This is a genomic window from Defluviimonas sp. SAOS-178_SWC (genome assembly GCF_039830135.1).
GTDB lineage: Bacteria > Pseudomonadota > Alphaproteobacteria > Rhodobacterales > Rhodobacteraceae > Albidovulum.
On sequence record NZ_CP156081.1, the window covers coordinates 2,335,686 to 2,393,356 of the forward strand.

Consider the following 57,671-nt stretch of genomic DNA (forward strand, 5'->3'; position numbering starts at 1 on the left):
GCGTGGCATGGAGCGCCCGATCACCCGCCGGATTGTCCGTGGGCGCGATCGGGGAGGATCGCGATGCATGAGTCACAGCTTTCAAGGGGGTTGACCGCAGATCCGATCGACGCCCTGCTCGCGGATACGCGCGAAGGCGTGCTCGCGGTGATCGTCGGCGTCGAGGGGCCGTCCTACCGGCCGCTCGGCGCAGTGATGACGGTGTTCGCCGACGCGCAGCGCGTCGGCTCCCTGTCATCGGGCTGTATCGAGCGAGACATCGCTCTGCATGCCGTCGAGGCACTTGCCGGCGGACGGCCGCGCTCCATCCGCTACGGACGCGGCTCACCCTTCATCGACATCAGGCTGCCGTGCGGCGGCGGCCTCGACATCCTGCTGGTGCCCCGCCCGGATCGCGAGATCCTCGGTCAGCTTGCCGATCGGCGCAATGCCAGGCTACCGGTGACGCTGGCCATCGACACCGAAAGCGGTGCGCTGGCGCTCGCCGAGGACACGCAGACCGGGGCTGCGGGCGCCATGTTCAACATCCGCTTTCTGCCCGAGATCAAGTTCCTCATCTTCGGAAAGGGCCCCGAAGCGGGAACTTTTGCCGCGCTGGTTCGGGCGGCAGGATTTCCCAGTATCCTCCTCTCGCCCGACACGGAGACGCTCGACCATGGCGCTCAAGCCGGCTGCGAGACGCGCCACCTGCACCGGCCCGGATTTCCCGCCGACCTCGCGGTCGATCCGCGCACTGCGATCGTGCTGTTCTTTCACGATCATGACTGGGAACCACCGATCTTGGCCGAAGCGCTGTCGCGCCCGGCATTCTACATCGGCGCCCAAGGCAGCATGAAGGCACGAGAGGTTCGGATGCTGGAATTGGCGGCGCTTGGGCTGGACGACGAGACGCTGGCACGCGTGCGCGGGCCGATCGGATTGCTGCCCTCCGCTCGCGACGCGCGGACGCTTGCCATATCCGTCCTGGCGGAGGCGCTCGACATTGCGAACCGTGCCGCCTCGCAAGGCCGGGACCGGCAGTCGGAGCCGGCAGTTTCACCGAATACAGGCCCAAACCACTGACGGAGCGGTTCGGGAGCATGGTTCGGTGCGTGGTCGGCGCGGTGGCCGCCAACATGATGCCGGTTCAATGCATTTCCGGTGTGCCCATATCGTTGGCATGCGCGACACGATCGGCATCAGTCCTGGTCACGGCATCGCGGCAACAGCGTCCCATGCGGATCTCGAACGCCCGCGATCAGGCAGGCGGCAATTTGGAACCTGCATCTTCAGCCGGCGTGAAGCAACGGAACATCGGAGGGGAAGTCGGTGCCATCCGTCCCCATCCGGTGCAGGATCGCGGCGATGCGCCGTGCCAACGCAACCAACACGAGCTTGGCACCACGGCGGCGCGACGATCCGGCTTGGTCGACATGGCCTTCGTCCGGATTCCCGTCCGAGCGACCCGGCGCGATCCTCTTAGGCGGGGCCGAAGCGGTGCCAAGGAAACACGTTCTTTCGGCTGGTCGGCACTCCGTGGAATCATGGTGCATGCAGGAGCGGGCACATATGTAACGGAGAGAAAGCCATGATCCGCACAAGCCAGGACTATCGCAACGCGATCCGGACCCCTCGGGAAGTCTACGTCGATGGCGAACGGGTCGATGACGTGACCTCGCATCCGGCCTTCGCGCCGCTCGTCGATCTGCGCGCGCATATCTACGACTTGCAGAACGACCCGGACCACCGCGACGTACTGACCAGGACGGTGAACGGGCAAACCTCTACAGTTGCCGGCGCGCTGCCGTACTCGCAGGCGGACTGGTGGGCAAAGCGTCGCGCGACCGACCGCGTGCTCGCGCAGGTCGGCGGCATCGCCACACGCGTTGGCGACGAAACGATCGGTGAATTCTGGTCGCTCCATGATTGCCGGGACGCGCTCGTGGACATCGACCCGCAATTCGCCCGTAACATCGACGCGCATGTCGTGGCTTCGCGCCATGACGATCTCTTCCGAATCTCGGCCAACACCGACGCCAAGGGCGATCGCTCGCGCCCGCCGCAAGAACAAGATCCGGACATGCTGTTGCGCGTCGTGCGTGAAACCGACGCGGGGATCATCGTGCGCGGCGCGAAGTTCGAGACCGGCGCGCCCTATGCCGACCTGGCCTATACGAAGCCGAATGCCGCCAATTGGGGGGACGCTCTGCCCGAGGAATACGCCGTCGGTTTCGTCAGCGACCTGAACGCGCCGGGATTGAAATTCATCTGCCGGTCCGGCTTTGCCCGACCGGACACAGAGCGCGATTATCCTCTGTCGAACAGGTTCGACGAGATCGAGGCACTGGTCGTATTTGATGACGTTCTGATCCCCTGGGAGAACGTCTTGTTCCACCGCCAGCCGCGGGCGGCGACGCTGATCCGCGCCACGCTGCACCGCTATTCGGCCTTCGCCTTCGTCCACCGCATCCTGGTCTTCGCCGACATGCTGATTGGCGCGGCGCTCCTGAACTGCCGGCAGACCGGGCTCGACCGCAAGCAGGGCGTCCGCGACAAGCTGGTCAAGCTGGCGGTCTGGCGCGAAGGCATCCATGCCCATCTGACAGCTTCCATCGCGCTTGGCGAGAAATCGCCCGCCGGGCTGATGATGCCGAACCAGTCCCTGCTCTACGCCGGTCGGGTGTTGGCGGTGTCGCAGCTGCACGAGATGATGCATGTGACCCGCGAGCTGTGCGGCGGGCAATTGTCCCTCACACCGAGCGCCGCGTCATTCCAGGCGACGGAGACCGGTGACTGGCTTCGGAAATACTACACCGTGAACAAGGACTGGAGCGCCGAGGACCGTCGCAAGCTGATGGCCTTCGCCCGCGACCTGGTAAGTTCCGACTATGCCGGGCACCGGCTGGCTTTCCAGCTCTTCGGCCAGTCGCCGCCGCACGCGCATCTGGCCTCGGTCTACCATCATTTCGATTGGGACGGACCGCTCGCCCTCGTGCGGGATGCCGCCGGACTTGAAAGCACGGCACAGGGCGCGGGAAGCGGGTCGCCGAACGGCGGAACCTACGGCGACTGGTATGCGCCGGAGACGCCGAATCGCCGGCGGGCGTTGGCAGATATCGACAAGATCGAGGAAAACTTGCCGTAGCACTGCGTTTCCGCCAATGATCGAGCGGCGCGCCCGGCTGACCGTCCGTGGCCCGGGCGCATGCTCCGCAGTCCGTCGCGGAAGCATTATTGAGACTGGGGTAATGGATGCCACTTCGCTACACGCTGCGGCAGCTGGAATACTTCGTGGCCGTCGGAGAGACCGGCAGCATCGCCGCAGCATCGCAGCAGGTGAACGTGTCCTCGCCGTCGATCTCGGCCTCGGTTTCGCAGCTTGAAGAAGAGTTGGGCGTGAAGCTCTTCGTGCGCCACCATGCCCAGGGCCTGACCCCGACGCTGGCCGGCCGCAAGCTTCTCGATCATGCAGCGACGGTGCTGCGCGAGGCGGCTGCCTTGCGCGATCTGGCCGGCGACCTCTCGGGGTCGGTGCGCGGGCCGCTGGCGGTCGGCTGCCTGAGCACTTTTGCCCAGATGGTCCTGCCGGGCCTCAGGCGCAGCTTCGTGGAACAGTACAGCGACGTCCGCATCAGCCAGATCGAGGCCGACCAGTCCACGCTTTTCGGCCTGTTGCGGCAGGCCAAGATCGACCTCGCCCTGACCTATGACCTCGACCTGCCGCGCGACCTCTCCTTCGTTCCGATCCTCGAACTGCCGCCCCTTGTCGCGCTGAGCGAGACGCACCCACTGGCGCATCTGCCCGCGGTCTCTGTCGAGGAACTTGCCCCCTACCCAATGGTGCTTCTCGATCTGCCGCTCAGCGCGGACTATTTCCTGTCATTCTTCAATGCCGCGGGACTGCGTGCGAACATCACCGAACGCACCCGCGACATGGCGGTGATGCGCGGCCTCGTCGCAAATGGCTTTGGCTATTCCATCGTCAATGTCCGCCCGCTGCACGACCTCGCCCCGGATGGCAAGCCGCTGCGGTTCGTTCCGCTGACCGGCGATCAGCGGTCGATGAAAATGGGTATTCTCATGGGCTCGGGTTCGGACCACACGCAACTGCACAAGGCGTTTCTGGCCCATGCGCAGAACTGGATCGAAAGCCGCGCCGACCGGCTTCTGGGCGCGCGCTGACGGTCAGGCGAGCCCGGCCAATACCCGGTCCATCATCCGGTCGCAGGCGGCCAGTTGCGCGACCTCCAGATATTCGTCCGCCTTGTGGCCCTGACCTTCCATGTCGCCCGGCCCGCAGACCACGGTCGGAATGCCGAGCCCCCCGAAGAACCCCGCTTCGGTTCCGAATGCCACCTTCACCCGCGCGTCCGAGCCGCAAAGTCCTTCCACCTGCCGCACGGCGTCCTCATCCCGACCGATGTCCAGACCGGGATAGGTGTTGGTCAATACAATCTCGATGCCCGCAGCCGGATCGCGGCGGCGCCATATACTCGACAGCGCCTCGATCTCGCCCGCCAGCCGCATCTGGAAATCGGACAGGCTGTCCGCCGCAAGATGGCGGAATTCGAACTCGATCTCGGCGCGGTCCGGCACGATGTTCAGCGCCGTGCCGCCCTGTAACCGCCCGGCATGAACGGTGGAATAAGGGATGGCGTAGGCGGCATCCTGTACGGTCGAGACCGCAAAATCGTCCTGCATTCGACGCAGGATTGAAAGCACGTCCCCGGCCATGTGCAATGCGTTCACGAAGCGCGGCGCCAGCGCCGAATGACCCGCCGTGCCACGGCAAATGGCGCGAAACGCTGCCTTGCCCTTGTGTCCGATCGCCGGTTGCATGGACGTGGGTTCGCCGACGATGCAGAGATCGGGACGCCAGCCAAGCCGCTTGAAGCCGGGGAGCATCTTTGCGATGCCCTGACAGCCGACCTCTTCGTCGTAGGAGATCGCCAGCATCAACGGCTGGTCCGGCACCGCTTTTCCCGCGCGCTCCGCCAGCGACAGCATCGCGGCGAGATAGCCCTTCATGTCGGTCGTGCCGCGTCCGTAGAGCCTGCCACCCTCGCGCGTCAGTTCGAAGGGCGGACGGGTCCAGTTCTGGCCTTCGACCGGCACCACGTCGCTATGCGCCGAAAGGAGCACGCCGCCCGGGCCGTCGCCGCCGATCCGCGCGACCAGTCCGCTTTTCGGCAATGCCGGATCGGGAATCCGCTGCATCTCGAACCCGGACGCCTCCAGCACGCTCTCGGCATAGTCGATCAACGTAAGATTGCTCTCGGCGCTGACGGTGGGAAAGGCGATCAGGCGTTCGAGGATCTCGAGCGTACGCGGATTCGGGGCTGCGCTGCTCATTCAACGGCCAGCTCGGTGATCTCGCGCCGGAAGGGCAGCGCGTCGCCGTTCCCCTCGCCGTCCAGGTCGCGGGAATAGAGGTGGTCGCCGTCGGCCCAGTCGTCCTGGCGGGTGTGGTCGAGCATCGTCTGTCTTCCCGTCGTCACTCGTCGCCCGGAACGCCATAGGATGGCGCCGCGCGCGGGTCGAGGGCGCGCTGGATGTAGGCCTCTAGTTGCGGCTTGTAGATGTCCCACGCCGTGGCGATGTTCTCGATCGGGCAGCCTTCGGTCCAGTCGCAGCGCAGATCGGCGACGGGCCAGGCGACCTCGTCCACGATCTTCATGCCGGCCGAATGGACCGGTCCTGCCTCTCCGCCCGCCGCGAGCCCCGCGCGCATCGCCGCGAGAAGCCGGTCGCCGAGATGGCCGGTCGAGGCGAGAAACCCGTCCACGATCGCCTGCGGCACGTCTTCGTTGGCCAGAAGGTTGCCGCCCGAGGCGACGTTTTGGCCCTGCGCCTGGGTCCAGATGCCGAGCGAGTTCGGCCCGGAATGGATCGCGGTCCGTCCCTCCCTGTCCACTGCCAGCACCTGCCGGTACTCGATAAACTTGCCGCGCTTCTTCACCTCCGCGACCGCGTCGGAGGCGCTCATCCCCGCTTCCATGAGATCGAGCGCGAGCGGCCCCAGCGACGGGTCAGTGACATTCTGCGACGCGACCGCCCCGACCCCGGCTCGGGCATAGGAACAGCGGGCCGCGACCGCGGGCGAGGACGACGAGATGGCGACACCGAACATGCCGGTTTCCGCGCAACGGGCGACAAGCGAGAAAGTCATGGGCCTACTCCGGAATGACGGCGGTGCCGTCGATCTCGACCAGCCATTCCGGACGGGCCAGCGCCTGCACGACCAGCCCGGTCGAGACCGGATGCACACCCTTGATGTATTCGCCCATGGTCCGGTAGACCGCCTCGCGGTGGCGCACGTCGGTCAGGTAGACCACAACCTTGACCAGATGCTCCATGCCGCCGCCGGCCTCCTCGATCAGCTGCCTGATGTTCTGCATGACCTTATGGGTCTGCTCGACCGGATCGTGGCTGTCGATGTTCTTCGCGTCGTCGAGGTTCTGCGGGCACTGGCCACGCAGCCAGACGATCTTGCCGCCCTGCGTCACGACCGCCTGGCAGAGATCGTTGTCGAGCTTCTGTTCGGGATAGGTGTCCTTGGTGTTGAACTTGCGGATGCGGGTATGGGCCATTGGGTTGATCCTTGATCTATTCGGCGGCAGCGATGATTGCGGCTTCGCCGTCGTATTGAAGATAGGCACGCTGGATGGCGATCTGGTCGGCGATGTGCTTGGCGTCATGCCAGACACCCCAAAGGAAGGACGAGCCGCGCCGCGACTGCCAGGGAAGGCCGAGAAAGTACACATCCGGAGCCGCCGCCACGCCACGCTGGTGAATCGGCGCGCCGCGCTCGTTGAAGGTGTCGACCTTGAGCCAGTTGAAATCCTGCCGGAACCCGGTGGCCCAGATGATCGTGGCCACTCCTTCCTTGGCGAGGTCGATCGAGGACAGCGGATTGGTCAGGCAAGCCGGATCGGGGAACGCCTCGCGCGCGCCGGGCTCCTCCGACAGCGCAAGGCCGGTGCGGGCGACATAAGCATCGGCCATGTCGAGAAGTTCACGGTAGTTCGCATCGCCCGCCGCGACGTTGGTCCGAAGATCGTCGGCAAAGCCGAGCACGCCGTCCGCGTAGCCCTTGGTCAGCCCGGTCAGGATCACGCCCTCGCCGGCCAGCCGGCGGAAGTCCATGGTGCGCCCGCCATAGGCGCCGCTGACCGAAATCGTCACATGCTCGGTCCCCGGCACCGGCGCCGCCTTGTCCCAGAGGCCGAGCACGCCCAGCCACCAGACGAAATCGCGACCCCGGTAGCGGCGCGGCGGGCGGTCATGCGGGCCGACCGACAGGAACACCTTGCGCCCCGCCCGGTTCAACTCGTCGGCGATCTGCGCACCGGATGAACCCGCACCGACGACCATGACGGCCCCCTCGGGCAGTTGATCGGGGTTCTTGTAGTGATAGGAATGGATCTGCTCGACAGCCGCGGTCTCGGGGATGATGGGCGGGATCACCGGATGCTGGAAAGCGCCCGTCGCCGCGACGATGCGGCGGGCCTCAATTTCGCCCTTGCTGGTCTTGACCATAAAACCGCCCCGTTCGGGTAGCCGCGTGGCCTCGGTCACTTCCACCCCTTCGCGGATCGGCGCCTTTATCATTGCGGCATAGTCCACGAGGTATCGTGCCATGCGGTCCTTCGATACGAACTCGTCGGGGCTGCTATCCTCGAAACCCAGGTTTGGGAACCGATCATGCCAGGCGGGACCGTTCGCCACCAGCGCATCCCAGCGACCCGTGCGCCACGCCTCGGCGATGCGATTCTTCTCAAGCACAAGGTGCGGCACGCCGGCCTTGCCCAGATGCTCGCTCATGGCGATGCCGGCCTGGCCTCCCCCGATGATCAGCGTATCAGTCCGTTCCACAGGCATTTCAGCGCACCCCTTCTTGGTCACACGGTGGTTCGCGGCCGCCAAGGGGCCGTGCCGGGAGGTCTAGACGGCCACAGAGAAACTGAAAATTACGATTTCTTGCAGCATTGGTTAGGTTGTCCCTAAACCCTGGCCAGGGCTCCGCGATCCTGTAACGCAAACCGCGTTTCACCCAAGCCCCCATCAACCAGTCCCGGTTGACCGGGGGTTCGCCGAAACGCCGGATAGATTTTCCCATAGCATAAGCTCAAAAAAGGTTTCTTTAGGCCTCTTTCGATTTGCGCCAGACAGGCGACGACGCCGCGCCATTGCCAGAGGATTCACTATGCTGACGGACAATCGAGAGATCGCCTCCAACGCCGAAACCGCGTTGCGCACGGAGACCGATTCGCTTGGGTCGATGGCGTTGCCGAAACAGTCAGTCCACGGGATTCATACGGCCCGCGCCTTGCTGAACTTTCCGATAACCGGCGTACCGCTCGGGCATTTCCCGGATCTGGTCATCGCGCTCGCCATGGTCAAGAAGGCGGCCGCCCTGGCCAACCGCGATCTGGGCGCGCTTCCCGACCCGACGGCCGGACCGATCATCGAGGTCTGCGACGAGATCATCGCCGGCCGGCATCACGAGCATTTCGTGGTCGACATGATCCAGGGCGGCGCCGGCACGTCGACCAATATGAATGCCAACGAGGTGATCGCCAATCTGGCGCTTGTCCGCATGGGCCATGCTTTCGGCGACTACGCGCATCTGCATCCCAATGACCATGTTAATCGTTCGCAATCCACCAATGACGTCTACCCGACGGCCCTGCGCCTGGCCACGCTTCGCGCCTGTGCCCCCCTGCGGCGAGAGCAGGAGCGGCTAAGCGCGGCATTTGCCGAACGCGCACGGGCCTTTGCGGATATCCTCAAGGTCGGCCGGACCCAGTTGCAGGACGCCGTTCCGATCACGCTGGGCATGGAGTTCGCGGCCTTTGCCGAGACGATCGACGAGGATATCGACCGTGTCCATCAGCTTTCGGATCTGCTGAAGGAGGTCAATCTCGGCGGCACCGCCGTGGGCACGGGCGTCAACACGCCCCAGGGATACGCTGCGCTGGCGGTAAAGCACCTGTCGGACGTCTCGGGATATGACCTGATAGAAGCCCGCAACCGGATCGAGGCGTCCTCCGATCTGGGCGCCTTCGTGATGTTTTCCAGCGCGCTGAAGAGAATTGCGGTCAAGATATCAAAGATCTGCAATGATCTGCGTCTGCTCAGCAGCGGCCCGCGCGCGGGTCTGGGAGAAATTCACCTGCCGGCGGTCCAGGCGGGATCTTCGATCATGCCCGGCAAGGTCAACCCGGTGATCCCCGAAATGGTCAACCAGGTGGCCTACCAGGTGATCGGCAACGACCTCACCGTTACCCTGGCCGCCGAGGCGGGACAGCTTCAGCTGAACGCGATGGAACCGGTGCTGATCTTCAACGTGCTCCAGTCGATACGCATGCTGACGCACGCATTCGAGGTGCTGACCGACCGTTGCATAAGCGGGATCGAAGCGGATGCCGCGCGCTGCGAGGAACTGCTGGCCGGCAGCTTTGTTCTGGCAACCGCGCTGGTGCCGTTCGTCGGCTACGAGAAGGCCGCGATGATTGCCAAACTGGCACGTAGCAGCGGGCGGAGCATCGCCGAGGTTGCCGTGGAGAGCGGCGTTCTCAGCGCCGAGGACATCGTTCGGACCCTGACCCCGGCCAACATGCTCGGTGGGCCGACTGCGGCCCCGCCGACACTCACCAAATCCTGAGAACAATAGGGAGATTGCCAGCCATGAAGGTATTGGTGCCTGTGAAGCGGGTGATTGACTACAACGTGAAGGTTCGCGTGAAGGCGGACGGCACGGGTGTCGATCTTGCCAACGTGAAGATGTCGATGAACCCGTTCGACGAGATCGCGGTGGAAGAGGCGATCCGGATCAAGGAGCGCGGCGAGGCCGAGGAGATCGTCGTGGTGTCGATCGGCGTGAAGCAGGCGCAGGAGACGCTGCGCACGGCTCTGGCGATGGGCGCGGACCGGGCGATCCTGATCGAGGCGGCCTCGGACGTGCATACCGATATCGAGCCCCTGGCGGTGGCGAAACTCTTGAAAGCCGTGGTCGACGAAGAGAAGCCCGGCCTTGTGATCTGCGGCAAGCAGGCGATCGACAACGACATGAACGCCACCGGCCAGATGCTGTCCGCTCTGCTCGGCTGGAGCCAGGCCGCCTTCGCTTCGGAGCTGAAGCTCGAGGGCGCGAGCGCGGTGGTGACGCGCGAGGTCGACGGCGGCCTGCAGACGATCAAGGTCAAGATGCCGGCGATCGTGACGGTGGACCTGCGGCTGAACGAGCCGCGCTATGCGTCCCTGCCGAACATCATGAAGGCGAAGAAGAAGCCGCTGGAGGAAAAGACCGCCGCCGATTACGGCGTCGATGTCACGCCGCGCCTGACGGTGGTGAAGACGGCGGAGCCGGCGGGCCGCAAGGCGGGCGTGAAGGTGGGATCGGTGGACGAGCTGATCGCGAAACTCAAAGACGAAGCGGGGGTGATCTGATGGCTGTTCTTCTGCTGGGGGAAGTGACCGACGGGCATCTGTCGGTCGATGCGACCGCGAAGGCGGTGACGGCGGCGGCGAAGATGGGCGAGGTGACGGTGCTTTGCGCCGGGGCCAAGGCCAGCGCGGCGGCGGCGGACGCGGCGAAGATCGCCGGCGTGAAGAAGGTGCTCTGCGCCGAGGACCCCTCGCTCGGCCACCGGCTCGCCGAACCGACGGCGGCGCTGATCGTCAGCCTCGCGGGCGATTACAGCCACATCGTCGCCCCGGCGACGACGGATGCCAAGAACGTGCTGCCGCGGGTGGCGGCGCTTCTCGACGTGATGGTGATCTCGGATGTCTCGGGCGTCGTCGATGCCGAGACCTTCGAACGGCCGATCTATGCCGGCAACGCGATCCAGACGGTGAAGTCGGGCGACAAGGTGAAGGTCGTGTCGATCCGCACCTCGACCTTCGAGCCGGCCGCGACGGGCGGCTCGGCGCCGATCGAGACGATCGGGGCGGCGGCCAATCCGGGGCTGTCGGAATGGGTCGAGGACAAGGTCGCCGCGAGCGACCGTCCGGAGCTGACCTCGGCGGGGATCGTCGTCTCGGGCGGCCGCGGCGTCGGCTCGGAAGAGAACTTCGCGCTGATCGAGAAGCTCGCCGACAAGCTCGGCGCGGCCGTGGGCGCCTCGCGCGCGGCGGTGGATTCCGGCTACGCGCCGAACGACTGGCAGGTCGGCCAGACCGGCAAGGTCGTGGCGCCGGCGCTCTACGTCGCCATCGGCATCTCGGGCGCGATCCAGCACCTCGCGGGGATGAAGGACAGCAAGGTCATCGTCGCCATCAACAAGGACGAAGAGGCCCCGATCTTCCAGGTCGCCGATTACGGCCTCGTCGGCGACCTCTTCGCCCTGGTCCCGGAACTCACCGAAAAACTCTGAGGCGCGGCAACAGCAAGATAGCAAGGCCCGCCCGACGGCGGGCCTTGCTATCTTGTACACCCTTGCGCTCAACCGAGGGTGGCCACTCTGGGTTTCATTGCGCGTGAACGGAATCTAGTGAAAATATGCCACAGCTTGAAGAACTCGAGCGGCGAGCGGTTGTGAAGATGTCGCCTCGACGGTTGCCGACGTTGCGGCAAAGAGCGGCTCCTGGTTCATCTGAGCGGAACCTCTTTCTACGATTCGCTCAGCATCGCCGAGTGAATATGCAAGATTGAAATCCACGCCATGTAAGCCGCGGAAAGCAAAAGCATGATAGGATAAAATCTTTGGCTGGAACCCATCCGGTTTCCTTCTCCGATGGCGGAAGCCTTACACGCACTTGGTAGATTTCCGCGCAGTCTTGTACCAGAAGATATTCTTGCGTGTACAGATAGAGTGCTGTGCCCCCCGAGGCTCATCCAGCCGCTACCGGAGTCCGAGGGTGAATTTGGCGCAGTTGCGCCGAGGGAGCAATGGACGAGCTGCGCAACGGTTCAGTTGCGTGGAGCCAGTCGCCCATTGCGATAAGGTGGGCAGCGTAATCCGCCGGCGTTTGATAGCCGAGGGCTGAGTGTGGTCGGGTCTCCTTGTACACCGCGACACAACTGAGCGGGCGTGATCGAGGCTGAAAAACAGCGTTTCGTTCAAGGGTTCGTCCAGCATCTTGGGATTGAACGCCTCACAGATGCCGTTCTGCATCGGTTTGCCCAACGCGCCGCGTCTCAGATTTAACGGCAACACGACACCTACTAATCCGCGCTCTCAGCGCAACCGGGAAAGTCGCGAGGGGCGGCCATGTAACGAGCTCGGGCTCTCAGCCCAATGTCTATCGACGGCCTGCTCGCACCTTCGTGCTCCTCGTGCCCCGCGTTCCAGATGGGCACACCATAAGGCCGTTTCGGTCACGTCCGTAAAGGTTCTCTAATCGCCTTCGTCAAGTGCTGATCTCTGGCGTCATCCTGCGTGCCGGGCTTTGAGGTTCTCTCCGCGGTCGCTGCATGGGGCCGCAGGTTTGCGTTCAGGGTCAGGTGGATCGAAGTGGTGTGTGCGGTCGATGCCGCATCGCACGGACCGATCTCACCCTCGCCGCGCGTCCCGGATGGACGCATTCGTTGGCGCTCGGGAGCAGCGTCAGGGCTTTTCTGTCGGGCCATCGGCGCCTCCCGGAAGGGGGTGTGTTCATGGCTGATGTTGATGCTGCGCTCGTGCGGGAGGTCCGGCGCCGCGGTCGGGCGAGCTTTCGAAGGCGGTGATGAATGGGGGCATCGGATTTTCCCTCTGGTGCGCGCAAGACCCGCGCGTGTCGAGTCAGTCAGCGGCCGCAGCGGCCTCGAGCGCCGCGATGTCGATCTTTCCCATCGTCATCATCGCGTCGAAGGCGCGTTTGGCCTTGGCGCCGTCCGATCCTGTTGTCAGCTCCAGCAGAAGCCTCGGCGTGATCTGCCAGGAATGCCCCCAGCGATCCTTGCACCAGCCGCAGGCGCTCTCTTGGCCGCCATTGGCGACGATGGCATTCCAGTAGCGGTCGGTCTCTTCCTGGTCATCGGTGATCACCATGAAGGAGACGGACTCGTTCGGCGTGAAGATCGGGCCACCGTTGAGGCCAACGAACTTGCGGCCGAGCACGGTGAATTCCACGGTCAGTTCATCGCCTTCCTTGCCACCCGGATAGTCAGACGCGGCCTTGTTCACCTTGTCGACGTGACTGTCGGGAAAGGTCGCGGCGTAGAACTCAGCCGCTTTGGACGCTTCGCCGTGGTCGTACCACAGGCAATTCACGAGATCAGTCATGTCATTTCTCCCTTGTTGATGAATCATGGGCCGGTAGCCGCTGCAGCAGGCGGAACGTGGTGTATCGGCTTCCGGTTCTCATCGTGTCTGTTTACAGGACGCACGTGCCGCCCGCATCCCGACCATGCAGTCGGACCTTTCTTGGCGCCGCGCCAAAGCGGAGCATCTTGCTCATATCAGCCGCGCCTCGCGCGAAGCGTTTTCCAGTCGACCCGCCAGCCGAGCGCGAGGCTGGAACCCGGTCCGTGAACAGCGGCGAACAGCAGGCCGGCGATGAAAGTGAAGTGATCGACGAAGAAGCCGAACTCCATCGGGTTTTCTTCCCACCGGGCCAGGCCGTGGAATGCCAAGGCCAGGAACAGGACATAGGCCACCGAGGCTGCGGCCGCTTCGCTGAAGAATGCGCCGGTGAAGAATGCAAGGGCAAGACCAAGTTCGAAGAAGGCTGCGACCCATGCGAAGAAGAGCGGGGCCGGGAAACTGATCGAGGCGATGTAACCGGCCGTCGCGCCCATATCCGCGAACTTGAAACATGAACCGCCCCGGTTTTGCCGGAGGCTCCAACTCCTGAGTAGGATGGAGCATCCTGAGCAAGACCACGAACAAGTTTTCCCCTGAAGTCCGCGAACGCGCCGTGCGGATGGTTCTCGACGGCGAAGGGCAGCGCGGCTCCCGCTGGCAGGCGATCACGTCGATCGCAGCGAAGCTCGGATGTTCGGCGAACACGCTGAACGACTGGGTCAAGAGGGCCGAGGTCGACAGCGGGAGGCGCGCAGGCATCCCGAGCAACATGGCCGAACGGATGAAGGCGCTGGAACGGGAGAACCGGGAGCTCCGGCAGGCGAAGGAGATCCTGCGCAAGGCGAGCGCGTATTTTGCGATGGCGAAGCTCGACCGCCGATCGAAGTGATGGTGGATTTTGTTGAAGCGCACAGGGATGCGCACGGGGTCGAGCCGATCTGCGCGGTGCTGCCGATCGCCCCCTCCACCTACTATGATCACCTGGCCAAGCGCGCCGACCCGGCGCGCCTGTCGGCCCGCGCCCGCCGCGATGAGACCCTGCGGCCCGAGATCCGGCGCGTTTTCGAAGAGAACTGGCGGGTCTACGGCGTCCGGAAGGTCTGGCGGCAGCTCGTTCGGGAGGGTTTCGATGTGGCGCGTTGCACGGTGGCAAGGCTGATGAAGGACATGGGCATCCAGGGCATCATCCGCGGCAAGCCGCACAGAACGACGATCCCGGACAGATCGGCACCGTGCCCGTTGGACAAGGTGAACCGCGAGTTCCGGGTTCCGGCCCCGAACATGCTCTGGGTCAGCGATTTCACCTATGTCGCCACTTGGAAGGGGTTCGTCTATGTCGCCTTTGTCATCGATGCCTATGCCCGCAAGATCGTCGGCTGGCGTGTCAGCACGTCAGCCCAGACCGGTTTCGTCCTTGATGCACTGGAGCAGGCTGCCCACGATCGGCGCCCCACGAACGCCATGGGCCTGGTCCACCACAGCGATCGCGGATCGCAGTATCTGTCTATTCGCTACCCGGAGCGGCTGGCCGATGCTGGCATCGAGCCCTCCGTCGGCAGCGTGGGCGACAGCCATGACAATGCCTTGGCCGAGACGATCATGGCCTCTTCAAAGCCGAAGTCATCCATCGCCGCGGCCCCTGGCGCAGCTTCGAGAGCGTCGAATATGCCACGCTGGAATGGGTGGACTGGTTCAACAACCGCCGGCTTCTCGAGCCCATCGGAAACATCCCGCCAGCAGAAGCTGAAGCCAACTTCTATGCGGCTCTGGAAACTGAAGACATGGCCGCGTAACTAACCAAAATCAGCCTCCGGCAAACCCGGGACGGTTCAGCGGCACAAGGTGCTGAAGTCCGGCACGGTCCAGTCCAGCCCGACCAGCCGCAGGAGGCTCTGCACGAATCCGGTCGTCTGCCTCGGCGGCATACCGAAGAGCACCTTCATCGTCAGGCACGTTTGGATCGCGGCGTCGCTGAAGCTTCGCTGCCGGCCACGCTTCCCGGTTGGGGGCGGTCGCCATATCATCTCGGGATCAAACCAGACCGTAAGCGACCCGCGTCGCTTCAGCGCCTCATTGTAAGCCGACCAGTTCGTGGTCTTGTACTTCGTCGGGGCCCAGCTGCTCATGCGATCCAGCTATCACACTGGATTCACGCAGTGAACCCCTCAACCGATTTCTGCAAAAAGGCCATCCCGATCGGTAGGTTGCGTTGCAGCGGAGGTTCTCGATAGGTGAAAACATCGAAATAACAGCGCTGTATTCGTTATTTGGATAAACCGGCTTCGCCTGGCGGATAGTCAGAGGCCCGTTCGTCGGCTAGCGTGGCATGACAAATGTGAAGTTTGTCCTGCTGCCGCTGCAAGTCTTGACCGTCGTGATCACATTGATCACAATGCTAAATTAAGGAATTGCGACCTGCCTGTAATGTGAATTTGACGTCCAGACCGACATTTAGAACCTACGGGTAAAGCCTTTGGTAGTGGAGTGCGTAGAGCCGCCCGATACTTCCACACGTAGGGCGCCTGAGTGTCGTGCGAACCGAGTCTGCGCAGAAAAGGAGAAGATTTGTAGGCGTGACGAGTGGCGTCGCTCGGATTCAGGTGCGGCAAAGCTTCTACCGAAGGACATCTAAGCACATCATCTTTGGAGGGACGAAAATGCACAGACTCATTACGGTCATCGCAACGCTGGCGACGGTGTCCAGTCTCGCCTCCGGCCAACAAGCCAACGCCGGCGGGACCACCGCATTTGCACATACTGCGGTGCCTTCGAGCTTGTTTGGATTGCTTCAGGACAAGGATCCGGATGCGTTCGTCATCGACGTGCAGAGCGGCCCGGATTTCTGGCAAGTCACAGGCGTTTCTGCCAACGACACGCTGAATATCCGCTCCGGGCCGGGAACGTTGAACCGGGTGATCGCCCGCGCGCCGAATGGCGCCGTTCTGCGGAACCTTGGCTGCCAGGGGTCAGGAAATTCACGCTGGTGCAGAGTCGAGACGCGCGACGGAGCCATCCGCGGCTGGGTGAAGGGCAGTTTCCTGCGCGAATACAGCGGTGGTGGTTCCTCGGGAGGAAGCAGTTCCGCAGACGTGCCGGAACTCGTCACCCGCAGCACCGGAGAGATCGAGGTGCGGTGGGGGTCGGGCTGCACGATGCTGTACAACTCTCTCGGCAATCGCATTCAGGCAGGCGGTAGTTGCACGCGGGCGCAACGTAGCCGTTCCGATGACGCCGTGACCCGTCACATGCGTGAGCAAAGTGGAAGCACGGCCGAAGGCGGCGGTGGTGGTGCGCCTTTGAAGATGAGCGGTTTGGGTCGGGTTACTCAAGGCGGTTTGCTGAGCGGCCGCATCACCTCGGGGAATGGTCGAAGCTACGCCCTGATCCTGACGGCCGTGCAGGATGGATTTACCTGTACCGGATCGTTCGACGAGGCGCCCGGCAGCCGAAGCTCGATGAGCACGATCATTCACTGCACGAACGGCGCTAGCGGCACCGCCATCCTGCACGATCAGGTTCTCACCTTTAGCGCCGGCGGCAAAGGCGGGTACGTGCACTTCTGACGAGGTCTGCACGATGTTGCCCCGCTGGCTGTTCCCTCGCCAGCGGGGCAACCCTGGACTCGAAATCGAGGATCAAGGATGGGCAATACGCCAACCTTCTCGAACGATGCCGAGCGCTTCAACTGGCTTGAACGGCCGGACGACGACTTCCCCTTTTACCGCGGTCAGCCGGTGTGGCTGTCGACCGGCGCCTGGCTGCTGGTCCTGCTCGCGGTGGCACTGGGATTTCTCGAACTATTGTACGGGCCTGGGCTGGTGTCGGCAGGCCCCGCGAGGTTCGTCGTCGTGTTCCTCTATGTCGCGATGCCGCTGGCTGTTCTGTCGCTTGTGGCTGGGCAGCACTGGCGCGCTCTGTTTCGTCCGATCCGGGCCATCGATTTCCTGTGGATGATCGGCTTTGCGATCCTTAACCTCCTTGTCACCCTGGTGACCGGGACGATCATGACCCGGCTGATCGAGACGACCGCAAACAAGGCGGTGGCCGGCGCAAGCCAACTGGCCGGGAGCGACCTGCTCCTGTTCTTCGCGCAAACCGGCGTTCAGCTGGTCGGCGAGGAAGTCATGTCGATTCTGCCGTTCCTGGCGCTGATGTACTGGCTCTGCGGTCGAGGCGGCATGAGGCGGAAACGGGCAATCATCGTCGCCGCGCTGATCGTAGCGGCGCTGTTCGCGGTCGAACACCTGCCGACGTACAACTGGAATCTGCTGCAAGCGTTGCTTGGTGTCGGCGTGGCGCGGATCGTGCTGCTTCTACCCTACATCATGACCAAGAGCCTGGCCGTCTCGGCGGGCGCGCATATTCTGAACGACTGGATGTTCTTCGGGGTGTCGATCCTCGGTTCTGCAATGGCCGCGACCAAATGAGCACGAACATAGAGCCCAAATACCAGACCTGCATTCCTGGGAAGGACAGGACTCCATGCGGAAGAAGCCCTTTTGGATGATCGGTGTCGCGGTCTACGTGACCTACCTCATCGTATTTGTCGGGACGTGGGCCGTGGTCGGCGCGGACTACACCAACCTCGTGGGCCACGAGGTCGTTTTCCGCAGCCTCGATCTCCCCCTGATCCTCGGCGCGATCGTACTGGTGCCCGCGATCAGCTGGCTCGGCTGGTGGAAAGCAATCCTGTTCGAACAAAGGGGCGCCGGGCCGGCATGGACGATGTGGGCAGTGCTGGCGGTCATGGCCTGCATGATCGCAATCGGGCTTGTTGCGACCGACTGGTCGGCGTTGACCGCAGACCACATCGCCCTGATCGCGCTGGCAGGCATTCTGGTCGGCTTCAACGAGGAGGCCCTGACGCGCGGCATACTCGTCGTGTCGCTGCGTGGCTCGTTGCGCTCGGAAGCTTGGGTCTGCGTCCTGTCGTCGTTCTTGTTCGGGCTTTTGCACCTGCCCAATGCGCTCTTCGGAATCGGATTGGCCGGGGGGGTGGTTCAGGTCGCCTTCGCCACGCTGGCGGGTTTAGGTTTTTATGCTCTGCGGCGGGTCTCCGGAACGATCCTCGTACCCATGGTCATGCATGGCGCCTGGGATTTCGCGGCCTTCACACGTCAAGCCTCTGGCACAGACGTGCCGATCGTCGCACCGATTTTCCAGTTTGGCTCCTATGTCGTTGCCTTGGTTGCAGCGATCATCTTGCTCCGCGCGGGCCGAATTCGCCAAGTCCGGGGCGACCAACTACTTTCGGAGGAGTGACACATGCCAAATCCGTCCAATCGAGATCTATCCCTTGTTCTCGTCCTGTCATTGTTTGTCCCGGTCGCAGCTTTGTCGCAGGAAACGGCCGCGGATTGTGACCCGTCAGACGATCCGACATGCGTGGTTACTGAATCGCCGCCTGAGCCTGGGCAAGACGACTCTGACAAGACGTCGTCCGATGAAGCCGAAGCGACAGAGACTACCGGATCAGATGCCCGCGACGGCGAGGTAGCTGCAGAGGCCGATGAGTCACCGCTGGAGCCTGCGGCCGCCTCTTCCGCCGAGGATGGAGGCGCGACCGCAGTCGAAGGTGAAACCGCGGAGAGCGAAACACAAGCCACCGCAGAACCGGAGGCTCAGGAGCAGAAGGAAACTGGCGAAGCGGCGGATGCCGCATCTGAGGCCCTAGATATTGAAGAACCCGAAACGATCCTTTCTGAAGACACCGGACTGACCGAAGAGGCAGCGTCCGTGGAGGCGACCGCGGCCGAGAAGCTGGCGGACAATCCTCCGGTTGCCGCGGCAGAGGGGGACGAAGGCGCGGACGACGGCCAAGTCGAAGTTACGACCATGACGGAGGAAAACACGCGCTCAAGTGAGGACGAATTCCCTTCGGCGTCGGCCGACGACGCGCTTTCGCCCCTGCAGAAGCTGCTGCTGGCCGGCATCGGCGCAGCGGTTGTCGGAGAGCTGATCGACGACAGCAGAATCGTACAGAACACCGGTGATCGCGTGGTGGTCCAACGCGCCGACGGATCTCTCTACGTTTTGAGGGATGACGACGTGCTGCTTCGGCGTCCCGGCGACGAGGTGTCGACGCGGACTTATACGGATGGATCAACGGTCTCGGAAATCACCAAATCCGACGGGTCGATCGTGCGAACGGTCAGGGACGCACGAGGGCTCGTACTTCGCAGGACCCGCGTTCTGCCATCCGGAATGGAGATCGTCCTGTTCGATGACACGTCCGAGTTCGATCCTGTCGTCGTTGAGAAGCTCCCGCTTACACGCTCGTCCAGCGTGGACTACTCGCAGGATGACGCTTCGCTGGGAGAGGCCCTAGCGGCAGACATACAGGCGGATATCGGGCGCCGGTTCTCGCTGAGACAGATCCGGAACATCCGGGCGGTGCGGGAACTTGTTCCGGTGATCGATCTCGAAACGATCACCTTCGATACGAACTCTGCCGCCATCCGGACGTCTGAGGCGCAGAAGCTGGTTCGGCTTGGCAGTGCGATGAAGGCGGCGGTCGACCAGCGGCCGTGGGAAGTCTTCCTGATCGAAGGCCACACCGACGCGGTCGGCAGCGCGGTTGCAAACCTGACGCTCTCGGACCGCCGGGCGGAGTCGCTCGCGCTCGCTCTGAGTGAGTATTCCGATATCCCGTCGGAGAACCTTGTCGTCCAGGGGTACGGCGAGCGGTATCTGAAGGTTCCGGTCGACACCGATGAACGCGCGAACCGGAGAGTGACGGTCCGAAGGATCACTCCACTGCTGGGCATGGAGATGGCGGCGAGTTCGGCCCCCGCAGTATCAGGCAACGATTCGAACATGGACGCGCCGGAACAGCTTGCTCTGTTCGGTGACGGATATCCCGGTGCCGGTGACCCGTGTACGCGCGCTGGCGAGAGCGACTTCACCCGGGATTTCCTTGACGATTCCGCTGACTTGGTCGCGTGCCCACCAAGCGTCGATGCGGACCTCTTCTCGTCCAACCTCGGTGGCCAGGAGGTCGCTGCATTCGATGGCTGGTCCCTGATCTCCATCCCCCGGCGGCCCGAATCACGAGGCGATGGCATGCCGACAATCGGGAGCCCGACCGATGTGACCGATTTCGAGGGCGCGCGTGCCGGACAGGCCGAGATGGGTCTGCAGGCACTAGGCTACGAGGCGACCCGCAGCGAGGGTCTGACCACCTACTGGTTCAACCGTGACACCGGCGCCTGCGCGCGTATCCGCACGGCGGACGGGCGCTATTCAGAAGTTACCATGCTGCCGGCACAGGACTGTTGATCATGCGGCATGCGACACTGGGGAAGGGAATGAGTGGCGCACCTGTCACATGGTTCCGGGACGAGCTCGGGATCGGCGCGGACGGCATCTTCGGGCCGAGCACCGATCGGATGCTTCGCGAGCTCCGAAAGGCGCAGGTTGCCGATGCCCATGAGCGCGCCGGCCCAAAGCCGCCACTGTCCCGGGCACGGTTCTCCGCTGGTGAGAATCGCCGATCCAGCCGTGGTTGCCAGGGCTCCTGCACTGGTTGGGAACACGTCAAATGGCTGCTTTGTAGAAAATTCTGTCTTCCGGGGAGGACCCAATGAAACCGCTCAAGCTAACAGTCGCTATCATAAGCCTTCTCTTCGGCGCTATCGTCGCTGTCTCTGCCGGCGCCCAGGAAGCCGCCAACGACGCGGCGCCCGCCACGATCGAGACTTCGCTCACCGATGCGGAACTGGCCGGCGAGGGCGTGGTTTCCGCCTACTCGAAAGCTGGGAAGACCCTGCTGGTCCTGCCCAAGGAGGCGTTCGAACGAATGTTTCTTTGGTATTCCGAGACCGTCACAGTGCCGACGGGCGTCGACGGCCACCTCTGGCTTGGCGGTTCGGTCGTACAGTTCGAACAGCACGACGAAAAGGTCTTCATCCGCAATCTGACCGCCAGCCTCGGCAATCGCATCGGCGATCGTCAGGCGCCGGAGCCCGGACAGGAGACCGGTGCCGAAATAAGCCCGATTGCAATTTCTGTGCGCCGCTCGAATGAGCCACCGGTCGCGGCCATCCTTCCGGTTGTGGCGACAGCTGAGGACGGACGTGTCCTGGTGGACGTGACCGCGCTCTTCTCCAGTGACATCGACTTCATGTCGGCACGCTCGCAGGTCGCGGCGGCGGGGTTGGTGCCCGTGCAGGTCCTGCCCGATGCATCCTACATTACCAGCGTCCGCGTCTTTCCCGAGAACTTCAACGTCCGGACGCACCTGACATTCATCGCCAAGTCGAGCGACCCGATTGCCGCGCCGCATAACATCTCCATGCGTGTCAGCCACTCACTGGTCATGCTTCCCGAGAAACCGATGGAGTCGCGCCAGTTCGATCGGAGGGTCGGTTTCTTCCGCACCGGCGCCGGTGTGACGGATCAGGACTCCACCTATACGACCTATGAAGAGTCCGGGCGCCTCGCCCAGGCGCACAGCCTCATCATGCGCTACCGGCTGGAGAAGAAGGTCCCTGACGCGGCGGTCAGTGATCCGGTGCAACCGATCGTCTTCTACATCGGCCGCGAAGTGCCCGATCGCTGGCGGCCCTATCTGAAGGCGGCCGTTGAAAGCTGGCAGCCCGTGTTCGAGGCGGCGGGCTTTTCCAACGCCATTGTCGCCCGCGATGCTCCGTCCTTCACCGACGACCCGGACTGGACGCCCGAGGATGTACGCCACAGCACCATCCGTTGGCTTGCCCGCCCGACACAGAACGCGACGGGACCGCATATCGTTGATCCGCGTTCGGGCGAGATCCTGTCGTCCCATGTCGAGGTCTGGCCGGGCGTCATCACGGTCTTCAGCCGCTACTACTACGGCGTTCATGCGTCGCTCGACAGCAATGTGACGTCGCTCCCGCTCAGCGAGGCGTATCAGGGGCGCCTTCTTCAATACGCCGTCGCCCACGAGGTTGGCCACGCCATCGGGCTCAGGCACAACCACATGGCCTCCACCGCCTACTCCGTGGAGCAACTGCGCGACCCGGCATTCGCGAACGCGCTCTCCGGAGCGACGACATCGCTCATGTCTTACGGCCGTTGGAACCAGGCCGCCCAGCCCGGCGATGGAATCACGAAGTTCATGCCCGATCCGGGCCCCTACGACTACTTCGCAATCAAGTGGGGTTATGGGGATTTCGACAACCCTGACGCGCTTTCCGCCTTCACCGACGAGGCGCAGAAGGACCGCCGGCTCCTCTGGGCCGCGGGGGAACTCGGCGGCGAGTTGGAACTCTGGAGCGCCGATCCGCGGGTCCTGATGGAAAGCACCGGTTCGGATCGCGTGGAAGCGACCCGCCTTGGCGTTGCCAACTTCGTCCGCTCGGTCGAACGTCTGGCTCAGGCCACGCAGGGCGACGACGCCGAACTGGCCGGCGCCTACGACGCGATCCAGAATTTCCACGTGATGTTTCTGGACTCGGTGACCAGGCTCATCGGCGGGGTCGAGGCCTATCCGTGGGCCACGGAAGGCCCGCACAAGAAACTGGTTCCCGCCGACCAGCAGCGCGCGGCCATCCAGTACCTCATGGGTGAGGGCGCGCGTAGTCTGAACGTCTATCTGACGCCGGACCTCGTCGACCGGATCGCAGTGTTCGGCGGCACCGAGGCCATCTCGGACTTGCAGGCATCGCTTGTGGACAAGTTGTTCGAGGTCAAGCCGAACCGGGCCTTCCCCTCCGGCATCAAGAAGTTGCCGCTGCTTCAGAACCAGAAGGCCGCCGATCCCGATGCCTATGGGCCGCTCGATTTCGCAAACGACACCTACGAGGCGATCTGGGGCGATCTTTCGATGGCGCCGAACTGGCGGCGCAGCCTGCAGCGCGCCTATCTGGACCGGCTCGCGATGATCTTCGCAGAGGAGAAGGCGATGGACCGCGCCGAGAGGGTCAAGGCCAGGCAGGACTTCGCGACCGGAGCGGGCGTGACCTATCCCTTCGCGGCGAGCATCACCGCTTCGAACGGCGAGACCGTATTTCCAGCCTGGGCGCGCGAGATGCTTCCGAATCTTGCTAAGAGACTGGACACTGCGGCGGCTCGAGCGGCCAATCCTGACGACCGATACCACTTCCTGTCGATGGCAGCCCGCGCGCGGCAACTGGTGCAGTGAGGATCGGTACAATCGAGGACAGGTAGATCCACACGGCGGCGCCAATCGTGATTACGTCCAGTCCGCTCGGCGGCACGACCCTTTATTCGATCATCAAGGAAACGGTGATCGTGCTGATAATGGAATTGCTTATCCGGAAAGGCGTGATCGCCAGTCCCTCGCGCGAAGACAGCGCACCGCCAACCTGAATTTCGGAAGGAAAACACCATGGCGCAACAGTTTCTGAACTGGGTCTTTGAGGGCCGGTCGAACAAGTGGCTTTACGCCTTCGGGTTCGTGTTCCTGATCGTGATGATGCACTACGGCGGGGCACTGTTCTTCCTTCCGATAACCCTGATGGGCGACTACACCACGTGGCCACCGGCAGTGGCCAGGCTGGCCGCGATGCTGGTCCTGCTTCCGATGCTCCTCATTCCATTCCTCTGGGTGTGGCTGGTCCACAAGCGGCCCTGGTGGAGCATCGTGGGCACCAAGCCAAGAATCGAGGCGTGGAATTTCGGGATGGGGATTCTGGCGGCGCTGATCGTCACGATTGTGACCTGGCTCTATTACGGCCTGGTGCTTGGCGTGCCGATCTCGTTCGGTGCGCCGCACTGGGCGACCTATTTGCCGGTCTTCCTGGTCGCGATTCCGAAGGTCTTCATGCAGACAACCGCGGAGGAGATCATCTTTCGCGGCTATGGCATGCAGGCGGTCCGCAGCTTCACGGCCAGCCCCGTGGCGATCGTCGTGGTCACCGCGCTGGCCTTTGCCCTGCCGCATTATCCCAACGTGCTGTTGAACGAGTGGCCCTGGTGGGGCCTGATCGCCTTCGCGCTGCCGGCATTGCTTTTCGGCTGGATGGTGTTTCGGACCGGATCGCTGTGGATGCCGATGGGCTGGCACTGGTTCAACAACTTCGCCCTGAGCGAGTTCATCAAGGTGAATGCCGGCACGGCCACGGGGCCGGCTGCCGGGACCGCCTTCATGTTCAGCGACGGACGCCCGTCGCTGGGGCAGAGCCTGGTGACGCAAGCCGTCTCTTATGTCCTGATCGCGGTGTTCATCACTTACTTGGTGGGCCGGCGCGAGGCCGCTCGAAGCGGCGGAGACAGTCAATCGGCGATCTGACCGGCTGAAATGTTTGCTGGAAAGGATGCCCGATCGCCAGCGGTCGAATGAAAGAGGACTTGATACGTGCCACTGGATTGTAACCTGAGAGATCTGGCGAGACACCGGTTGGGTTGATCATAACGTCTCTCTGAGAGTTTCGTAGGGCGTCTTTCCGTTGTGCGCGGCGACCACCATGGGATCCTGCGGTTTACAACACGTGGAAGAAGAACCCCAACTTCCTTTCGGAGGCCGAGGCTTTGGACAACCCGCTATCGCAGGGATTGTTGGTTGCGGGAGGGCGCAACAGACGATCTCTGCGGAATGGGTCTGGAAATGCAAAACCCCTGCGGCGGTGTCGGCGGATGTTTCGCAAAAATCGTTTGTTGCGAGAGCAGGATCTGAACCGTGAACGTATACGTTCATCCCGGCATTCGACTTGTTCCAGATGCAGAGGTTCAAAAGATCTCCGTAGATCTCGCGGCCAACCGCCGAGACGTCATCCATGTGGCGCCAGTCCATGCAGACGAAGTGCACCGCGCCCGCGCGCGAGACGCGCGCCGCGGCGCCGAGCGTGTCCGACAGGAAGGTCCGGAACGCGGTCTTGCTCATCTCGCCCGAAGCCATGGCGAACTCCCGGTGACGACCCTTCGCATTGGCATGGCCGCTGATCCGCACGTTGTGGGCGGATCGAGGAAGGCGGCCGACCCGTGCCTCCGCGCCGAGCACCCGGGCCAGGAAGGCCGGGTCACGACCATCGCCACAGCCGATGCGGTGATCCCCGAGGATCCGGATGTCGCCGGGTTTCGAGCGCGGCGTCACCCGCACCGCGGGGATCACCTCGTCGTCGGGATCGTCGGCGCCCGAGAGGATCACGTCGATGTCGCCGGTGGAAAAGCCCGTCAGCGTCGCATCGATCTCGACATCGATCGCGGCAAGCTCGGCCAGCTCCATCTGCAGGATCTCGAGATCCCAGCCGGCATTGAGCGCGATCTTGTTGTCGGCCAGCCGGAGCGCCCGGATCTGCGCCTCCGACAGTCCCGCGAGCACGATCACCGGGACCGACACGAGTCCCATCGCCTTGGCCGCGAGACACCGGCCATGCCCGGCAATGATGGTGCCGCCCGGATCGGCGAGGATCGGGTTGGTGAAGCCGAAGGCGGCGATCGAGGCCCTGATCTGCTCGATCTGCCGCTTCGAATGGGTGCGCGCATTGCGCGGATCGGGGTGAAGGTCGTCCGGGCGCCGGTAGGTCACGGCGAGCGGGGTGGATGCGGGGGCGACTGCCAATTGCTCTGTGCTGCTCATGTGGAGAACATAAGGCGAACGTTTGCGGCGGATAAAGTGTTTTTGCGTGTTTCGGCAAAGACTGGACTTGCCGCCGCATCCGAGCATTGCTGGGTCCACGGCCCGGCTTCCGGGCCTGTCCCGGTGAGGGCGGATGCTCCGCCCGGCAAACCGAGGACAGACCCATGACCCGAACCACCACACTATCCTCCGATCAGGTTCCCGCCGCGACGCAGCCTGGCGCGCAACATTCCGATAAAGCTGCACCCGGGGCGCAGGACACGCACACAGGTGCCGACGCGCCCGCGCGGACCGGTCAGGAGACGCCCCTCCGCGTGACCAGGCTCGATCAGCTCGTCACCCTTCTCCGCCGTCCGCAGGGCGCCACGCTCGCGGAGCTCTGCGAGGCCACCCGCTGGCAGGCCCATTCGGTGCGCGGCGCCCTGGCCGGCGCCTTGAAGCGCAAGGGCCATGCCATTGCCGCCGCGACGGCCGACGGCACGCGCCGCTACCGCATCGGGGACCCGGCATGAGCCGCCGCGACGCGCTCGATGCCGAGATCCGCGCGCTTGACGGCGCGGGCCTCGAGGATCTCCGGGCCCTCTGGAGGGCCCGGTTCGGCTCGCCGCCGAAGCTGCGCTCGGTCGAGCTCCTGCGGCTCCTCGTCGCCTGGCGCGTGCAGACCGCGGCCCTCGGCGGGCTCGACCGCGAGACGAAGGCCCGGCTCGCCCGGCGCGGGCCGGTGGAACCCGAAGGCCGTCGCTTCGGCCTCGGCGCCATCCTCAGCCGCACCTGGCAGGGACGGCGCATCGAGGTCGTGGTCGAGCCCGACGGGTTTCGGTGGGAGGGCGAGATCTATCCCAGCCTCTCCGCCGTCGCCAGGGGCGTCACCGGCACGCGGTGGAACGGGCCGCGCTTCTTCGGCCTGCGCGACGCGACATCATGAAGCCGGCCCGCAAACGCTGCGCCCTCTATACCCGCAAGAGCTCCGACGACGGGCTCGACCAGGCCTTCAACTCGCTCGACGCGCAGCGCGAGGCCTGCGCGGCCTATGTCAGGAGCCAGTCCGGCGAGGGATGGTCGGCGCTCTCCGCGCGCTACGACGATGGCGGACAGTCCGGCGGCACCATGGAGCGACCGGCCCTGCAGCACCTCCTCGCCGACATCGCCGCAGGCAGGATCGACATCGTCCTCGTCTACAAGATCGACCGCCTCACCCGCTCGCTTGCCGACTTCGCCCGCATGGTCGAGATCTTCGAGCGCCACGAGGTGAGCTTCGTCTCCGTCACCCAGGCCTTCAACACCACCTCGAGCATGGGCCGGCTGACGCTCAACGTGCTTCTCTCCTTCGCGCAGTTCGAGCGGGAAGTGACCGGCGAACGCATCCGCGACAAGATCGCCGCCTCCAAGAAGAAGGGCATGTGGATGGGCGGCACTCTCCCCCTCGGCTACGATCTTCCCGCCCCCGGCTCGCGCGCGCTTGCCGTCAATGCCGCGGAGGCTGATCTCGTTCGCCGCATCTTCACGCTCTATGTCGAGCTTGGCTCCGTCCATGCCCTGGAGCGGCGCCTCCGCGACGACGGCATCGACTCGAAGCGCCGCGTCGCCCGCAGCGGGCGCATCACCGGCGGCCGGCCCTTCAGCCGCGGCGCGCTTTTCCATCTCCTGCGCAATCGCCTATATCTCGGCGAGATCCCGCATCGCGACACGTCCTATCCCGGGCTGCATGCCGCGATCATCGACCGGGACCTGTTCGACGCCGTGCAGGCAAGGCTCGACGGCAATGCGCGGCGGCGCGGGGCGACGCGTCGGCGGGTCGCGCTTTCTCCGCTCGCGGGACGCATCTTCGATGCCGACGGCGATCCGATGTCGCCGACCTTCGCCTGTGGCCGATCCGGGCGGCTCTACCGCTACTACGTCTCCGCCCCCCTCCAGCACGGCGTCCGGCGCCGGACGAACGATGCGGCCCCCCGGCGCCTCCCGGCGGCAAAACTCGAAGAGGCGCTTGCTGCTGCTCTCAACCGCCTGCTGCCGGGCGCCACCGACGACCCGCTCTCCCTTATCACCCGCATCGAGATCCAGGCCGCGGGCGTCGATCTGCTGCTGGCCGCGCGCCACCTCGCGCGGCTGCAGCCGCACCTCGGGCCCGGCGAGACGGCGGAGCGGGACCCGATCGACCGGAGGTCACTGCGGCTTCGGCTGCCTCTGAACCTCGGCGCGCGCCGCGGCGCCCCAAGAATCATCCGCGGCGCCAGCGATGCCACATCGCCCGACCCGATCCTCATTCGCGCCCTGCGCACGGCCCATGCGATGCTCGGGCGCGAGGCCTCCGGTGCCGTCACGCTCGAGGCCGCCCCCGACACCCCCTACCGGCGGCGCCTCATCCGTCTCGCCTTCCTTGCCCCCGATCTGCAGCGCGCGATCCTCGAAGGGCGGCAATCACACCACCTGACCCTCGCGGCGGTGATGGCCGGCGCGTTCCCCGCCTCCTGGTCCGAGCAGAGAAGGCGCTTCGGTCACGGCCCGGCCGCAGGCGACACGGCGCGACCCATTCCGGTGGCCCGCCCGACAGCGTGCGACCCACCTGTTCCGTCGACAAATTGACCTGTTCATGCAGCTAAACGCACCTGTTACCGCGCTTGTGACACCTGTTCCGGCGAAAAACAGGAAAGTGCCGCCCGCGGCACATAACCCATTGTCCCTGCGAAGATAATCCGGCCGCCTCCGGCGCAACGCCCGGCTCGACACCTGTATTTGCGCCGAAAATGCGGAAAATTCCCTGTTAACGCCGAAACTCACCCTGCCTGCGTCCGCGCGGAGACCGCCGCCACACGCCGCGCCACCCGGCGCCCGAACGGGGGCGGGATCATCGCCAGGAATCCGGAAAGGCCGCGAAAACGCCCCCTGTTACGCGAGCTTGTGGCCAGGGGTCCTGAACAGAGACAAGCTGTGGGGGTCGCTGGCGGTGCTGCCAGACGAATGCGAACCCGTCTCCACAAGGACAGCAGACCTGTCCCTTATGCCACGCAAAGGCCGCGCCACTCAGCGAGAGCGGCGGCGCGGTTCCGCTTGAAGAGGTGTCGACTGGCGAGGCTGCGTTCCGTGTTGAAGAGGTTATAGACTGAGGCGTGGACGGTGGCGAACTTCTGCAGACTTCGCATCTGGCGGAAGCGGAGCATCGCCCGTTCGCGTCGTCGGAATGCCAGGTGGGAGTTCTCCGCCCGGTTGTTCTCCCACCGGCCCGTTTCCTGGCGATCGACCGCACCGAGATCCCTCAGTGCGGCGCCATAGGACTGAAGCTTGTCCGTCACGAAGATATCGGCCCGTCCATGCCTCTTCATTGTTTTCCTGAGAAATTTCAGGGCGGCCTTCTTGTCCCGCGTCTTTGTGACGAAGCTTTCAAGAACCTCGCCTTCGTGATCGACGGCACGCCACAGGTAGTGTTGCTCACCATTGATCTTCACGAACATCTCATCCAGATGCCAACGCCAATGGCTGGACCGCATGCCCTCGATCCGCCGTTTCCGGATCTCGGATGCAAACATCGGACCGAACCGATGCCACCAGAACCGGACCGCCTCATGGCTGACGTCGATGCCGCGCTCGTGTAGCAGATCCTCGACGTTCCGAAGCGAAAGCGGGAAACGAACGTACAGCATCACCGCCAGGCGGATGATCTCCTCGCTCGTCTTGAAGTACTTGAACGGGTCACATTTCTTCATCCACGAACGGTACCCAGCCCCCTCCCCCGCCTCAAGCTGAGTAGTACTGTCAGAGCAAAAGTTGGGGCCCGTTCGTCCCCGCCGCCCTGCTCTGACGCTGGGGCAAAATCCCTTTGTTTGCTGGACCGTGGTCAAGCAGGCGACGAAGATCGGCACTGAAATTCCCGTCTCGAAAGATACAGCTGCGATTTAATCTGACAAGACCGCCCAGTTCCTTTGACACAGCCGGCACCGCCGGTCACACGGCTTCACTCATCAATCCATCAGACCGGGCAGCCAGAGTGCTATCTGTGGCCATGACGCCAGGATAACCAAAAGCACCAGATCGACGGCGATGAACCAGCCGACGCCCTTGAAGATTGTCGTCAAGCTGACGCGGTCGCCGAGCGCTCCCTTGATGACATAGACATTCAACCCGACCGGCGGCGTGAGCAGGCCGATTTCCAGCAGCTTAACCAAGATGATCCCGAAGAAGATCAGGTCGATCCCGGCGGCACGCGCCATGGGCAGGATGATCGGCATGGTCAGGAGCAGGATACCCATCGAATCGAGGAACATGCCGAGGAACAGGAACAGCACGCTGACCGCCAGCAGCACCATCAAGGGTGAGGTGGTGTATTCGACCAGCAGGTTCGCCGACCAACTCGGGACCCCGGACAGGGCCATGAACTTGCCTAGGAGCGAGGTGCCGATGATCACAAGGAAGATCGAAGCGGTCGAGACCAGGGTTGCCTCCATCGCACGCCGCATGACCGCGAAGTCCAGCTGGCGGCGCAGAAGGCCCAGCAGGATCGCGAGGGCCGCGCCGACGGCACCGCCCGCGGTGGGCGTGAAGATGCCAAGGAAGATGCCCAGAAGGACGCCGAGGATGATCACCGGCAAGGGCCAGGTTTCCCACATGGCTACTCGGATCTCGGCCGGGGTGAACTTGTCGTTGACCCTGGGAGCCAACGAAGGCGTGATCAGGCAGCGGATGATGATCATCGCCGAAAAGGCCAGCGCGGTCAGGATCCCCGGCACCACACCGGCCGCGAACAGCTTGGCGACGGAGACTTCGGCCAGAAAGCCGTAAAGCACCATCAGGATCGAGGGCGGGATCAGGGCGCCAAGGGTTCCGGCAGCGGCGATGACGCCGGTGGCAAGTCCGGGATGGTAGCCATAGCGCAGCATTTCGGGCGTGGCGATGCGGGCGAAGGCCGATGCGGTTGCCACCGACGAACCCGAAGCGGCGGCGAGAACGGCATTGGCGCCAACGCTGGATACGGCCAGTCCGCCCGGCATCCATGACAACAGGATGCGCATCGCCCGGAACAGGCCCGTCGATAGCCCCGCCTCCGAGGCGACGAAGCCCATTAGCAGGAACATCGGGATGGCGGTCAGGTTCCAGTCGCCGACGAAGTTGAAGGGAATGGCGGTGATGATCCCCCATGCCGCCTTGAAGCTGACCAGGATACCGATCCCGACGAACGACACCAGGCCAAGGGAGACGCCGATCTGGATGCGGAACGCGAGCAGGATCAGGCCGATGCCAATGCCGGTGAATCCGATTGCGACATTGCTCATGGAAGATCCTCAGATATGGGTTTCATCGGACTGCGGCGCGAATGACGCAATCGGATCACGCAGTGCCCGGACCGCATGGCGCAGTGTGACAAGCGTGATTGCGCCGAATCCGATCGGCAGGACAAACTTTGCCGGCCAGATCACTAAATAGATTGCGGCCATCATCAGTTCGTTCTTCTGCCAGGACGCTACAGCGTCGATCCAGGTCTGGCGGGTCAGGATGGCGAAGAATACGGCGCAGGTCAGATACCCCACCACCAGTACCGTCCGCTGCAACCAAGCGGACATCATCAGAAAGAAAAGGTCGACCTGGATGTTTTCGTGCTTCCATTCCACCAGCGCCAGCGGCAGGAACACCACAAGCACCATGTGATAGACCGAGATCACCTCGAGATTGCCGGGGATCGGTTTGCCGAAGAAGTTGTCGGCAACCACGTCCGCGACAGTTTGCACCATCATCAGGATCAAGCCGATGCCGGCAACCAGCGTAAGGAACCGCGACAGGCGATAGAGCAGGGTGTCAATCATCTCCGAGTCCCCGTTGTGATGGGGTGGTCCCGACTGCGAGACCACCCGGTTTCAGATCAATTCTGGCCGTAGGCTTCCGAGTCGATCTTGGAGTAGAGTTCGTCCATCAGGACCTTCTTCAGGGCGGGGGCATCCTTGCGGTCAATGCCTGCAAGCAATCCGTCCCACTTGGCATAGGTTGCCATGAACCGGTCGACGATGCCTTCAGAATCCTGCGCGCCAAGCTGGGCGCCGGTTTCCACGGCAATATTCTTCATGTTCGCGGCAATGAAATCGTCCAGGCTGGCCTGCAGTTCGGGCGAGGGCTCCGAGATGGTGACGCCATGGTCGGCAGCTTCGGCAACGGCCTCGTCGGCGGAGGCCTGATAGGCGATGCTCATGTCGACGGTGTTGTCCGAGATGGCATCCAGAAGCATCCGGCGATGTTCGGGCTGAAGGCCCGTCCATGCGTCACGGTCGATGGCATATTGCCAGCCCGCGAAGTAGGGGCCGAATTCCAGTCGGGTCGCGTATTTGGCCACATCCCACAGCGAGCGCGACTTGAGATCGTTGAGAGCGTTGATTGCACAGTCGAGCTGGCCTTTTTCAAGTCCGGTGTACATCTCCGAGGACGGCACACTTACCGAGGCAGCACCGACCGAATCCGCCCAGGCGGTGTGGATCAGTGACGGCATCCGCAACTTGGCGCCCTTGATCTGCTCCAGGGTCGTGATCTCTTTCGAGCACATCATCTCGTATTGCGGCGAGGCATAGGCGCCGAGAAACACAATCCCGTGGCGGTCCAGCATCCCCTTGATCGCCGGGTCGTGCATGTAGAAATCGGCGACCGCCATGACCGCCACCATCGGATCGGCCAACCCGATCGACAGCACTGCAGCGACGTTGTCTTCGGGCAGGTCGGAGGGCGTGTAGGTGCCAGCATGGTAAGTCATCTGCACGATTCCGTCGACCAGGCCGGAAAGGTGGGCCACCGCCGGCAGAAGCGCCGTTCCGGTGTAGACCTGAAGGGTGAAATCCCCGCCCGAACGTTTAGCAAGATCGTCGGCAAGCGCCAGATAGCCGTCGCGCGTCAATGGATGCGTGTCGGGAAACCAGATGCTTGCCGTCAGTTCTTCGGCAGCTAGCGGCACGGCCGCAACGGATGCGAAAAGCGCTGCACCGGCAAGTCGCGAAAACATCTTCATGGTCTTTCTCCTCCAGGTCAGTGGGCGCGGGTCTACTGTCGCACCATTGCGTTGCGTGGCCGGGTCACCCCCGGTGGGTTCTTGGTTTCAGGCGCTGTCGGCAGAGACGGGGGTGTAGATGCTCCAAAATTTCTTGACCGGCGCCGTGCTGTGCCAACCGACTTCGGCACCTTCGGCTATGACAAAGACGTCGCCCAGACCAAACTCGGCCCGCTGACCGTCGGTCGTGAAAATCGAGACAGCACCCTTTTCGAGCAACATCAACTCGTAGTAGCCGTAGCGGACGGGGATGCGGCGGTAGGGCGTTGCCGTCCACAAACCACAACTCCATGCGCCGTCCGATGCGGCACAGAGGTCGGCCTTGCTGCAAACTGGCGTCGGGCCGTCCAGAAGCACGGCGGCAGGGGCGGCGGAGGGCGACAGGCCGGCTACTGGATCGACCATCATCAGGGCAGGCTCGGCACGGCCCCCGGCATCACGGTAGCTGTGAAGCAACCAGCGGCTTTGCCCCTGGGTCTGCCAGTCCAGCGCAGTACCGGGTGACAGCACGGCGACGCTGCCGGGCATGAGGCTCAGGTCAGTTCCCGCTGCAGAAAGGTCCAGCGCGCCCTCAAGCAGCAGGATCACTAGGAAGCGATCCTGCTGTGGCAATCGGCCCGATCCACCGGTGCTTTCGGCACGGAAGAATTCTAGCGCGCAATGATGGCTGACCGAAAGTCGTGCACCCAGGAACGGGTCGGCCGCCGGAGCGGTGGCCGTGGCTCGACGCAAATCGAAAACGCCGGCAGGCAGCATGGCCACTTTTTCAATTTTCATGACGCGAAGCCCATCCTGTCCTTAAGCCAGTACCACCGGATCCCCAGATTCATCACCGGCTCGCGGATGGTGTGCCATGCGATTGGACGAATCGGGGTGATCGGGAAAACCGGGGCCTGGCCGGTGGCGATCCAGTCGGCGATCATCCTGCCAAAAGCGGTGCCCATGGCGATGCCGCGCCCGTTGTAGGCCAGCGCGACATGCAGGCCCGGCTCGGGCTGATGCAGGTGCGGCAACCCGTCCAGTGACAAGGCAAGCTGACCCGACCACTGCTGATCAAAGCCGATGTCGGCCAGATCCGGAAACAGCCGCAGCATTCCAGCCTTGAGCGCGGCCACGAGTCCGTCGCTTTCCATGTTCCCGACCGATCCACGACCGCCGAATACCAGTCGGCCATCGGCTGACTGGCGCATGTAGAACGCCAGTTTCCGGGTTTCCGACAGCACGACACCACCAGGCATCAGCCGGGCCCGAAGATCATCCGGCATCGGCTTGGTGGCGACCAGCATGCTCTGGACCGGCAGGATCGACCGGGCAAGGCCCGAGATCAGGTCGTCGGAGTGGGCATTTGTTGCCACCACCACGCGGCGCGCCTGAAGCGTGCCGCCGGGGACGGTGATCCGCCAACCCTGTCCCTTGCGGGCAAGGGCGGTGACCGGAGAGTTCTCGTGCAGCGTGGCTCCGGCAAGCCGGGCTGCCCGCGCCAGGCCACGGGCATAGTCAAGCGGTTGCACCGATCCCGCGCGCGGGTCGCGCCAGCCGCCGAAATAGGCCGAGGTACCGCTACGGGCGGCAAGCTCTTCGCGATCAAGCATTTCGACCGCCACGCCACGGGCCTGCCATTGCCGGGCGCGGGCCATCACCGGACCAAGTGCCATTTGGGAATGTGCTGCCTGAATCCAGCCAGCACGCAGCGGGGCGCAGTCAATGGCGTGGCGAGCCACGGTGTCGAAGACCAGACCGGCGGCACCACCGGCCATCTCGACCAGTTTGGCCCCCCTGTCAGGACCGAACTTCTCGATCAGGGTGTCGGGATCGTATTTCAGGCCCGGTATCACCTGGCCGCCGTTCCGGCCGCTCGCGCCAAAGCCCACATGGCGGGCTTCAAGCAGCATCGGGCGCAGTCCGGCCTCGGCCAGAAAGAGTGCGGTCGCCAAGCCGGTGTAACCACCGCCGATGATGGCGATATCGGTCTCGGCACTGCCCTGCAACGGTGGTGCATTCACCGGCGGCTCGGCGCTGGATTGCCACCAGAGCGCGCCGTCAAAGCTGTCGGCGCTGGCCCGCATCAGCGGTCTCCGGCCTGGGCCGCAAACTGCGGATAGAACCGGCGCGCAGTCTCGGTGGTCAGAAGTCCGTTGGCGATGTCGGCATCGATCTCGGCCATGGCGCGATCCTCGGGTTTGCCATAGCCGCCGCCGCCGCCAAGACGGAACACGACCAGATCGCCCTTCATGAGGTCACACATACCCTTGGACTTCAGTTTGATCACCTCGTTGCCGCGGTGGATCTCGCAAGAGCCCGTCGTTCCGGACGTGCCGCCGAACAAAGGGTCGGGGGTCGAACGGAACCGGTCGGAGTATAGCGCCACCTGGGCGTCGTCCTTCAGGATGCGGAACGCCTTCACAAAGCCGGTGCCACCGCGATGGGCGCCGTGGCCATAGCTGTCCGGAGTCAACGCATATTCTTCGACCCGGAAAAAGCTGTAGTCCTGATCGATGGCTTCGACGGGTGTATTGGCGCAGTTGGCCAAGGGCATGTCGATGGCATCGCAGCCATTGGCCGTAGCCGAGGCGCCATAGCCGCCACCATAGATCTCGAGATAGACCGAAAAGCCGGTATCACCCAACCAGGACAGGCAGCCAGACGTCGTGGTGTCGAAGCCACAGGCGATGACCTTCTCCGGAACCGCCTGGGACAGTGCCTTCATCGTGGCATTGAAAGCGCGATAGCAGATGTTCATTCGGGCGCGCACGGGGGCCGGGTAGTGCGGGTTAAGGATCGAACCCTTGGGCACCTTGACCTCGACTGCACGGCTGACACCGGCGTTGAAGGGAATGTCCGGGCTGGTCAGCACACTTTTCACGCAGGACAGCGTGGCCGAGATGGTAGCCGCAAGGGGCGCGTTCAGTAGGGTGCGTACCTGCGGATCGGTGCCTTCGTAGTCGACGTCGATCCGGTCGCCCTTGATCGTGACCTTGGAGCAGACGCGGACCGGCTGGTCGCCGATGCCGTCATCATCGGTGAAATCCTCGCCGTAGTAGATGCCATCCGGGGCGGCGGCGATCCCGGCGCGGAAACGGCGCTCGGAATAGTCCTGGAACTCTCGCATGACTTCCATGACCTTGTCGGTGCCGTACTTGGTGCATAGCTCTGTGATGCGGCGTGCACCGACCTTGTTTGCCGCGATCTGTGCGTCGCAGTCGCCCATGGTCTGCAATGGCGCACGCACATTGGCTCTAAGGATCCTTTCAAGGATGCCGCCGTTCCAGTCCCGGCTGTACGAGAACTTGGTCGGCGGAATGATTATGCCTTCGGAATGCACGTCGCGAGCATTGGGGCTGAGGCCGGGCGACCCGCCGCCGATGTCCAGATGGTGGGCAACCGACGCGGCAAAACCGACACGAACCCCGTCATGAAAGATTGGGCTGAAGAAGAAGATGTCCTGAAGGTGCTGACCACCGGAATAGGGGTCGTTGATAATAAAGAAATCATCCTCGGTCAGCGCGTCAAGATCATAGAGCCGCGCGCAGGATTGGAAGACCGAACCGATGGTGCCAAGCTGCATGGGGATCAGCTCGGCCTGGGCGATAGTGTTGCCGTCGCGGTCCAAGAGCGCAGCCGATCCGTCGCGCGCCTCGCGCAGGATGGTGGAGAAAGCCGAACGGATCAGCTTCTCGCCCATCTCTCGGGCAGCGGCGGCGATGGCCTGGCTGATGACGGCATAGTCTGTGGGGTTGAGTCCCATGGTGTCAGCCCTTTTTCCGGACAATCAGGTTGTCATTCGCTTGCCGAGTCGCGGCCCAGCCCGCAGGAACCCAAGTTGAGGTGGAATAGCCCTCGATCAGTGCAGGACCGACGGTTTCACTGCCGACCTCAAGGGATGAGGCCGTATAGACATCGACATCAAAGACTCCGGTTTCGCCCTCCATCCGCGCCTTCATATGCGCCGGGCGGTTGGTCAGCTCGCGTTCGGCCAGCTCGGGAAGGCTGCTGATCGGTCGGGTGACCTCCAGCCGGAAACCGACGATCTCGATTGCCTGCTCGGCCGAAGCGCCGTGCATGTAGACCCGGTGATGCGCGGCGATGAAATCGTCGATCAGCTTTTGACGGGTCAGGCTGTCAAGGGTTGCGGTATTGATGTCCAGCGCGATCTCGAACGCCTGTCCGACAAACCGCATGTCGGCGGTGAACTTGTATGCCCTGTCGCCGGTCAGGCCGAACCGTTCAAAGTCGGCCTCGCCTTCGGCCATCATCTGCGCATGGACATCGCGGACCGCCGTCGGCGCGTCGTCGTCCACCGCAGTCCGGCGGGTCATCGTATAGATTTTCGAGAAATCCGAGGCGATCAGGCCATAGGCCGAAAGAACCCCGGCGTTCGGGGGCACCAGAACCTGCGCCAGCCCCAGTTCCTCGGCCACATCGACAGCCATCAGTGGACCGGCACCACCGAAGGGGACCAGTGAATAGTCGCGCGGGTCGTGGCCCTTTTCTGTCGAGATCAGCTGGATGGCCCGGACGATGTTGGCGGCCGCAAGACGCAGGGCCGCACTGGCCGCTTGCGGCACGGTCATGCCAAGTTGCTCGGCAATCGGCTTGAAGGCGGTGATCGACTTGTCGCGCAGGATTTCCATCGTGCCGCCAAGAAAGGCCTCGGGACGGATCGTGCCGCGGATCACATGGGCATCGGTGATGGTGGGCAGCGTGCCGCCACGGTTGTAGCAGGCCGGTCCCGGCATCGCGCCGGAGCTGCGCGGGCCGACCCGCAGCATACCGCCATCGTCGATCCAAATCAAACTGCCGCCACCCGCACCAATGGTCGCGATGTCGAGAACCGGTGTGCGGACGGGAAGGCCGTCAAGGATGGTGTCCGGCGAGATGCCGGGGCGGCCCTCGGTCACCAGGCACACATCGGTCGAGGTGCCGCCCATATCGAAAGTGATCAGGTTGCCGACATCGGATCGCTGGGCCTGCCGCGTGGCGCCGACCACACCGGCGGCAGGGCCGCTGAATAGTGCCGAGATCGCGTTGCGCCGCATTCCCTCCACCGGAAGGCGACCGCCGTTGGACTGCATGACCGAGAACCGGGCAGCAAAGCCGCGATCCTCGAGCTTGTGGGCCAGCCGGTCGAGATAGGCGTCGATCACCGGCTGCACGTATGCGGCGAGCGTCGTGGTGGAAGCGCGCTCGAACTCGCGGAACTCGCGGCTCACATCGGAGGAACAGGTCACGAAGACGCCCGGAAGCGCCTTGCTAAGCGCCGCCTGAAGCGCCCGTTCATGGTCAGGATTCGCATAGGATGACAAAAGGCAGATCGCCACCGCGGCATAGCCGCCGTCCTTCAGCCCCGGAAGCAGGCCCTTGGCGGCAGGATCGATGGCCAGCGGCTCGATCACGGAACCAGCCGCATCGATACGCTCGGTCACTTCAAAACAGTCGCGGCGCTCGACCACGGGAACCGGACGCTGATAGCGCAGGTCGTAGATGTTCAACCGGTCATGGCGCTGCAATAGCAGGATATCGCGGAAGCCTTTGGTGACGACGAATGCGACCTTGGCGCCCTTGCGCTCCAGCAGCGCGTTGGTGGCGACCGTAGAGCCGTGGACAAAGTCCGTTATCCCGCCCAGCGACAGGCTGGCATCGGCAAGCGCTTCCATTACGCCGATATCCGGGCTTTGCGGTGTGCTTGGCACCTTGGTCAGTACGATCCGGCCATCTTCGACGGCCACAAGGTCCGTGAACGTCCCCCCTACCTCAACCCCGACTCGCATGCGGCCCTCATCTAAATGAAACTTTCCTATGCATATCTTCATTTTTGGCCGTCCATCAACAAAAAAAATAACTTTTTGAAGTTTTTCTATATAGATTTTCATTTTGTAATCTGTATCATGGACATAACACACAGTCTGCCTGCTCGCAGGCCCGCATCTGTCCTATGAATGCCCGCAAGGGTGGCGAGCCGTGCTGCTGCCGCGTGTTTCGTCCTGTCATTTACCGGAGCAAGCTGAATGCAGGCAAATTCGATGATCGGTGCGCGCGTTAGGCAGATCAGGAAGGATCTTAACCTTTCGCTGGACGATCTTTCCAAACGATCCAGTGTCTCGATCGGCACGCTGAGCCAGATCGAGCGCGGGCTGGGCCGACCGTCACTGCGCACCATCGAGCGAATCGGTAATGCGCTGGGAGTGCCGATCTACTGGCTGTTCGAAGTCCAGGCGAACAAGGACGATGCAGGTGCCGATGACATCGTCGTGCGCTCTGGCAAAGGTGCTCCGCTCACGGTGCTAGTCGAGGGCATGAAGAAGACCTTGATCACACCAACTACCTTCGCGCAGATGCAACTTATGCTCGTCGATATGGAACCAGGATCGAAGTCCAGCGCCGGCTTCTATCAGCATGAAGGAATCGATGTGGGCTATGTCCTCTGCGGATCGCTGCATTTGGAGGTGGATGATCGCCTGTATGTTCTGGCGACCGGCGATTGTTTTGCCTTCGACAGCCAGTTGCCGCACCGGTTTCAGAATCGCGGCGGCACCAAGGCGGAAGTTCTGTGGATCAACACCAAGAAAGAATTGCAGGGCCTGAAGCCACCTAGCTGACAGATCTTCGGGAGGGTGGTGTCAGACAAATGCGAACCAGTCTTCGCTAATCGGGTTGCATCTGTGAAGCCCTTCAGGCGATTTGACCGCGCTGGCATCTGTGCCCCGGCTGGGTTCACTCTTCGCTCCGTGGTCGGTGCACCTTTCTGAACAGGGACCGCCACAAGTTGGGACCAGAACAGGGTCGGCGCATCAATCTCTAAGGTAACGTGCTGTCCGCGTCCTATTTCGGAAGCAACAACTGGTTCGACGATGTCGCCGCGCCCCGCGTCCTGCCGGACACATCCGCCGTCGCGGATCCCGTGTCAGATTTGTTTCTTCATTCTCATCTCATTATCCTTCAGCTCTCAGGCCGCAGCCGCTCCGCCGATGCCCGCACGGCTCACCTGGAATTCCGTTCCGTCGATCCAGAGCCGGTGCAGGATCACAGCAAGGCGCCGCGCCACTGCGATCTGGGCCCGTCGAATGCCCCGTCGCTGTGCAACCTGCATCCCCCATCGCCTCAGCCAGTTCGAGGATCGAACCCGGCACAGCAGGACCGTCGCAGCTTCGCAGAGCAGGGAACGCACCATCCGGTCGCCGCAGCGCGTGATCCTGCCGTTTCGATCGGTCTCTCCAGAGGCGTATTTGCGCGGCGTGAGACCGAAGTGTGCGCCTAGCAATGACGCCTTTCTGAACCGGCTCGGGTCTTCTACGGCAGTCCGATATGCCAACGCCGTGACCGGACCCACTCCCGGCACGCTCATCAACCGCTGGCAAACCGGATCCGATTTCGCAATGGCCAGTACCTGCCGATGCAGCTCTGTCAGCCGCAAAGCCACTTCAGACCGCCCCCGCAGGACCGCCTCTGCAGTCTCTTCCAGCACCGCTATGTCTGAGATCAACTCGCGCACCCGGTCTTCGAAGCGACCGACCGCGACGCGCCCGACCTTCAGCCCAAAGGGTGCTGCCAGACGAATTCGAACCGGTCTAACCAAGGACAGTGATGCTGTCCCTTATGCGGAGCAGAGACCACGCCACTCGGCGAGAGCGGCGGCTCGTTTGGACTTGAATTCGGGCCTGCTGGAGAGGCTGCGTTCCGCGTTGAAGTGGTTGTGAACCGAGGCGTGGACGGAGGCGAATTTCTGCAGGCTTCGCATCCGCCGGAATCGAAGCATCGCCCGTTCCCGTCGTCGGAACGGCAAGTAGGAATTCTCTGCCCTATTGTTCAGCCAACGACCTGTCTGCTGCAGATTTGCGGCGCCGATCGCCTTCGGCGCCGCGCCGTAGGACCGAAGCAGATCCGTGACGATCGCCTCGGGCCGACCGTATCGCCGCATCGTTTTCTTCAAGAATTTCAGCGCTGCTTTCTTGTCCCGTGTCTTCGTCACGAAGCTTTCCAGGACCTCGCCTTCGTGATCGACAGCCCGCCAGAGGTAGTGGCGTTCGCCATTGATCTTCACGAAAACCTCGTCGAGGTGCCAGCGCCACTGCGGCCCCGCACGCAGACGTTCGGCGCGTTTCATGCGGATCTTGGAGGCAAATATCGGGCCGAACCGGTTCCACCAGAAACGGACGGATTCATGGCTGATGTCTATGCCGCGCTCGTGCAGCAGGTCTTCGACGTTGCGCAGCGATAGGGGAAACCGGACGTACATCATCACCGCCAGGCGGATGATTTCCGGGCTAGTCCGGAAGTACTTGAGGGGGGTGTCCTGCGTCATCCCGTGACGCTACGAGGCCACCCTGCCCCGCTCAACTCGATTCCCTCTGACATGACCGCGCCACTGCCTCCTGCCGCAGATCCTTGACCTCGGGGCTGGTAGCCTGCCGCGCCGTATCGCCCGCAAGCCGCTTCTTGCCGGCCTCCAGGAACTCCTTCGACCAGCTGTAATAGAGGCTCGTTGCGATCCCCTCGCGCCGGCAGAGCTCAGCGATGCTGTCCTCGCCGCGCAGCCCTTCAAGCACGATCCTGATCTTCTCTTCGGCCGAATGGTGCTTCCGCGTGCGCCGGCGGATGTCCTTCACAATCGACTCCGCCGTCCGCTTTACTGTTCCGGGTTTCTGTCTCATCTCCACTCCTTGGTGGTTACGATGAGCCTGAAACCCTCCGTTACGAAATCAAGTCAAATGTCCCAAGGGTGCTGACGGCAAACACATCATCACGGCTAGCCGGATGACTTCGGGGCTGGTCTTGAAGTAGCGGAAGGGCGAGCGTTTCGTCATCCGGAAACGCTACGTGACTGCCCTGCCCGGCTCAAGCTAAGTTCCTTTGAAAGGGCCGACAGCAACAAGCCTTATCCGAAAGGATAAATTTAATTGACCCTACAGTATAATAAGAGTACTGCTTGTTCAATTTACGCATGTAGATTTCGGAATCTCCTGACCCACTGCAATAGCAGCGTGACGCAAGCTGTGAACTGAGCAAGCAGACGTTGGCCGCGGCCTGACGGCAGGTTTCCGAAGCGTCGGACTGATAAAACCGCGTGCTTCACGTCATAGCCGCAACGATCAAGGAGGCCTCAATTGACGCAACTAACAATTCCGTCCCGTTTCTACACAGATGAAAATCACTACGACTTCGACAAAAGACAGATCTTCTACAAAAGTTGGCAGTTTGTCGGCCACGTGAGCCAAGTGGCCAATAGGGGCGACTACTTCACAACCAAAATCGTCGATGAAAACATCCTCATCGCGAAGGGCGAGGACGAGAAGATCAGAGCGTTTTTCAACGTCTGCCCGCATCGCGCGCATTCGGTTGCGACCGGCGCGGGAAATCGCAAGCTTTTCGTCTGCCCCTACCACGCCTGGTCCTATCGGCTGAATGGCCAGCTTGTCCGCGCACCGCAGGCTGAAAACGTGGACGGTTTCTGCAAGAATGATATCAAGCTCCGCGAGGTGCAGCTCGAGACGATGTTGGGCCTGATCTTTGTGAACCTCGACGACAACGCGACCAGCCTAAAAGAAACCTATCCCGGGCTGGAAGAAGGCATTCTCTCGACCAGAACGGGAATCGAGAACATGAAGCCCGTGTTCGAGCGCGATATCGAACACAGCTGCAACTGGAAAGTATCCGTCGAGAACCTTAACGAATGCTACCACTGCCCATCGGTGCACGCCACATCGATCACGCAACTCTATGAAACGGAATCATATTCCTGCGATGTTTATGGCCCCTTCATGCGGCACTTCATTGCACGCAAGCGCGACCGCGACGTGCACGGCGATTTGCACAGTTGGTTCATCTGGCCGAACAATGTGGTTGAGGTATTTCCGATCCATGGCGCGGTTTCTTTGAGGCGGGTCGTACCTCTCGGTCCGAGCAAGACCCGATACCATTATAGCTGGTGGGTGCCCGAGGGCCTGTCGGAGGAAGCGACCCAGGAGGTCGTCGCGGTGGGAACCGAATACTGCAACACCGTGTGCCGCGAAGACGCCGCCGTGGTGGCCTGCGTTCAGGCCGGCCTGGAAAGCATAGGCTTCGACCGCGGTCCGCTCATTGTCACCTCGCAGGCCGCGGAGCAAAGCGAAAACGCCATAGCGCATTTTCAGACGCTGTACGCAGACACACTGAAAGCCGCGGGTGAGGCCCTGTAGGTGGCGAGCAGACGGTTCCAACGCAATCTTGCCGTGACGCGCTGTGGTCTCGATCTCATCTGATCAGTCGCAGGCGCAGCGCTTTGCCTGCGAAGACGGTATGAGGTGCCCCTAGTTTCCTAGACACCTGCCTCGTTCAGTTTTTGCTGCCTTGTTTCGAAGTCAACGGGCGACAGCATGCCGTTGTTCGTGTGCTTGCGTTTCGGGTTGTAGAACATCTCGATGTAGTCGAAGACGTCCTGCCGAGCAGCGTCGCGGGTCGGGTAGGTACGACGCCGGATCCGTTCCCGTTTCAGGAGCTGGAAGAAGCTCTCGGCGACAGCGTTATCGTGACAATTGCCGCGTCTGCTCATGCTGGGTTCCAGATCATACTGGCGCAGGAACGTCTGCCACTCCCGGCTGGTGAATTGGGAGCCCTGGTCGGAGTGGATCATGACCTTGCCCGCGGGTTTGCGGCGCCACACGGCCATCAGCAGGGCTTGCAGGGCGAGGTCAGTGGTCATTCGGGATTGAGCGGACCAGCCGACAACGCGGCGCGAGAATAAGTCGATGACGACGCAGAGATACAACCAGCCCTCATGGGTCTTGATGTAGGTGATGTCAGTCACCCACGCTTGGTCCGGCTGAGAGGTCTGAAACTGCTGTTCCAGCCGGTTCTCAGCAACAACGGCCGGCTTGCCTCCATAGCGGCCGGGACGCCGCCTGTAGCCGATCTGCGCCGTGATCCCGGCGCGCGATGCCAGCCGCGCGGCCCGGTTCTCGGAAATCGTCTCTCCCAGGTCGCGCAGATCATCAGCCAGCTTGCGATAGCCGTAAATCCTGCCGCTCTCGGCCCAGGCCTGCCGGATCAACGCAGTCTGGCGGACATCCTCCTGCGCGCGGTGGCTTAACGGTTCCTTAAGCCATACATGGAAGCCAGAGAAATGCACCCGCAGCACCCTGCACATGGCCCGAACGCGAAACTGTTCCCGATGCGCGCTGATGAACGCGTACTTCACTTTGCATTCTGCGCGAAGTACGCCGCCGCCCTCTTTAAGATATCGCGCTCCTCAGTCACCCGGGCCAGCTCGCGCTTCAGCCGACGGTTCTCGGCCTCGTGATCCACGCCAGGCTTCTTCGCCTCAGGATCGCCGAACAGCTTGATCCACTTGTAGAGCGAATGCGTGCTGACGCCCAGGCGCCAGGAAACCTCCCGAACAGCATACCCTCGCACCGTGATCTGATGCACCGCGTCCCGCTTGAACTCATCGCTGTAATTGCTCGTCCCCATCTCGGCCTCCTCGCCTCAAAGTTAGGGGGCAAAGCGTCTACAAATCTAGGGGCACCTCAGTACCTTCCGCGCCGCTATCAACTCATGCGCAACAGGGCGTCCGCGGCGACGGCGTCATCCTCAAAGACCATGAGGGGGTTCACATCGAGCTCAATCAGCGAGTCGGCATTGGCGTCGGCAAACTGCGCAACCGCCATGACGGCATCAATCAGAGCCTCGCGGTTTGCTGCTGCCTGCCCCCGATAACCATCTAGAAGTTTGACGACCTTCAGCCGCGCGATTGCCTCTTCTACATCTTCGCGAATGATAGGAAACAGCAAGGAACACGCGTCCTGCATCAATTCGACCAGAATGCCTCCGGCACCGATCACCAGCACGAGACCGAATTGAGGGTCGCGCGTTATCCCAACGATGAGCTCGACCAGAGGCTTCGGCTGCATGCGTTCGACAAGGTAACTATCCGACAAATCGGCCATTCCGTCGGCGGCGGCCATGACTGCATCAGGGTCCGTCAACCCAAGTGCAACACCTCCAACGTCGGATTTGTGTGTCATGTGGCTGCCTGCCGCTTTGAGAACGACCGGGAAGCCAATCTCCGAAGCCGCCGAAACCACATTGGCCCGATCTACGAGGCGGCCCTCTGGCACCTTCAGCCCAAACTTTGCCAACCGGCGCTTGCTCGCGGCTTCGTCAAGGACAGTGGAGGGCTTGTGCGACAGCACGGGAACCGGTTTCATCGGTGTTGCAGCTCGACCCGATGCAGCCAAGCGGTGATACCGTCCGATACGGGCCGCGGCCTCTAGCGCCGCAAGCGTTTCGTCAAATCCGTACATGGGGATCAAGCCCCGGGCGATAGCCTGACGGCTGACATCCGGGGGAAGGTTTTCGGGCAAGGACGAGGCGAGAATCGACACCCCAGGCGCAGCTTCATGGGCATCTGCAAAAGCTCCCAAAGCAGCGGTCCAGCTGTCCGTCGAACAACGGTCGGCGCGCGGCCAGTCAAGCAACATGAGACGTGCGTCATAGTCTGAGCGCAAAACCTCGGTAAATGTCCGCGACTGGGCCTCGCGATTGCCCCAGTCAAAGGTATGGTAGTCGAACGGGTTGGAGATATGCACAAGCTCATGGGTTGTCGCAGAAATGCGCTTGTGATCAGCCTCGGAAAACTCTGCGAAGTTCAGATCGCGTGACTCTGCCAGGTCAGCAATCATCGAGGCTTCGCCTCCTGAAACACTCATCGAGACGACCTTGTTGCCAGCGAGCGGTCCGCACAGCGAGAGCAATTTTAGGGTTTCCACGAAGACGGGCAGCGTATTGACCCGCGCCACCCCGTAGCGTGCAAACAGCGCATTGTAGAGTTCGTCGTCACCGGCGAGCGTCGATGTATGACTGACCGCGATCTTGGCCCCGGCCTCCGAGCGCCCTGTTTTGAGCGCAACCAGCGGCACGCCCTTTGCGAGCGCGCGGCTGGCGGCAGCAGAAAATTTTGGTATGTCGGTCAGGCCTTCAATCAGAAGTCCGATTGCCGTGACCCGGTCGTCATCCAGCATGGCGTCAATGAATTCTGCGACACCGGTTTGCGCCTGATTGCCCAAAGAGACCAGGTAGGACAATGGCAGATGACGTTTCTGCATCGTCACGTTCAACCCGATGGCGCCGCTTTGGCTTAGAATTGCCACGCCCTTATCGACCGGGTCAGCCCCGTGTTCGTCCGGCCAAAGTGCAACGCCATCCATGAAATTCAGAAACCCAAGGCAATTGGGCCCCTGAATGGGCATGTTGCCAGCGGCCTCGACAAGCTTCTGCTGATGCGCCTTTCCCGTCGCTCCGATCTCGGCGTAACCGGAAGCAAAGCATACCGCCCCGCCAACCCCCATGACGTTAAGCTTGCTTACGATGTCAATTGTCGCGGTACGGTTCACACCGATGAAGACCGCATCCGGGACCTCTGGCAGGTCGTCAAGGCTCTTGAAACACGACACTCCCGCCATTTCATCATGTGACGTGCTGACGGGCCAGATTTCTCCGGCGTAGCCCATCAGCTTGCACTGGCGGACCACCTGTCCGCACCAGCGTCCACCGATAACGGCAATATGCCGTGGCCTCAGAAACCGTTTGAGACGGGTAGTGTCGACCATGGACTTCACCGTGTTTCGATTGGGCGCAGCAGCGCGCGGGAAATGATGTGCCGCTGGATCTCGCTCGTACCATCATAGATGCGTTCTACGCGGGAATCCCGCCACATCCGTTCGAGCGGAAGCTCAGTCATCAAACCCATGCCTCCGAATATCTGCAGCGCTTCGTCTGTCACGAAACCGACCATTTCGCTGGCAAAGACCTTTGCCATGGCGAAATCCTCGTCTCGGGCAATGCCCTGATCCTGCTTCCACGCGGTTCGCAGCGTCAACAGTTCGGCAACCTCGATGCGGGTTTGCATATCGGCCAGTTTGAATCCAATGCCCTGAAATTTGCCAATCGTCTGCCCGAACTGCTTGCGCGTCGCGGCGTAATCAAGTGCCAGTTCCATCGCGCGCTGCGCACGGCCGACGCTGGTTGTCGCCAAACGCAGGCGTTCGGGGCCGAGCCAGTCCCCGGCCACGTCGAATCCCCTATCCAGTTCGCCCAGAATCTGGGACTTGCACACTCGGCACTCGTCGAACTCCAGGATGCAGTTGTGGTAGCCGCGATGCGATACCGAGTGATAGCCTTCCAGGATTTCGAAGCCGGGGGTGCCACGATCGACAAGGAAACAGGTGATGCGTTTCTTCTTGCCGCGCGGCGTCTCATCTTCGCCCGTCGCAGCGAAGACAACGGCAAAATCCGCGATGTCGGCATGGCTGATGAAATGTTTGCGGCCATTGAGCACGAAATCATCACCATCGGCCTTGGCAGTTGTTCTCATCGAGCGCACGTCCGAACCTGCTTCCGGCTCGGTCAAGCCAAAACAATCAATCTTTTCTCCCGAGATCGTCGGCAGCAGATACTTCTCGCGCTGTTCGCCGGCACAGGCTTGAAGAATGTTGCTGGGGCGGTGGACGACGGATTGCAGGCCAAGATTGGCGCGCCCAAGCTCGCGCTCGAGCAATGCCAAGGTCACCGCGTCGAGTCCGGCACCGCCGATTTCCGCAGGCATGTTTGGGGCGTAGAATCCCATCTCTATCGCGCGCTTCTTGATTTGGGCGCGCAGGTCAGGTGGAATCTGATCGGTCTTTTCGACGCGTTCCTCGTGCGGGTAGAGTTCCTCCTCGACGAACGCACGCACGCTTGTAACCAGCATTTCCTGCTCTTGTGTCAGGGCAAAATCCACAGCGACCTCCTCAGATCTTCGATGCGGTGTCTACTGCCGACATTTCGGCATATGGAAACCTGTCTCGGGTTTGGCTTGGCAGCATTCGTTTGCACGAACACACGCCGATACATACTCTGCGGTAGATATTTCGTCACCTCAAGATAATAATATACTTATTAGTACTTTTCTTGCCCACCATGCCACATTGGTCCAGCTGAGCCCATGGGTCACGCCGAGTTGTTTGTCGGCGGTCAGGATTCTCGCAGCAGCCAAAGGCTTCTATCAGCTAACACCGATCCTCAGCAGCCTCACGCCTGGAGAAAGCGTCTCCAAAGCTTTACGTCAGAGCCGGGCGGATTCATCGACGATCCGATCCATCAGAAGCCGGGGCATAACACCTAGGTTGAAGAGACGGCTTGGCCTGATACGCGTGGCGACGCGCCTGAGTTGGCACGATCGATTTCAGCCACCAAGTTCCGTAACTGTACCAATCCTCGGTCCCGTCGGGCACACAAGTCCTGAAACGCTGCACTGTCGAAGATGCGCATGGCGTCATCACTGTACTTTTTCAGAACCGACTCGTCGGGTTTGAAGTCACCCGGTGTCGCATAGCCGTCTTCAAGCTCACCCATCAACAGTTGCAAAAAGAATGGCCAGCCCTTTGCGCCACCGCTGCCCAGACCATAGATTTCCGTCGGTCCCATGAGCGCCCAGCGAAGACCGGGGCCGTATTTGATGGCCGCATCTATATCTTCCGCGGTTGCAACACCTTCCTGAATGAGATGCAACACCTCGCGGAATACCGACGCCTGAATGCGATTGCCGATGTATCCGCGGATTTCTCTGTTCAGGACCACGGGGTGCATGGTGGTTGAGCGGTAGAATTCTGTTGCTCTATCAAGAACGCCCGGCGCGAGACCGTCCGCCCCAGCCAGTTCAACGAGTGGTATCATGTAGGGGGGATTAAACGGGTGAGCGATCAGGAACCGATCGCCCGCCTTGCAGTTGTGCCGCAACCGCGCGGCCAGGAAACCTGATGAACTGGACGCGATGATCGCATCAACCGGAGCGAGATCACCGATCTGTCGAAGAAGATCAATCTTCATCGCCTCATTCTCGACGGCACTTTCCTGAATGAGATTGGCTGAGGCCACTGCTTCTCCAAGATCCGTGGTAAAGCGCCAGCGGTCGGAAGAAGCCCCCTCTGCGAGGCCGAGAGACCTGACGTATGGCCACGCCTCGTCGATCATGGCCCGAATGTATTTTTCTTTCTCGGAATCAAGGTCGTATGCGACCACATCGAGTCCGGATCGCAAGAAATGCACGACCCAACCGGCGCCAATCACCCCGCAACCGATGCAGGTCACATGCTTTATAGGTGCCTTCATCTGGCTCTCCGTTTGATCTGACGTTTCAATTTGCCGACTATGACGGCACGACATTCCCGCATGGAGCAGCATGACCACCAGCAGCAAAAACCCGAAGAAGAAAAAAGTTGACCCATGAGTACAATGAGAAGACCATTGGGTCAATCGAGAATCGGGTGTGGCATTGGCGCTGGTCGTGGAGGGGCGCCTTCCAAGTCAGTGAGCGTGCCTCTGATCAACGCTTGCCGGATCCGGCCCGACACCCGCTTCAAGGCAGTTCGAACCCGCCTGCAGTCGCACATAAAGGCGCGTCAGGCTCAAGAAAGGGAGGCCCATGTGACCGAGCAAACGATTTCGTCCCGTTTTTACACGGATGAAAGCTGTTTCGAATTCGACAAGGAACAGATCTTTTACAAGACTTGGCAGTTTGTCGGCCATATCAGCCAATTGGCGAAGGCCGGGGACTACTTCACGACCAAGGTTGCCGATGAGAATCTCCTCATCGTCAAGGGCGAGGATGAGGCCATCCGGACCTTCTTCAACGTATGCCGCCATCGCGCTCATGCCGTGGCGAGTGGGTCCGGCAATCGCAAACTCTTCGTTTGCCCGTACCATGCCTGGTCGTACCGTCTGAACGGAGCACTGCACCGCGCTCCGGTAACGGAGAACGTTGAGGGATTTTGCAAGAACGACATAACCCTTCGAGAGATCCGCACCGAAACGAAATTCGGCATGATCTTTGTCAATCTCGACGATGACGCGCTGAGCATCAACGAAACCTATCCCGGCGTTGAGGAGGCCATCCTGTCGCAAAGACCCGGGATCGCGTCCATGAAGAAGGTGTTCGAACGCAGCGTCGAACACGAATGCAACTGGAAGATCTCGGTTGAAAACTACAATGAGTGTTATCACTGCCCGACGGTTCACGCGACATCCATTACACGCCTCTACCTGACGGATTCCTACACCTGCGATCTGAACGGCCCTGTTACCAAGCACTTCATGGCCCGCAAGGACGATCGTGACGTGCATGGTGACATGCACAGCTGGTTCCTGTTCCCAAATACAATTGTTGAGGTGTTCCCGCTTCACAACGCCGTATCCTTACGGACCATCGTACCCTTGGGAGTCGACAAATCAGTCTACTACTACAGCTGGTATGTTCCCTCTGACCTATCCGATGACGCCGTCGAGGAAGTTGTCGCTATGGGCCAAAACTACTGCGACACGGTCTGCGTCGAGGATGCAAGTGTGGTAGAGGCCGTGCACATCGGCATGAAGAGCCGAAGCTTTGATACCGGACCGCTGATCATAACGCCGCAATCCTCGCCTCAAAACGAAAATGCGACGGCCCATTTCCAGTCCAGATACAAGGACGCCGTGATTGCGGCAGGGGAAAAGCTGTAGGCGTGTGACCATCTTGTGAGTTGCAGGAGGGGCGTGACCGCCGCCTCGCTCGCTCATCACAAAGCTTGTGCGAAAATGACGCTCCCTTGTCATTGCCTGGCGAAGAAACCGATCCGGACAGGAAAGAAATGTTGGCCGATAAGATCATAACGACGCGTCGCTTTGGAAACGTACTGGAAATCACTCTGAACCGCCCGCCTGTAAATGCGATAAACCGCGAGACCAGCCGTGCCGTTTATGCCGCTTTGAAGAAGCTTCAAGACGATCCCGGCCTGCGTGTTGGCATTCTTACAGGCTCTGGCGATCGGGTCTTTTCCGCCGGATGGGATCTGAAGGAGGTTGCCGATCCTGATTTCGACCCAAAACTGGATACCGATCCCGAACTTGGACACGGACCAGGCGGTTTCGGTGGTATCACAGAGTTTTACGATCTCGACAAACCAGTCATCGCTGCGCTCAATGGCGCCACGCTCGGCGGCGGTTTCGAGATCGCGCTCGCATGTGATGTGATCTTTGCTGCTGACCACACTTATTTCCAGCTTCCTGAGATGCAGCGCGGCTTTATTCCTGACGGCGGCGCGATCCAGCGTCTACCTCGGCGGATACCCTACAACGTCGCCTTCGAGCTCATGCTCAGCGGTCGCCGCATGGATGCGAAGGAAGCAAAAGGCTTAGGTCTTGTGCATCAGATCGTCAACGCCCCGGACTTGCTGGACACGGTTCGCGACTACGCCGCGGAAGTCGCCAAGGGTGCACCGCTTGCGATGCGCGCCATGAAAGAGGTGTTGCGTCACATCGAGATGCTGACACTTGAGGATGCGATGGCAAAAACAAAACCCGGCAAGAGCGGGCTGCCTGTCTACGAAAAAATGTGCGCGTCCGACGACTTCACCGAAGGCTCTGTCGCTTTTGCAGAAAGGCGCGCGCCTGTCTGGAAAGGGGCGTAGTCGAAATGGGCCTTATCGGTGCGCACGGGCCTGCAATCATCTAAGGACAGCAACGCGCAATTCACCTGAAGAGACAAACACGATGGCGAAAATTCAGATCCTATACCCAGAGCCAGACGACCGGGATGCGTTCGATGCACATTATCGCGACGTTCACACTCCTATGGTGATGAAGATCCCGGGCCTTAGGCGTCTGGTGGTCAATAAGCTGACAGATATCACTTCGGACCAACCCGGCGATTGGTACATGTCGGCAGAGCTTCATTATGCATCGTCGGAAGCCATGCAGGCCTCACTCGAGACCCCGGAGTCGAAGGCAACCGATGCTGATTTTGAAGCTTTCGCGCCGAAAGGCACTCTGGTGCTTATGCACAGCGAAGAAGCTGACCAAATCGCACCCGTCTCAATGGCGCCCTCAGCACGTGAACGCGGCGAGGATGTTCTGCGCACGCTCTGGGGCGAGGTCTTCACCCCGGCCCCCGGCACCGAAGAGTTCATGAACGTCACAATCGACCATTTATTCGGAAACCTCTGGACGCGGCCCAACCTGGCAGTGCGCGACCGTTCGCTGATAACGATTGCAGCTCTTACGGCATTGGGGCGGTTCCCGCAGCTTGAAGAACATCTGGAGGGCGGCTTGAACCTTGGCATAACCCGAGAGGAGCTAAAGGAAATCATGCTGCATCTGGCGCATTACGGTGGATGGCCGGTCGGGGTATCCGGATTGAATGTTGCCATGACGCTTTTTGAGCGTCTCGATCAGCCCTGACCGCAGCAGGTTCCACGACGACGGCAGCGGGGACATCACGCCAGAATGAATGGAGTTTAATTTGCCACTTGAAATGAACCGAAAGGTCTTCATCACGTGCGCCGTCACCGGCGGAGGGTCGACGCAGGATCGTTCGCCCCATGTGCCGCGCTCACCTAAAGAGATCGCCGACAGTGCGATCGCCGCCGCGCGTGCCGGCGCTGCAGTGGTCCACTGCCATGTCCGCGACCCGGAAACCGGCGCTCCGGCGCGCGACCTCCACCTCTACCGCGAAGTGACCGATCGCATTCGGGACTCGGACGTGGATGTTGTACTGAACCTGACGGCTGGAATGGGGGGCGAGGTTGTTATGGGCCCCCCGGATCAACCCCTGCCCATCAACGAAGTGGCGAGCGACATGGTTGGGGCCGATGCCCGTCTGGCGCACATCGTCGAGTGCCTGCCGGAAATCTGTACGCTGGACTGCGGAACCATGAACTTTCTCGAAGGCGAATTCGTGATGATGAATACGCCAAACATGCTTCGTTCCATGGCAGAAAAGATCACGACCCTCGGAGTTATCGCCGAGATCGAAGTCTTCGACACCGGGCATCTGTGGTTTGCCAAGCAGCTGGTGAAGGAGGGTCGGTTGCCCAACCCCGCGCTGGTTCAGCTTTGTATGGGCATCCCGTGGGGCGCACCAAATGATCTGGCTACGCTAATGGCAATGGTACATGCCATCCCCGAAAACTGGACATGGTCGGCATTCTCTCTGGGCCGCGATCAGATGCCTTACGCCGCGGCGGCCGCTTTGGCAGGAGGCAATGTGAGGGTTGGCTTGGAAGACAATCTGATGCTGAGAAAGGACGTTTTGGCTACGAACGAACAACTCGTCGAGCAGGCCGCCACAATATTGGACAAGATGGGCGCCGAAATCATGACCCCGACCGAGGTTCGCGAGAAACTTGCACTGACCAAACGCGCGCCGGCGTGCAAGTAGTCGGTGCAGCAACGCGGACAAAGGTGTGGCCGTGAGCATTTTGCTTTCCAGATTGGCGGGCGAACTCAGGGCGCCTCTCGGTATCCTGCTTTCAATCGACATCCGATCGGGTCCCTCGATCAAAGTGCGAAGCGCCGTAGGCTGAATCGTCTCACAGCGGCCTGGACCGAAACCTCGACGAGCTAGTCGCTCCGTTCCCGATCCGGCATTCGCGCCCCATTTCAGAGGACGACAAATACATAAGGTTGGCTGGCGCACGTTTACCAAGGAGATAAAAGGTTCGAAATGACAGGTCCCAACATCATCGTCATCAGTTCCGATCAGCAACGCTGGGATGCGCTTGGCTCAGTCAGCCACTATGTCGACACCCCGAACCTCGATCGGCTGGCGGCGCGCGGCACCAGCTTCCCCAACAGCTACTGCGCCTCGCCCATCTGTGTGCCATCGCGCGCATCTATGGCGACCGGGCTGGAAGTGCACCAGACCCGGTGCTGGAGCAGCGCGGAACCTTATCACGGCCAGTTCAAGAGCTGGCACCACGCGCTGCGGGAGGCGGGCTACCGCACCACCTCGATCGGCAAGCTGCATTTCCGATCGGAGGAAGACGACAACGGGTTCTCGGAAGAGATCATGCCAACGCATATCATCGGCGGTGTCGGCTATCCCTTCGTGATGCTGCGGCCCGAGGCCAAGAAGATGGACGGGATCGAGGACTTCATCGACAGCGTCGGCTGGGGCACCTCGAACTATACGCTGCATGACGAAACCGTCGCCGATACGACCGCGCGGTGGCTGACGGAACATGGCGACGAACATCCCTGGGCCTTGTTCGTGTCCTTCGTGACGCCACATCATCCGCTGATCGTGCCCGAGCGGTTCAGGGCGGCATACCCGCCCGATCGGGTGCCCCTGCCCGCCGTCTATGTGGCACCGCCCGGCATTCATCCCAGCGTCACGGCGCATCCGGCAACCGCCGCGCTGGAAAGCAACCTGCACTACAACCAGTATTTCAGGGATGAAGCGCATGTTCGCGAGCAACGAACCTACTACATGGCGCTGACCTCATTCCTGGACGAATGCGTTGGGAAGGTGCTCGATGCCGTTGAGCGGACCGGGCATCAGGAGGACACGCTCATCATCTTCACGTCGGATCATGGCGAAATGCTGGGCGATCTCGGCCTGTGGACAAAATCGCAGATGCATGACGGCTCGGTCCGGGTGCCGCTGATCGTGGCGGGGCCGGACTTTCCCGCCGGGCTCCGCTCGCGGGCGGTCTGCTCGCATGTGGACATATACCCGACCGTCACGCAGGCTGCCGGCCTCGATCCCGATCCAAACCGGCCCGGGCGCGCGCTTCAGGAGGCGGCGGCCGTTCGCGGCGCCGACGCGCGCAGTGTGATCTCGGGCTACCATGACTACGGCTCGGTCACCGGCTCGACGATGCTGCGGTGGGGCAACTGGAAATATCTGTACCACCCCGGCTACGCGCCACAGCTTTTCGACATGGCCGCGGACCCGGAGGAGCTTTGCGACCTCATCGCCGAAGGTGGGCATGAGGATATCGCGGCCGAATGCGACAGGGAACTTCGCCGCCATCTCGACCCCGACCAGGCCAGTGCCGATGCGTTCGAGGATCAGCGCCGGCGCGTGGAGGAACTCGGCGGACGCGAGAAAATCCTCAGCGACGCCGAGTTGCCGGCTGTGACACCGATGAACCTCGGAAAGACCTGAGGCCAGAGGGCGTAGGTCGGGTACGTCCCATTAAAGTCGCGGCGACCCGACTGTGCGCATGGCGCGAACCTCGGCCCCAGCAAGTGGGGCATCCGGGTTCGCGCACGGCGGGTCATGCCGGGATTGCGAGCGCCTTCAGGTGTATGGAGACGTCTGCGACCGTGTCGAGGCTCCAGATCGTGCCGAGCATCTGCTTCAAGGCATCGGCCGGCAGGTGATCCCTGGCATATCGCGCGAACACTTCATCGAACTGCGCCCGTGTCATCGGCTCCTCGGAGGAACCGATGACCGCCATGCGTTCCTTCGTGTATTCGCCCCCGCCCCTGGTTCTGACGATAACCGTCGTGGGCCGGCTCATGTAACGAACGGGTCCGGCACCGGCATCCGACGGCAGGATCGTCACGATGACCTTCCCCCGCGCCTCGTCGAGTTTGGGGTCGTGCGGCGTGTGGGTCAGGAAGTCGCTGACCTTCAATTCCCCGTTCAGCATCGCGAGGCCGATCGCGTGCTGGAAACTGAACTGCTTGTCGCCCGCTGTCTCGGGGTAGGGCTTGTCGCAGCCCGCGTCTTCGGGCCCCGTCACGATCTCGACCGTCTCGATATCGTCGTAGGTGAGACCATGCTCTGCGAGGATCTCGAAAAGCGCGTCAAGCTGGCGATGAATGCTGATCGAGTTGGGGTATTTCTTGATCCACATCCCTGTGAACAACCAACTTTCCCCCAGATCGGCCATGGCGTCCTGCAACGTCACCTTCTTCGACAGCATCTCGCCATAGGCGGCGAGATCGGGGTTGCTGGTCAGGCCCAAGCGGGCCATCTCGGCGCCGATCAGCCCCTGCAACGCATGCAGCGCGGATTCGAGGAAATGCGCGTCCGTGCCAAGGCTCGCCTCGGTGATACCGGGCGCCGAAAGCGCGAACCCCATCGCGGCAGTCGTCTGCCCTGCATCCAACCCGAAAGCCTTGGCAGCCGCGGCCGCGCAGCCCATCGCAGAGGTCGGCGGAAGCGACTGGCCCAGCCGCATCGTATCGAACGGCAGGCTGGTCCGGTAGTGCGCCTCCAGCCCTGCCACGGCCGCCTCGATCAGGGCCTTGCCCGACAAGTGGAGTTTGTCAGCGAGCGTCAACAGCAGCGGGATGATGGTCACGTCCCAGGAACAGCCGCCCTCGGGGATCGCCACATCCTCAAGCTCGCTCGCATGGGCGGAAAACGCGTTCAGCAGGACGCCTTCCCAGATCGACGTCCTCAGGTCCGTCCCGATCACTGCGACCTCGCCGGGCAGCGCGCGGGCACGGATCATGTCGATCAGCTTCGCCGCGTTCGGGCAGGCTGATCCGGCAAGCGTTCCGGCAACCGTCTTGAGGATCAGCGCCTTGGCGAATTCGACAACCTCGGACGGCAGCTGATCATAGCTGACCCTCGCGACGAACTCACCGAGTTCTTGCGCCATCGACGTCTGGTTCATTGTGCCCCACCCTGACTGATTGAGAATACGATGCGGGCCCTACGCTATTTCTTGTCGGGCTCGATGGAGAACCCACCCAGCTGCGGCCACGCGATCGGGGCACTGGCTTTCAAAAGGCGCTGTTCCAGCGGAAGCGCCGCATCCCAATGGGCAGCGATCACGCGGCGCCCGTTGAAGTCACCGGCCGCCTCGGACGCGATCCAGAGATACGGCGCGGCCATGACATCCGATTGCATCAGGTCGGCCGTGCTGACCGAGGCATCGCGGTACTTGGCCGACATGTTGGTATTGGTGTTGCCGCCGGGGATGAGCACGTTGCAGGTGATCCCGGTGCCCGCCAGTTCCTGCGCGAGGACCGAGGCCATGGCCTCGTGCCCCGCCTTGGAACTGCCGTAGGTCGTGTTCGACGCCGTCCACATCGTGCCGAGGCTCGTCGTCACGTTGATGATGCGGCCGGAATTCTGCGCGACCATATGTTCGACTGCAGGCTTGGACAGGTAGAACGGCGCATCCATGTTGACCGCCCTGATCTTCTGCCAGGCCTCGATCGTCACCTCGCGAAAGCTCGCAGGTTCCCAGAGGCCGGCATTGTTGACGAGGATGTCGAGCCCCTCGAGCGTGCCGATGGTCTCGGCAACCGCGTCCGCCGCGGCCTTGGGATCGGTGATATCGACGGTGATCGGCAGGACATTGTCCTTGCCCGCGATCTCGGCAAGACGCCCGGCGCTCTCGGTCAGCCAAGCGGCATTCACGTCCAGCATCGCGACCTTGCCGCCCTCAAGCACGGTCGCCTTGGCCATGGCAAAGCCCAGCCCAATGGGGCTGCCCGCACCCGTGATGACCGCAACTTTTCCGCCAAGTCGGTTTCCTGCCATCGTCCCGTATCCTCTGGTTTCGCGTCACACGCGGGTTTCTGCTGGGGGGTATGTAAAATACTTGAAAGTACTTTTTTATGACCCTATAGAATAATTAATGATTTGCAAGACCTTTCGGCACCCCCGTCGCAACAGAGGAAAGATCAGCGGAATGTCTTTCACCATCGCCTCCTGGAACATCAATTCGTTGCTGCCGCGACTGTCCGTCGTGGCGCGCTTACTGCGCGAAGAACACCCCGAGGTTCTCTGCCTTCAGAAATGCAAGGCGGCGAAAGGCGATGTGCCGCTCTCCGTCTTTGAGGATCTGGGCTACCCCCACAGCGCCATCCGCGATCAGGGACAGGTCAACGGCGTCGCGATCTTTTCCCGTATGCCGATCGTTGAAACCGCCGAGGCCGATATCGCCGGCCAGGGAGAGGCACGCTATCTCTTCGCACGTCTGGCGAACGGTATCGGCATCCACAACATGTACGTCCCCGCTGGCGGCAGCATTCCGGATGCAAGCAACGACCCCGGCTTTGGCAAGAAAAAGGCCTTCCTGGCCGATGCCCGTGATCGATTTCGTGCCGACAGGCCGACAAACGCCATCCTCGTCGGCGATCTCAACATCGCGCCCGACCAGGATGACGTCTATGACCACGCCCTGCTGAAAAA

General features: G+C 62.2%; 48 protein-coding genes, 4 pseudogenes and 1 other annotated feature (1 of these 53 only partly in view). Of the genes and pseudogenes, 25 read left to right on the forward strand and 27 right to left on the reverse strand.

From position 1 onward, the window contains the following. Window positions 1-63 precede the first annotated feature (63 nt). The 3 genes from V5734_RS12275 to V5734_RS12285 all read left to right on the forward strand — a co-directional run bounded on the left by V5734_RS12275 (window position 64) and on the right by V5734_RS12285 (window position 4,161). The gene (locus V5734_RS12275; protein WP_347309935.1) at window positions 64-1,062 is read left to right on the forward strand and encodes an XdhC family protein; all 999 of its coding nucleotides are present in this window, start codon (window positions 64-66) and stop codon (window positions 1,060-1,062) included. Between the two features lie 505 nt (window positions 1,063-1,567). Continuing rightward, on the forward strand, window positions 1,568-3,124 hold the full coding sequence (locus tag V5734_RS12280; RefSeq protein WP_347309936.1) for a 4-hydroxyphenylacetate 3-hydroxylase family protein: 1,557 nt from the start codon (window positions 1,568-1,570) through the stop codon (window positions 3,122-3,124). A 107-nt stretch (window positions 3,125-3,231) separates the two neighbouring features. After that, the gene (locus tag V5734_RS12285; RefSeq protein WP_347309937.1) at window positions 3,232-4,161 is read left to right on the forward strand and encodes a LysR family transcriptional regulator; all 930 of its coding nucleotides are present in this window, start codon (window positions 3,232-3,234) and stop codon (window positions 4,159-4,161) included. A gap of 3 nt (window positions 4,162-4,164) precedes the next feature. Here the strand turns inward: V5734_RS12285 and argE are convergent, their stop codons facing one another. The 5 genes from argE to V5734_RS12310 are packed head-to-tail and all read right to left on the reverse strand — an operon-like array spanning window position 4,165 to window position 7,860. After that, on the reverse strand, window positions 4,165-5,331 hold the full coding sequence (gene argE / locus V5734_RS12290; protein WP_347309938.1) for an acetylornithine deacetylase: 1,167 nt from the start codon (window positions 5,329-5,331) through the stop codon (window positions 4,165-4,167). After that, window positions 5,328-5,456, reverse strand: coding sequence for a hypothetical protein (locus V5734_RS12295; RefSeq protein ID WP_347309939.1), 129 nt, complete (start codon window positions 5,454-5,456; stop codon window positions 5,328-5,330). Before V5734_RS12295 ends, argE begins: the two co-directional genes overlap by 4 nt. A gap of 17 nt (window positions 5,457-5,473) precedes the next feature. Beyond that, window positions 5,474-6,148: a DUF1028 domain-containing protein gene (locus V5734_RS12300; RefSeq protein WP_347309940.1), complete on the reverse strand. Its 675-nt coding sequence runs from the start codon at window positions 6,146-6,148 to the stop codon at window positions 5,474-5,476. A 4-nt stretch (window positions 6,149-6,152) separates the two neighbouring features. After that, window positions 6,153-6,569 (reverse strand): RidA family protein, encoded by a 417-nt coding sequence (locus V5734_RS12305; RefSeq protein ID WP_347309941.1) that lies wholly within the window; start codon window positions 6,567-6,569, stop codon window positions 6,153-6,155. A gap of 16 nt (window positions 6,570-6,585) precedes the next feature. Then, the gene (locus V5734_RS12310) at window positions 6,586-7,860 is read right to left on the reverse strand and encodes a flavin-containing monooxygenase (protein WP_347309942.1); all 1,275 of its coding nucleotides are present in this window, start codon (window positions 7,858-7,860) and stop codon (window positions 6,586-6,588) included. A gap of 325 nt (window positions 7,861-8,185) precedes the next feature. Here V5734_RS12310 and V5734_RS12315 point away from each other — a divergent pair, with 325 nt between their 5' ends. Genes V5734_RS12315 through V5734_RS12325 form a run of 3 tightly spaced genes read left to right on the forward strand, consistent with a single transcriptional unit; the run spans window position 8,186 to window position 11,357 of the window. Beyond that, window positions 8,186-9,646, forward strand: coding sequence for an aspartate ammonia-lyase (locus V5734_RS12315; RefSeq protein WP_347309943.1), 1,461 nt, complete (start codon window positions 8,186-8,188; stop codon window positions 9,644-9,646). Between the two features lie 23 nt (window positions 9,647-9,669). After that, a complete protein-coding gene (locus V5734_RS12320) occupies window positions 9,670-10,431 on the forward strand; it encodes an electron transfer flavoprotein subunit beta/FixA family protein (protein ID WP_347309944.1) in 762 nt (253 codons plus the stop codon). Next, a complete protein-coding gene (locus tag V5734_RS12325; RefSeq protein ID WP_347309945.1) occupies window positions 10,431-11,357 on the forward strand; it encodes an electron transfer flavoprotein subunit alpha/FixB family protein in 927 nt (308 codons plus the stop codon). The genes V5734_RS12320 and V5734_RS12325 overlap by 1 nt, the downstream gene beginning before the upstream one ends. Window positions 11,358-11,925: 568 nt before the next feature. On the opposite strand, the pseudogene V5734_RS12330 reads toward V5734_RS12325, so the two are convergent. The 3 genes and pseudogenes from V5734_RS12330 to V5734_RS12340 all read right to left on the reverse strand — a co-directional run. Next, window positions 11,926-12,113: pseudogene (locus V5734_RS12330) on the reverse strand (integrase core domain-containing protein); the annotation flags it as partial. A gap of 594 nt (window positions 12,114-12,707) precedes the next feature. Then, window positions 12,708-13,190 (reverse strand): VOC family protein, encoded by a 483-nt coding sequence (locus tag V5734_RS12335; protein ID WP_347309946.1) that lies wholly within the window; start codon window positions 13,188-13,190, stop codon window positions 12,708-12,710. A gap of 176 nt (window positions 13,191-13,366) precedes the next feature. Next, window positions 13,367-13,705 carry a DoxX family protein gene (locus tag V5734_RS12340; RefSeq protein WP_347309947.1) on the reverse strand — a complete coding sequence of 113 codons (339 nt, stop codon included), beginning with the start codon at window positions 13,703-13,705 and terminating at the stop codon, window positions 13,367-13,369. A 125-nt stretch (window positions 13,706-13,830) separates the two neighbouring features. Here V5734_RS12340 and V5734_RS12345 point away from each other — a divergent pair. Continuing rightward, window positions 13,831-15,004 (forward strand): annotated as a pseudogene (locus V5734_RS12345) (IS3 family transposase). Further along, window positions 14,058-14,174: a sequence feature (AL1L pseudoknot), on the forward strand. It overlaps the preceding pseudogene by 117 nt. A 39-nt stretch (window positions 15,005-15,043) precedes the next feature. Here the strand turns inward: V5734_RS12345 and V5734_RS12350 are convergent. After that, window positions 15,044-15,337 (reverse strand): annotated as a pseudogene (locus V5734_RS12350) (transposase); the annotation flags it as partial. Between the two features lie 531 nt (window positions 15,338-15,868). Between V5734_RS12350 and V5734_RS12355 the strand changes: the two are divergent. From V5734_RS12355 to V5734_RS12385, 7 genes are all read left to right on the forward strand, one after another. Further along, entirely contained in the window at window positions 15,869-16,774 is a 906-nt protein-coding gene (locus V5734_RS12355; protein WP_347309948.1) for an SH3 domain-containing protein, read from the forward strand. Between the two features lie 78 nt (window positions 16,775-16,852). Beyond that, window positions 16,853-17,638, forward strand: coding sequence for a CPBP family intramembrane glutamic endopeptidase (locus V5734_RS12360; RefSeq protein ID WP_347309949.1), 786 nt, complete (start codon window positions 16,853-16,855; stop codon window positions 17,636-17,638). Window positions 17,639-17,693: 55 nt separating this feature from the next. Further along, window positions 17,694-18,473, forward strand: a complete 780-nt coding sequence (locus V5734_RS12365) for a CPBP family intramembrane glutamic endopeptidase (protein WP_347309950.1) — start codon at window positions 17,694-17,696, stop codon at window positions 18,471-18,473. Between the two features lie 3 nt (window positions 18,474-18,476). Then, the gene (locus V5734_RS12370) at window positions 18,477-20,489 is read left to right on the forward strand and encodes an OmpA family protein (protein ID WP_347309951.1); all 2,013 of its coding nucleotides are present in this window, start codon (window positions 18,477-18,479) and stop codon (window positions 20,487-20,489) included. A gap of 304 nt (window positions 20,490-20,793) precedes the next feature. Next, entirely contained in the window at window positions 20,794-23,334 is a 2,541-nt protein-coding gene (locus tag V5734_RS12375) for a zinc-dependent metalloprotease (protein WP_347309952.1), read from the forward strand. A gap of 47 nt (window positions 23,335-23,381) precedes the next feature. Then, the gene (locus tag V5734_RS12380; RefSeq protein WP_347309953.1) at window positions 23,382-23,522 is read left to right on the forward strand and encodes a hypothetical protein; all 141 of its coding nucleotides are present in this window, start codon (window positions 23,382-23,384) and stop codon (window positions 23,520-23,522) included. 19 nt (window positions 23,523-23,541) lie between these two features. Beyond that, on the forward strand, window positions 23,542-24,444 hold the full coding sequence (locus tag V5734_RS12385) for a CPBP family intramembrane glutamic endopeptidase (protein ID WP_347309954.1): 903 nt from the start codon (window positions 23,542-23,544) through the stop codon (window positions 24,442-24,444). 117 nt (window positions 24,445-24,561) lie between these two features. Here the strand turns inward: V5734_RS12385 and V5734_RS12390 are convergent, their stop codons facing one another. After that, window positions 24,562-25,731 carry a ParB/Srx family N-terminal domain-containing protein gene (locus V5734_RS12390; RefSeq protein WP_347309955.1) on the reverse strand — a complete coding sequence of 390 codons (1,170 nt, stop codon included), beginning with the start codon at window positions 25,729-25,731 and terminating at the stop codon, window positions 24,562-24,564. A gap of 164 nt (window positions 25,732-25,895) precedes the next feature. On the opposite strand from V5734_RS12390, the gene V5734_RS12395 reads away from it, so the two are divergent. From V5734_RS12395 to V5734_RS12405, 3 genes are read left to right on the forward strand one after another with little or no spacing between them, the layout of a single operon-like run. Further along, the gene (locus tag V5734_RS12395; RefSeq protein WP_347309956.1) at window positions 25,896-26,243 is read left to right on the forward strand and encodes a DUF3489 domain-containing protein; all 348 of its coding nucleotides are present in this window, start codon (window positions 25,896-25,898) and stop codon (window positions 26,241-26,243) included. Continuing rightward, window positions 26,240-26,656 carry a DUF2924 domain-containing protein gene (locus tag V5734_RS12400; RefSeq protein WP_347309957.1) on the forward strand — a complete coding sequence of 139 codons (417 nt, stop codon included), beginning with the start codon at window positions 26,240-26,242 and terminating at the stop codon, window positions 26,654-26,656. The genes V5734_RS12395 and V5734_RS12400 overlap by 4 nt, the downstream gene beginning before the upstream one ends. Next, window positions 26,653-28,314, forward strand: a complete 1,662-nt coding sequence (locus V5734_RS12405) for a recombinase family protein (protein WP_347309958.1) — start codon at window positions 26,653-26,655, stop codon at window positions 28,312-28,314. Before V5734_RS12400 ends, V5734_RS12405 begins: the two co-directional genes overlap by 4 nt. Window positions 28,315-28,727: 413 nt before the next feature. Here the strand turns inward: V5734_RS12405 and V5734_RS12410 are convergent, their stop codons facing one another. The 8 genes from V5734_RS12410 to V5734_RS12445 form a co-directional block, all read right to left on the reverse strand. Continuing rightward, window positions 28,728-29,432 carry an IS6 family transposase gene (locus V5734_RS12410; RefSeq protein WP_347309959.1) on the reverse strand — a complete coding sequence of 235 codons (705 nt, stop codon included), beginning with the start codon at window positions 29,430-29,432 and terminating at the stop codon, window positions 28,728-28,730. A 255-nt stretch (window positions 29,433-29,687) separates the two neighbouring features. Then, the gene (locus V5734_RS12415; protein ID WP_347309960.1) at window positions 29,688-30,995 is read right to left on the reverse strand and encodes a TRAP transporter large permease; all 1,308 of its coding nucleotides are present in this window, start codon (window positions 30,993-30,995) and stop codon (window positions 29,688-29,690) included. Between the two features lie 9 nt (window positions 30,996-31,004). After that, window positions 31,005-31,523, reverse strand: a complete 519-nt coding sequence (locus tag V5734_RS12420; protein ID WP_347309961.1) for a TRAP transporter small permease — start codon at window positions 31,521-31,523, stop codon at window positions 31,005-31,007. A 56-nt stretch (window positions 31,524-31,579) separates the two neighbouring features. Continuing rightward, on the reverse strand, window positions 31,580-32,707 hold the full coding sequence (locus tag V5734_RS12425) for a C4-dicarboxylate TRAP transporter substrate-binding protein (protein WP_347309962.1): 1,128 nt from the start codon (window positions 32,705-32,707) through the stop codon (window positions 31,580-31,582). Between the two features lie 87 nt (window positions 32,708-32,794). Continuing rightward, window positions 32,795-33,523 carry a cupin domain-containing protein gene (locus tag V5734_RS12430; RefSeq protein ID WP_347309963.1) on the reverse strand — a complete coding sequence of 243 codons (729 nt, stop codon included), beginning with the start codon at window positions 33,521-33,523 and terminating at the stop codon, window positions 32,795-32,797. Next, entirely contained in the window at window positions 33,520-34,812 is a 1,293-nt protein-coding gene (locus tag V5734_RS12435; protein ID WP_347309964.1) for an NAD(P)/FAD-dependent oxidoreductase, read from the reverse strand. The genes V5734_RS12430 and V5734_RS12435 overlap by 4 nt, the downstream gene beginning before the upstream one ends. Further along, window positions 34,812-36,428, reverse strand: a complete 1,617-nt coding sequence (locus V5734_RS12440; RefSeq protein WP_347309965.1) for a hydantoinase B/oxoprolinase family protein — start codon at window positions 36,426-36,428, stop codon at window positions 34,812-34,814. The genes V5734_RS12435 and V5734_RS12440 overlap by 1 nt, the downstream gene beginning before the upstream one ends. A gap of 67 nt (window positions 36,429-36,495) precedes the next feature. Continuing rightward, a complete protein-coding gene (locus V5734_RS12445) occupies window positions 36,496-38,514 on the reverse strand; it encodes a hydantoinase/oxoprolinase family protein (RefSeq protein ID WP_347309966.1) in 2,019 nt (672 codons plus the stop codon). A gap of 237 nt (window positions 38,515-38,751) precedes the next feature. Between V5734_RS12445 and V5734_RS12450 the strand changes: the two genes are divergently transcribed. Next, complete coding sequence (locus V5734_RS12450; RefSeq protein ID WP_347309967.1) at window positions 38,752-39,342, forward strand: helix-turn-helix domain-containing protein; 591 nt, start codon at window positions 38,752-38,754, stop codon at window positions 39,340-39,342. Window positions 39,343-39,689: 347 nt separating this feature from the next. Here the strand turns inward: V5734_RS12450 and V5734_RS12455 are convergent, their stop codons facing one another. The 3 genes and pseudogenes from V5734_RS12455 to V5734_RS12465 form a co-directional block, all read right to left on the reverse strand. Continuing rightward, window positions 39,690-40,235 (reverse strand): transposase, encoded by a 546-nt coding sequence (locus tag V5734_RS12455; protein ID WP_432759623.1) that lies wholly within the window; start codon window positions 40,233-40,235, stop codon window positions 39,690-39,692. A gap of 102 nt (window positions 40,236-40,337) precedes the next feature. Further along, window positions 40,338-41,045, reverse strand: coding sequence for an IS6 family transposase (locus V5734_RS12460; RefSeq protein ID WP_347309968.1), 708 nt, complete (start codon window positions 41,043-41,045; stop codon window positions 40,338-40,340). Between the two features lie 58 nt (window positions 41,046-41,103). Beyond that, window positions 41,104-41,394: pseudogene (locus V5734_RS12465) on the reverse strand (transposase); the annotation flags it as partial. A gap of 453 nt (window positions 41,395-41,847) precedes the next feature. Between V5734_RS12465 and V5734_RS12470 the strand changes: the two are divergent. Next, a complete protein-coding gene (locus V5734_RS12470; RefSeq protein ID WP_347309969.1) occupies window positions 41,848-42,918 on the forward strand; it encodes an aromatic ring-hydroxylating oxygenase subunit alpha in 1,071 nt (356 codons plus the stop codon). 119 nt (window positions 42,919-43,037) lie between these two features. Here the strand turns inward: V5734_RS12470 and V5734_RS12475 are convergent. The 4 genes from V5734_RS12475 to V5734_RS12490 form a co-directional block, all read right to left on the reverse strand. Continuing rightward, a protein-coding gene (locus tag V5734_RS12475) for an IS3 family transposase (protein ID WP_347309970.1) occupies window positions 43,038-44,188 on the reverse strand; the annotation gives its coding sequence in 2 pieces (ribosomal slippage) (window positions 43,038-43,945 and window positions 43,945-44,188; 1,152 coding nt in all). 77 nt (window positions 44,189-44,265) lie between these two features. Continuing rightward, entirely contained in the window at window positions 44,266-46,326 is a 2,061-nt protein-coding gene (locus V5734_RS12480) for an acetate--CoA ligase family protein (protein ID WP_347309971.1), read from the reverse strand. A gap of 5 nt (window positions 46,327-46,331) precedes the next feature. Then, entirely contained in the window at window positions 46,332-47,495 is a 1,164-nt protein-coding gene (locus tag V5734_RS12485) for an acyl-CoA dehydrogenase family protein (protein ID WP_347309972.1), read from the reverse strand. A 380-nt stretch (window positions 47,496-47,875) separates the two neighbouring features. Continuing rightward, window positions 47,876-48,865 (reverse strand): 3-hydroxyacyl-CoA dehydrogenase NAD-binding domain-containing protein, encoded by a 990-nt coding sequence (locus tag V5734_RS12490; protein ID WP_347309973.1) that lies wholly within the window; start codon window positions 48,863-48,865, stop codon window positions 47,876-47,878. Window positions 48,866-49,063: 198 nt separating this feature from the next. Between V5734_RS12490 and V5734_RS12495 the strand changes: the two genes are divergently transcribed. The 5 genes from V5734_RS12495 (at window position 49,064) to V5734_RS12515 (ending at window position 54,677) form a co-directional block, all read left to right on the forward strand. Next, entirely contained in the window at window positions 49,064-50,251 is a 1,188-nt protein-coding gene (locus V5734_RS12495) for an aromatic ring-hydroxylating oxygenase subunit alpha (protein ID WP_347309974.1), read from the forward strand. A gap of 131 nt (window positions 50,252-50,382) precedes the next feature. Further along, window positions 50,383-51,198: an enoyl-CoA hydratase-related protein gene (locus V5734_RS12500; RefSeq protein ID WP_347309975.1), complete on the forward strand. Its 816-nt coding sequence runs from the start codon at window positions 50,383-50,385 to the stop codon at window positions 51,196-51,198. An 82-nt stretch (window positions 51,199-51,280) separates the two neighbouring features. Further along, on the forward strand, window positions 51,281-51,967 hold the full coding sequence (locus tag V5734_RS12505; protein WP_347309976.1) for an EthD family reductase: 687 nt from the start codon (window positions 51,281-51,283) through the stop codon (window positions 51,965-51,967). Window positions 51,968-52,028: 61 nt separating this feature from the next. Then, window positions 52,029-52,946, forward strand: coding sequence for a 3-keto-5-aminohexanoate cleavage protein (locus tag V5734_RS12510; RefSeq protein ID WP_347313630.1), 918 nt, complete (start codon window positions 52,029-52,031; stop codon window positions 52,944-52,946). Between the two features lie 285 nt (window positions 52,947-53,231). Beyond that, entirely contained in the window at window positions 53,232-54,677 is a 1,446-nt protein-coding gene (locus V5734_RS12515) for a sulfatase-like hydrolase/transferase (RefSeq protein WP_347309977.1), read from the forward strand. Between the two features lie 112 nt (window positions 54,678-54,789). Here the strand turns inward: V5734_RS12515 and V5734_RS12520 are convergent, their stop codons facing one another. Together V5734_RS12520 and V5734_RS12525 are read right to left on the reverse strand one after the other, a co-directional pair. After that, window positions 54,790-56,142 (reverse strand): MmgE/PrpD family protein, encoded by a 1,353-nt coding sequence (locus tag V5734_RS12520; RefSeq protein WP_347309978.1) that lies wholly within the window; start codon window positions 56,140-56,142, stop codon window positions 54,790-54,792. Between the two features lie 44 nt (window positions 56,143-56,186). Continuing rightward, window positions 56,187-57,017 carry an SDR family NAD(P)-dependent oxidoreductase gene (locus tag V5734_RS12525; protein WP_347309979.1) on the reverse strand — a complete coding sequence of 277 codons (831 nt, stop codon included), beginning with the start codon at window positions 57,015-57,017 and terminating at the stop codon, window positions 56,187-56,189. Window positions 57,018-57,168: 151 nt separating this feature from the next. On the opposite strand from V5734_RS12525, the gene V5734_RS12530 reads away from it, so the two are divergent. After that, window positions 57,169-57,671, forward strand: the 5' portion of a protein-coding gene (locus tag V5734_RS12530) for an exodeoxyribonuclease III (RefSeq protein WP_347309980.1). 301 nt of this gene lie beyond the right edge of the window; 503 of the gene's 804 nt are visible here — the first part of the coding sequence; its start codon is at window positions 57,169-57,171; its stop codon lies beyond the right edge, outside the window.

What these genes read in the sequence shown, in the direction of transcription:
- V5734_RS12275 (WP_347309935.1), top strand. Translation starts at nt 64, where the DNA reads ATGCATGAGTCACAGCTTTCAAGGGGGTTGACCGCAGATCCGATCGAC.
- V5734_RS12280 (WP_347309936.1), top strand. Translation starts at nt 1,568, where the DNA reads ATGATCCGCACAAGCCAGGACTATCGCAACGCGATCCGGACCCCTCGG.
- V5734_RS12285 (WP_347309937.1), top strand. Translation starts at nt 3,232, where the DNA reads ATGCCACTTCGCTACACGCTGCGGCAGCTGGAATACTTCGTGGCCGTC.
- argE (WP_347309938.1), bottom strand. Translation starts at nt 5,331, where the DNA reads ATGAGCAGCGCAGCCCCGAATCCGCGTACGCTCGAGATCCTCGAACGC.
- V5734_RS12295 (WP_347309939.1), bottom strand. Translation starts at nt 5,456, where the DNA reads ATGCTCGACCACACCCGCCAGGACGACTGGGCCGACGGCGACCACCTC.
- V5734_RS12300 (WP_347309940.1), bottom strand. Translation starts at nt 6,148, where the DNA reads ATGACTTTCTCGCTTGTCGCCCGTTGCGCGGAAACCGGCATGTTCGGT.
- V5734_RS12305 (WP_347309941.1), bottom strand. Translation starts at nt 6,569, where the DNA reads ATGGCCCATACCCGCATCCGCAAGTTCAACACCAAGGACACCTATCCC.
- V5734_RS12310 (WP_347309942.1), bottom strand. Translation starts at nt 7,860, where the DNA reads ATGCCTGTGGAACGGACTGATACGCTGATCATCGGGGGAGGCCAGGCC.
- V5734_RS12315 (WP_347309943.1), top strand. Translation starts at nt 8,186, where the DNA reads ATGCTGACGGACAATCGAGAGATCGCCTCCAACGCCGAAACCGCGTTG.
- V5734_RS12320 (WP_347309944.1), top strand. Translation starts at nt 9,670, where the DNA reads ATGAAGGTATTGGTGCCTGTGAAGCGGGTGATTGACTACAACGTGAAG.
- V5734_RS12325 (WP_347309945.1), top strand. Translation starts at nt 10,431, where the DNA reads ATGGCTGTTCTTCTGCTGGGGGAAGTGACCGACGGGCATCTGTCGGTC.
- V5734_RS12335 (WP_347309946.1), bottom strand. Translation starts at nt 13,190, where the DNA reads ATGACTGATCTCGTGAATTGCCTGTGGTACGACCACGGCGAAGCGTCC.
- V5734_RS12340 (WP_347309947.1), bottom strand. Translation starts at nt 13,705, where the DNA reads ATGGGCGCGACGGCCGGTTACATCGCCTCGATCAGTTTCCCGGCCCCG.
- V5734_RS12355 (WP_347309948.1), top strand. Translation starts at nt 15,869, where the DNA reads ATGCACAGACTCATTACGGTCATCGCAACGCTGGCGACGGTGTCCAGT.
- V5734_RS12360 (WP_347309949.1), top strand. Translation starts at nt 16,853, where the DNA reads ATGGGCAATACGCCAACCTTCTCGAACGATGCCGAGCGCTTCAACTGG.
- V5734_RS12365 (WP_347309950.1), top strand. Translation starts at nt 17,694, where the DNA reads ATGCGGAAGAAGCCCTTTTGGATGATCGGTGTCGCGGTCTACGTGACC.
- V5734_RS12370 (WP_347309951.1), top strand. Translation starts at nt 18,477, where the DNA reads ATGCCAAATCCGTCCAATCGAGATCTATCCCTTGTTCTCGTCCTGTCA.
- V5734_RS12375 (WP_347309952.1), top strand. Translation starts at nt 20,794, where the DNA reads ATGAAACCGCTCAAGCTAACAGTCGCTATCATAAGCCTTCTCTTCGGC.
- V5734_RS12385 (WP_347309954.1), top strand. Translation starts at nt 23,542, where the DNA reads ATGGCGCAACAGTTTCTGAACTGGGTCTTTGAGGGCCGGTCGAACAAG.
- V5734_RS12390 (WP_347309955.1), bottom strand. Translation starts at nt 25,731, where the DNA reads ATGAGCAGCACAGAGCAATTGGCAGTCGCCCCCGCATCCACCCCGCTC.
- V5734_RS12395 (WP_347309956.1), top strand. Translation starts at nt 25,896, where the DNA reads ATGACCCGAACCACCACACTATCCTCCGATCAGGTTCCCGCCGCGACG.
- V5734_RS12400 (WP_347309957.1), top strand. Translation starts at nt 26,240, where the DNA reads ATGAGCCGCCGCGACGCGCTCGATGCCGAGATCCGCGCGCTTGACGGC.
- V5734_RS12405 (WP_347309958.1), top strand. Translation starts at nt 26,653, where the DNA reads ATGAAGCCGGCCCGCAAACGCTGCGCCCTCTATACCCGCAAGAGCTCC.
- V5734_RS12410 (WP_347309959.1), bottom strand. Translation starts at nt 29,432, where the DNA reads ATGAAGAAATGTGACCCGTTCAAGTACTTCAAGACGAGCGAGGAGATC.
- V5734_RS12415 (WP_347309960.1), bottom strand. Translation starts at nt 30,995, where the DNA reads ATGAGCAATGTCGCAATCGGATTCACCGGCATTGGCATCGGCCTGATC.
- V5734_RS12420 (WP_347309961.1), bottom strand. Translation starts at nt 31,523, where the DNA reads ATGATTGACACCCTGCTCTATCGCCTGTCGCGGTTCCTTACGCTGGTT.
- V5734_RS12425 (WP_347309962.1), bottom strand. Translation starts at nt 32,707, where the DNA reads ATGAAGATGTTTTCGCGACTTGCCGGTGCAGCGCTTTTCGCATCCGTT.
- V5734_RS12430 (WP_347309963.1), bottom strand. Translation starts at nt 33,523, where the DNA reads ATGAAAATTGAAAAAGTGGCCATGCTGCCTGCCGGCGTTTTCGATTTG.
- V5734_RS12435 (WP_347309964.1), bottom strand. Translation starts at nt 34,812, where the DNA reads ATGCGGGCCAGCGCCGACAGCTTTGACGGCGCGCTCTGGTGGCAATCC.
- V5734_RS12440 (WP_347309965.1), bottom strand. Translation starts at nt 36,428, where the DNA reads ATGGGCGAGAAGCTGATCCGTTCGGCTTTCTCCACCATCCTGCGCGAG.
- V5734_RS12445 (WP_347309966.1), bottom strand. Translation starts at nt 38,514, where the DNA reads ATGCGAGTCGGGGTTGAGGTAGGGGGGACGTTCACGGACCTTGTGGCC.
- V5734_RS12450 (WP_347309967.1), top strand. Translation starts at nt 38,752, where the DNA reads ATGCAGGCAAATTCGATGATCGGTGCGCGCGTTAGGCAGATCAGGAAG.
- V5734_RS12460 (WP_347309968.1), bottom strand. Translation starts at nt 41,045, where the DNA reads ATGACGCAGGACACCCCCCTCAAGTACTTCCGGACTAGCCCGGAAATC.
- V5734_RS12480 (WP_347309971.1), bottom strand. Translation starts at nt 46,326, where the DNA reads ATGGTCGACACTACCCGTCTCAAACGGTTTCTGAGGCCACGGCATATT.
- V5734_RS12490 (WP_347309973.1), bottom strand. Translation starts at nt 48,865, where the DNA reads ATGAAGGCACCTATAAAGCATGTGACCTGCATCGGTTGCGGGGTGATT.
- V5734_RS12505 (WP_347309976.1), top strand. Translation starts at nt 51,281, where the DNA reads ATGGCGAAAATTCAGATCCTATACCCAGAGCCAGACGACCGGGATGCG.
- V5734_RS12515 (WP_347309977.1), top strand. Translation starts at nt 53,232, where the DNA reads ATGACAGGTCCCAACATCATCGTCATCAGTTCCGATCAGCAACGCTGG.
- V5734_RS12520 (WP_347309978.1), bottom strand. Translation starts at nt 56,142, where the DNA reads ATGAACCAGACGTCGATGGCGCAAGAACTCGGTGAGTTCGTCGCGAGG.
- V5734_RS12525 (WP_347309979.1), bottom strand. Translation starts at nt 57,017, where the DNA reads ATGGCAGGAAACCGACTTGGCGGAAAAGTTGCGGTCATCACGGGTGCG.